The organism is Glaciecola sp. 2405UD65-10, from assembly GCF_048820975.1.
Classification (GTDB): domain Bacteria; phylum Pseudomonadota; class Gammaproteobacteria; order Enterobacterales; family Alteromonadaceae; genus Glaciecola.
On record NZ_JBMEUF010000001.1, the window covers coordinates 1 to 57,671 of the forward strand.

56 protein-coding genes, 2 rRNA genes and 1 other annotated feature (1 of these 59 running past the window's edge) are annotated in these 57,671 nt (G+C 41.0%); of the genes, 18 read left to right on the forward strand and 40 right to left on the reverse strand.

Annotation, left to right across the window (positions count from 1 at the left end):
• The 3 genes from ACOI22_RS00005 to ACOI22_RS00015 form a co-directional block, all read left to right on the forward strand.
• Nucleotides 1–84: ribosomal RNA gene (locus tag ACOI22_RS00005) — 23S ribosomal RNA — on the forward strand; the annotation flags it as partial.
• A 110-nt stretch (nt 85–194) separates the two neighbouring features.
• A 5S ribosomal RNA gene (gene rrf / locus ACOI22_RS00010) occupies nt 195–310 on the forward strand.
• A 285-nt stretch (nt 311–595) separates the two neighbouring features.
• A complete protein-coding gene (locus tag ACOI22_RS00015; protein WP_420668940.1) occupies nt 596–1,177 on the forward strand; it encodes a tRNA-uridine aminocarboxypropyltransferase in 582 nt (193 codons plus the stop codon).
• 1 nt (nt 1,178) lies between these two features.
• Here the strand turns inward: ACOI22_RS00015 and ACOI22_RS00020 are convergent, their stop codons facing one another.
• Nucleotides 1,179–2,963 (reverse strand): cation:proton antiporter, encoded by a 1,785-nt coding sequence (locus ACOI22_RS00020; RefSeq protein WP_420668942.1) that lies wholly within the window; start codon nt 2,961–2,963, stop codon nt 1,179–1,181.
• 334 nt (nt 2,964–3,297) lie between these two features.
• Here ACOI22_RS00020 and ACOI22_RS00025 point away from each other — a divergent pair, with 334 nt between their 5' ends.
• The 7 genes from ACOI22_RS00025 (at nt 3,298) to adk (ending at nt 10,455) form a co-directional block, all read left to right on the forward strand.
• Complete coding sequence (locus ACOI22_RS00025) at nt 3,298–3,423, forward strand: hypothetical protein (protein WP_420668944.1); 126 nt, start codon at nt 3,298–3,300, stop codon at nt 3,421–3,423.
• A 205-nt stretch (nt 3,424–3,628) separates the two neighbouring features.
• Nucleotides 3,629–4,165 (forward strand): adenine phosphoribosyltransferase, encoded by a 537-nt coding sequence (apt, locus tag ACOI22_RS00030; protein ID WP_420668946.1) that lies wholly within the window; start codon nt 3,629–3,631, stop codon nt 4,163–4,165.
• A gap of 7 nt (nt 4,166–4,172) precedes the next feature.
• Nucleotides 4,173–6,461 (forward strand): DNA polymerase III subunit gamma/tau, encoded by a 2,289-nt coding sequence (gene dnaX / locus ACOI22_RS00035; RefSeq protein WP_420668948.1) that lies wholly within the window; start codon nt 4,173–4,175, stop codon nt 6,459–6,461.
• Nucleotides 6,462–6,485: 24 nt separating this feature from the next.
• Complete coding sequence (locus tag ACOI22_RS00040; RefSeq protein WP_420668950.1) at nt 6,486–6,812, forward strand: YbaB/EbfC family nucleoid-associated protein; 327 nt, start codon at nt 6,486–6,488, stop codon at nt 6,810–6,812.
• Between the two features lie 159 nt (nt 6,813–6,971).
• A complete protein-coding gene (recR, locus tag ACOI22_RS00045) occupies nt 6,972–7,571 on the forward strand; it encodes a recombination mediator RecR (protein WP_420668952.1) in 600 nt (199 codons plus the stop codon).
• Between the two features lie 111 nt (nt 7,572–7,682).
• Complete coding sequence (htpG, locus tag ACOI22_RS00050) at nt 7,683–9,605, forward strand: molecular chaperone HtpG (protein ID WP_420668954.1); 1,923 nt, start codon at nt 7,683–7,685, stop codon at nt 9,603–9,605.
• A gap of 205 nt (nt 9,606–9,810) precedes the next feature.
• Complete coding sequence (gene adk / locus ACOI22_RS00055) at nt 9,811–10,455, forward strand: adenylate kinase (RefSeq protein ID WP_420668956.1); 645 nt, start codon at nt 9,811–9,813, stop codon at nt 10,453–10,455.
• A gap of 69 nt (nt 10,456–10,524) precedes the next feature.
• Here adk and ACOI22_RS00060 read toward each other — a convergent pair whose 3' ends face one another.
• The 21 genes from ACOI22_RS00060 to hisG all read right to left on the reverse strand — a co-directional run bounded on the left by ACOI22_RS00060 (nt 10,525) and on the right by hisG (nt 28,903).
• Nucleotides 10,525–12,132 (reverse strand): GMC family oxidoreductase, encoded by a 1,608-nt coding sequence (locus ACOI22_RS00060; RefSeq protein WP_420668958.1) that lies wholly within the window; start codon nt 12,130–12,132, stop codon nt 10,525–10,527.
• 105 nt (nt 12,133–12,237) lie between these two features.
• The gene (locus ACOI22_RS00065) at nt 12,238–13,917 is read right to left on the reverse strand and encodes a Na(+)/H(+) antiporter subunit D (RefSeq protein ID WP_420668960.1); all 1,680 of its coding nucleotides are present in this window, start codon (nt 13,915–13,917) and stop codon (nt 12,238–12,240) included.
• Nucleotides 13,914–14,243 carry a hypothetical protein gene (locus ACOI22_RS00070; RefSeq protein ID WP_420668962.1) on the reverse strand — a complete coding sequence of 110 codons (330 nt, stop codon included), beginning with the start codon at nt 14,241–14,243 and terminating at the stop codon, nt 13,914–13,916. Before ACOI22_RS00070 ends, ACOI22_RS00065 begins: the two co-directional genes overlap by 4 nt.
• Before the next feature lie 12 nt (nt 14,244–14,255).
• Nucleotides 14,256–15,725: a proton-conducting transporter membrane subunit gene (locus ACOI22_RS00075; RefSeq protein WP_420668964.1), complete on the reverse strand. Its 1,470-nt coding sequence runs from the start codon at nt 15,723–15,725 to the stop codon at nt 14,256–14,258.
• An 8-nt stretch (nt 15,726–15,733) separates the two neighbouring features.
• Nucleotides 15,734–17,239: a monovalent cation/H+ antiporter subunit D family protein gene (locus ACOI22_RS00080; RefSeq protein WP_420668966.1), complete on the reverse strand. Its 1,506-nt coding sequence runs from the start codon at nt 17,237–17,239 to the stop codon at nt 15,734–15,736.
• Nucleotides 17,236–17,595, reverse strand: a complete 360-nt coding sequence (locus ACOI22_RS00085; protein ID WP_420668968.1) for a cation:proton antiporter subunit C — start codon at nt 17,593–17,595, stop codon at nt 17,236–17,238. Before ACOI22_RS00085 ends, ACOI22_RS00080 begins: the two co-directional genes overlap by 4 nt.
• Nucleotides 17,592–18,011: a Na(+)/H(+) antiporter subunit B gene (locus ACOI22_RS00090; protein ID WP_420668970.1), complete on the reverse strand. Its 420-nt coding sequence runs from the start codon at nt 18,009–18,011 to the stop codon at nt 17,592–17,594. The genes ACOI22_RS00085 and ACOI22_RS00090 overlap by 4 nt, the downstream gene beginning before the upstream one ends.
• Nucleotides 18,004–18,570, reverse strand: a complete 567-nt coding sequence (locus ACOI22_RS00095; RefSeq protein ID WP_420668972.1) for a DUF4040 domain-containing protein — start codon at nt 18,568–18,570, stop codon at nt 18,004–18,006. Before ACOI22_RS00095 ends, ACOI22_RS00090 begins: the two co-directional genes overlap by 8 nt.
• Entirely contained in the window at nt 18,567–18,923 is a 357-nt protein-coding gene (gene mnhG / locus ACOI22_RS00100; protein ID WP_420668974.1) for a monovalent cation/H(+) antiporter subunit G, read from the reverse strand. The genes ACOI22_RS00095 and mnhG overlap by 4 nt, the downstream gene beginning before the upstream one ends.
• Nucleotides 18,920–19,210, reverse strand: coding sequence for a monovalent cation/H+ antiporter complex subunit F (locus tag ACOI22_RS00105; protein WP_420668976.1), 291 nt, complete (start codon nt 19,208–19,210; stop codon nt 18,920–18,922). The genes mnhG and ACOI22_RS00105 overlap by 4 nt, the downstream gene beginning before the upstream one ends.
• Nucleotides 19,210–19,701, reverse strand: a complete 492-nt coding sequence (locus tag ACOI22_RS00110) for a Na+/H+ antiporter subunit E (RefSeq protein ID WP_420668978.1) — start codon at nt 19,699–19,701, stop codon at nt 19,210–19,212. The genes ACOI22_RS00105 and ACOI22_RS00110 overlap by 1 nt, the downstream gene beginning before the upstream one ends.
• A gap of 203 nt (nt 19,702–19,904) precedes the next feature.
• Complete coding sequence (locus ACOI22_RS00115) at nt 19,905–20,837, reverse strand: aldose epimerase family protein (protein WP_420668980.1); 933 nt, start codon at nt 20,835–20,837, stop codon at nt 19,905–19,907.
• A gap of 232 nt (nt 20,838–21,069) precedes the next feature.
• A complete protein-coding gene (locus tag ACOI22_RS00120; RefSeq protein ID WP_420668982.1) occupies nt 21,070–21,525 on the reverse strand; it encodes an Hsp20 family protein in 456 nt (151 codons plus the stop codon).
• Between the two features lie 180 nt (nt 21,526–21,705).
• The gene (gene hisIE, locus ACOI22_RS00125) at nt 21,706–22,326 is read right to left on the reverse strand and encodes a bifunctional phosphoribosyl-AMP cyclohydrolase/phosphoribosyl-ATP diphosphatase HisIE (RefSeq protein ID WP_420668984.1); all 621 of its coding nucleotides are present in this window, start codon (nt 22,324–22,326) and stop codon (nt 21,706–21,708) included.
• 45 nt (nt 22,327–22,371) lie between these two features.
• Entirely contained in the window at nt 22,372–23,145 is a 774-nt protein-coding gene (gene hisF, locus ACOI22_RS00130; RefSeq protein WP_420668986.1) for an imidazole glycerol phosphate synthase subunit HisF, read from the reverse strand.
• Nucleotides 23,127–23,864 (reverse strand): 1-(5-phosphoribosyl)-5-[(5-phosphoribosylamino)methylideneamino]imidazole-4-carboxamide isomerase, encoded by a 738-nt coding sequence (gene hisA, locus ACOI22_RS00135; RefSeq protein WP_420668988.1) that lies wholly within the window; start codon nt 23,862–23,864, stop codon nt 23,127–23,129. The genes hisF and hisA overlap by 19 nt, the downstream gene beginning before the upstream one ends.
• Nucleotides 23,865–23,887: 23 nt before the next feature.
• The gene (gene hisH, locus ACOI22_RS00140; RefSeq protein WP_420668990.1) at nt 23,888–24,502 is read right to left on the reverse strand and encodes an imidazole glycerol phosphate synthase subunit HisH; all 615 of its coding nucleotides are present in this window, start codon (nt 24,500–24,502) and stop codon (nt 23,888–23,890) included.
• The gene (gene hisB / locus ACOI22_RS00145; RefSeq protein ID WP_420668992.1) at nt 24,503–25,573 is read right to left on the reverse strand and encodes a bifunctional histidinol-phosphatase/imidazoleglycerol-phosphate dehydratase HisB; all 1,071 of its coding nucleotides are present in this window, start codon (nt 25,571–25,573) and stop codon (nt 24,503–24,505) included.
• The gene (gene hisC, locus ACOI22_RS00150) at nt 25,573–26,691 is read right to left on the reverse strand and encodes a histidinol-phosphate transaminase (protein WP_420668994.1); all 1,119 of its coding nucleotides are present in this window, start codon (nt 26,689–26,691) and stop codon (nt 25,573–25,575) included. Before hisC ends, hisB begins: the two co-directional genes overlap by 1 nt.
• Complete coding sequence (gene hisD / locus ACOI22_RS00155) at nt 26,684–28,000, reverse strand: histidinol dehydrogenase (protein WP_420668996.1); 1,317 nt, start codon at nt 27,998–28,000, stop codon at nt 26,684–26,686. The genes hisC and hisD overlap by 8 nt, the downstream gene beginning before the upstream one ends.
• 3 nt (nt 28,001–28,003) lie before the next feature.
• Nucleotides 28,004–28,903, reverse strand: a complete 900-nt coding sequence (gene hisG, locus ACOI22_RS00160) for an ATP phosphoribosyltransferase (RefSeq protein ID WP_420668998.1) — start codon at nt 28,901–28,903, stop codon at nt 28,004–28,006.
• Between the two features lie 65 nt (nt 28,904–28,968).
• Nucleotides 28,969–29,088 (reverse strand) — a sequence feature (His leader region).
• A 263-nt stretch (nt 29,089–29,351) separates the two neighbouring features.
• Here hisG and ACOI22_RS00165 point away from each other — a divergent pair.
• From ACOI22_RS00165 to ACOI22_RS00175, 3 genes are read left to right on the forward strand one after another with little or no spacing between them, the layout of a single operon-like run.
• Complete coding sequence (locus tag ACOI22_RS00165) at nt 29,352–29,582, forward strand: hypothetical protein (protein WP_420669000.1); 231 nt, start codon at nt 29,352–29,354, stop codon at nt 29,580–29,582.
• A 3-nt stretch (nt 29,583–29,585) separates the two neighbouring features.
• Nucleotides 29,586–30,074: a hypothetical protein gene (locus ACOI22_RS00170; RefSeq protein WP_420669002.1), complete on the forward strand. Its 489-nt coding sequence runs from the start codon at nt 29,586–29,588 to the stop codon at nt 30,072–30,074.
• A gap of 60 nt (nt 30,075–30,134) precedes the next feature.
• Nucleotides 30,135–30,671, forward strand: a complete 537-nt coding sequence (locus tag ACOI22_RS00175) for a DsrE family protein (protein WP_420669004.1) — start codon at nt 30,135–30,137, stop codon at nt 30,669–30,671.
• Between the two features lie 3 nt (nt 30,672–30,674).
• Here the strand turns inward: ACOI22_RS00175 and ACOI22_RS00180 are convergent, their stop codons facing one another.
• The 15 genes from ACOI22_RS00180 to ACOI22_RS00250 form a co-directional block, all read right to left on the reverse strand.
• Nucleotides 30,675–32,399 (reverse strand): SLC13 family permease, encoded by a 1,725-nt coding sequence (locus tag ACOI22_RS00180; protein ID WP_420669006.1) that lies wholly within the window; start codon nt 32,397–32,399, stop codon nt 30,675–30,677.
• A gap of 196 nt (nt 32,400–32,595) precedes the next feature.
• A complete protein-coding gene (cysN, locus tag ACOI22_RS00185) occupies nt 32,596–34,002 on the reverse strand; it encodes a sulfate adenylyltransferase subunit CysN (protein ID WP_420669008.1) in 1,407 nt (468 codons plus the stop codon).
• Between the two features lies 1 nt (nt 34,003).
• Entirely contained in the window at nt 34,004–34,801 is a 798-nt protein-coding gene (gene cysQ, locus ACOI22_RS00190) for a 3'(2'),5'-bisphosphate nucleotidase CysQ (protein ID WP_420669010.1), read from the reverse strand.
• Nucleotides 34,798–35,394, reverse strand: a complete 597-nt coding sequence (cysC, locus tag ACOI22_RS00195; protein WP_420669012.1) for an adenylyl-sulfate kinase — start codon at nt 35,392–35,394, stop codon at nt 34,798–34,800. The genes cysQ and cysC overlap by 4 nt, the downstream gene beginning before the upstream one ends.
• Nucleotides 35,394–36,308, reverse strand: a complete 915-nt coding sequence (gene cysD, locus ACOI22_RS00200; RefSeq protein ID WP_420669014.1) for a sulfate adenylyltransferase subunit CysD — start codon at nt 36,306–36,308, stop codon at nt 35,394–35,396. The genes cysC and cysD overlap by 1 nt, the downstream gene beginning before the upstream one ends.
• A gap of 222 nt (nt 36,309–36,530) precedes the next feature.
• On the reverse strand, nt 36,531–37,751 hold the full coding sequence (locus ACOI22_RS00205; RefSeq protein WP_420669016.1) for an EAL and HDOD domain-containing protein: 1,221 nt from the start codon (nt 37,749–37,751) through the stop codon (nt 36,531–36,533).
• Nucleotides 37,752–37,763: 12 nt separating this feature from the next.
• Entirely contained in the window at nt 37,764–39,284 is a 1,521-nt protein-coding gene (putP, locus tag ACOI22_RS00210) for a sodium/proline symporter PutP (protein WP_420669018.1), read from the reverse strand.
• A gap of 199 nt (nt 39,285–39,483) precedes the next feature.
• On the reverse strand, nt 39,484–40,185 hold the full coding sequence (locus tag ACOI22_RS00215) for a DUF3379 family protein (RefSeq protein ID WP_420669020.1): 702 nt from the start codon (nt 40,183–40,185) through the stop codon (nt 39,484–39,486).
• Nucleotides 40,178–40,729, reverse strand: a complete 552-nt coding sequence (locus ACOI22_RS00220) for a sigma-70 family RNA polymerase sigma factor (protein ID WP_420669022.1) — start codon at nt 40,727–40,729, stop codon at nt 40,178–40,180. Before ACOI22_RS00220 ends, ACOI22_RS00215 begins: the two co-directional genes overlap by 8 nt.
• A gap of 141 nt (nt 40,730–40,870) precedes the next feature.
• Nucleotides 40,871–42,634: a BatD family protein gene (locus ACOI22_RS00225; RefSeq protein ID WP_420669024.1), complete on the reverse strand. Its 1,764-nt coding sequence runs from the start codon at nt 42,632–42,634 to the stop codon at nt 40,871–40,873.
• A gap of 6 nt (nt 42,635–42,640) precedes the next feature.
• Nucleotides 42,641–44,659 (reverse strand): VWA domain-containing protein, encoded by a 2,019-nt coding sequence (locus ACOI22_RS00230; RefSeq protein WP_420669026.1) that lies wholly within the window; start codon nt 44,657–44,659, stop codon nt 42,641–42,643.
• Nucleotides 44,659–45,672 (reverse strand): vWA domain-containing protein, encoded by a 1,014-nt coding sequence (locus tag ACOI22_RS00235; protein WP_420669028.1) that lies wholly within the window; start codon nt 45,670–45,672, stop codon nt 44,659–44,661. Before ACOI22_RS00235 ends, ACOI22_RS00230 begins: the two co-directional genes overlap by 1 nt.
• Complete coding sequence (locus tag ACOI22_RS00240) at nt 45,665–46,189, reverse strand: DUF4381 domain-containing protein (protein WP_420669030.1); 525 nt, start codon at nt 46,187–46,189, stop codon at nt 45,665–45,667. The genes ACOI22_RS00235 and ACOI22_RS00240 overlap by 8 nt, the downstream gene beginning before the upstream one ends.
• Complete coding sequence (locus ACOI22_RS00245) at nt 46,186–47,178, reverse strand: DUF58 domain-containing protein (protein ID WP_420669032.1); 993 nt, start codon at nt 47,176–47,178, stop codon at nt 46,186–46,188. The genes ACOI22_RS00240 and ACOI22_RS00245 overlap by 4 nt, the downstream gene beginning before the upstream one ends.
• A 12-nt stretch (nt 47,179–47,190) precedes the next feature.
• Nucleotides 47,191–48,156, reverse strand: a complete 966-nt coding sequence (locus ACOI22_RS00250; RefSeq protein ID WP_420669034.1) for an AAA family ATPase — start codon at nt 48,154–48,156, stop codon at nt 47,191–47,193.
• A gap of 386 nt (nt 48,157–48,542) precedes the next feature.
• On the opposite strand from ACOI22_RS00250, the gene fadI reads away from it, so the two are divergent.
• The 3 genes from fadI to ACOI22_RS00265 all read left to right on the forward strand — a co-directional run bounded on the left by fadI (nt 48,543) and on the right by ACOI22_RS00265 (nt 52,400).
• On the forward strand, nt 48,543–49,853 hold the full coding sequence (fadI, locus tag ACOI22_RS00255; protein ID WP_420669036.1) for an acetyl-CoA C-acyltransferase FadI: 1,311 nt from the start codon (nt 48,543–48,545) through the stop codon (nt 49,851–49,853).
• On the forward strand, nt 49,853–51,964 hold the full coding sequence (fadJ, locus tag ACOI22_RS00260) for a fatty acid oxidation complex subunit alpha FadJ (protein WP_420669038.1): 2,112 nt from the start codon (nt 49,853–49,855) through the stop codon (nt 51,962–51,964). Before fadI ends, fadJ begins: the two co-directional genes overlap by 1 nt.
• 232 nt (nt 51,965–52,196) lie before the next feature.
• Complete coding sequence (locus tag ACOI22_RS00265; RefSeq protein ID WP_420669040.1) at nt 52,197–52,400, forward strand: hypothetical protein; 204 nt, start codon at nt 52,197–52,199, stop codon at nt 52,398–52,400.
• 50 nt (nt 52,401–52,450) lie between these two features.
• Here the strand turns inward: ACOI22_RS00265 and ACOI22_RS00270 are convergent, their stop codons facing one another.
• Nucleotides 52,451–55,210, reverse strand: coding sequence for an insulinase family protein (locus ACOI22_RS00270; protein ID WP_420669042.1), 2,760 nt, complete (start codon nt 55,208–55,210; stop codon nt 52,451–52,453).
• 219 nt (nt 55,211–55,429) lie between these two features.
• Here ACOI22_RS00270 and sixA point away from each other — a divergent pair, with 219 nt between their 5' ends.
• Together sixA and ACOI22_RS00280 are read left to right on the forward strand one after the other, a co-directional pair.
• A complete protein-coding gene (sixA, locus tag ACOI22_RS00275; protein ID WP_420669044.1) occupies nt 55,430–55,948 on the forward strand; it encodes a phosphohistidine phosphatase SixA in 519 nt (172 codons plus the stop codon).
• Nucleotides 55,949–55,968: 20 nt separating this feature from the next.
• Nucleotides 55,969–56,145: a hypothetical protein gene (locus tag ACOI22_RS00280; protein WP_420669046.1), complete on the forward strand. Its 177-nt coding sequence runs from the start codon at nt 55,969–55,971 to the stop codon at nt 56,143–56,145.
• A gap of 9 nt (nt 56,146–56,154) precedes the next feature.
• Here ACOI22_RS00280 and ACOI22_RS00285 read toward each other — a convergent pair whose 3' ends face one another.
• Together ACOI22_RS00285 and ACOI22_RS00290 are read right to left on the reverse strand one after the other, a co-directional pair.
• The gene (locus tag ACOI22_RS00285; RefSeq protein WP_420669048.1) at nt 56,155–57,453 is read right to left on the reverse strand and encodes an HlyC/CorC family transporter; all 1,299 of its coding nucleotides are present in this window, start codon (nt 57,451–57,453) and stop codon (nt 56,155–56,157) included.
• Nucleotides 57,454–57,492: 39 nt separating this feature from the next.
• Nucleotides 57,493–57,671, reverse strand: partial view of a cytochrome C assembly family protein gene (locus ACOI22_RS00290; protein ID WP_420669050.1) — the end only. The gene runs 625 nt beyond the window's last position; only the last 179 of its 804 coding nucleotides appear in the window; the start codon falls outside the window, past its right edge; its stop codon occupies nt 57,493–57,495.

Genomic DNA, 57,671 nt, shown 5'->3' on the forward strand with positions numbered 1-57,671 from the left:
AGACTACAACGTTGATAGGCAGGGTGTGGAAGCGTAGCAATGCGTTAAGCTAACCTGTACTAATTGCCCGAGAGGCTTAACCATACAACACCTAATGAGGTTTGTTGTAGTGATAAGTTGCTAGTGTGAGAAGAGTAGTGTGCTCACTTAAATATTGAATTTTTTATTATGTTTATCCAAATTGTCCCTTTTTGTCTGGCGACAATAGCGATACGGTCCCACCTGACTCCATCTCGAACTCAGAAGTGAAACGTATTAGCGGCGATGGTAGTGTGGGGTTTCCCCATGCGAGAGTAGCACATCGCCAGACTCCTATTTAAGAAAACCCGCATAGCAAACGCTAGCGGGTTTTTTTACGTCTGCACAAAAGTGACACGCATTAGCGGCGACCCCATTCGGGGCAAGGGTGAGTGTGGGCCTTTGGCAATAGAAAGCCCATGCGAGAGTAGCACATCCGCCCTTGCCGGTAACCGAGACTCCTATTTAAAGAAACCCGCATAGCAAACGCTAGTGGGTTTTTTTACGTCTGGTGAAATTCAAGTTAAATGATTTTGGTGTTATTCTAGTGGCGACAACGTTTTACAAGAAATTCTAAATGCAAACAAAAAGACCACAGTGTCCTGAATGTCATTACCCATTGATCACCTGCATATGTGGGCAAGTTCAAAAAGTGGATACAAGCAAGCGCATCATCATTTTGCAGCACAAATTAGAGGCAGGGCATGCGAAGAATACCGTGCGTTTACTGCAGTTGATTAGTCCAAGCATAGAAGTCATTAAAACAAAATATACAAATCAATTAGATGCTCTAAATTTAAAAGTTGAAAACACTGCCCTGGTGTACCCAAGTAAAGTTAGCATTGGTATTGAGGAACTTAAACAGGGTCAAGAGCTTGAAGAGATTGAAAATCTGATATTTATTGATGCAAGCTGGCGACAGGCCTATGGAATATGGCAAGCAAATAAGTGGCTTCATCAATATAAGCAGTTGCATTTTAATGTGCCGCCACAATCACGATACTTAATTAGAATGTCGAAAAAAAATTATCAGCTCTCGACCTTGGAGGCTGTTGCATATTCTTTAAATGTATTAAGCGCTACACCTATGGCACCCTTTTACAGTGCACTTGACGCCCTGCAAAATCATTGGACAAAATTTGCAGGGAATAAAGCGTAAGTTATTTGGCAATTATTAGGCTTACAATCCTCCAATCTGCTTTAGGTTTACGATCTTTAGTGGTTGTAAACACTTTCACTTTTCCCTCGCCCGTAATCGCACATAAAGGGATACATCTGCCCTCATATTCTTTTTCATAATCTTGATAAGTGAAGGTTTCTGACAAACCGGTTGTTTTGATAACCGCCCCTTTATTGACTAAGCCAATGAGTTTGCCGTAGCTAGCATCTTCAGAAAATAAAGTTAACTTGCTAGTGTAAGATTCAGATACCTGATGGCTAGGTCGGTTTTGAGATTCATTACTGTTTAAGCCTAAAACAGCACCTTTACCTAATTCGTGTTCAAAATGAAATGTGACTAAAGGATTCAGTTGTTTATAGGGTGATAATACAAGTACCTTTGAAAATAAACTCACGTCTAAGTTTCTACTCGCGTGTTCTGAAATTGGGTTGCCAAAATAGCACGGTATGCCATCCATTCGGGCTTGCTTAATAGTTTCCCAGTTAGTGTCACTTAAACAAACTGGTATCTTTTGGTCTTGTAGCTCTTTAGCAAGTAAACGGCTAAACAAACCGCCGCCGAACATTAACACGCCATTAGGCTCAGGTGATCTTATTTTAAGCAACTCAGCTACTTTCGCTGACGATAAACTCTGTACTACTACTGTCACAATAATAACTAAAAAGACCATAGGTACTAAAAGTTCGGCTTGAGGATAGTCAATGGCTTCAAGCTTAAGCGAAAATAGGGCTGATACAGCAGCGGCCACTATACCGCGAGGTGCAATCCAACTTAAAAGTGCTATTTCACGCCAGTTTAACTTAGCGTTAACCGAAGAAAGAACCACTGATAAGGGTCGCGAAACAAACATAATAACCAGTAGTACGACTACTGCTGGAATACCTACTTTTGCTATGCCTGAAAGGTCTATTCTTGATGCAAGCAATATAAACAAGCCAGATATTAGCAGCACGCTTAGGGTTTCTTTAAACTCTAAAATATCGTCTACATCAACGCCGCGCATGTTGGTTAATATCATTCCCATAATAGTAACTGTAATTAATCCAGACTCATGGGCAAATAAATTAGATGCGGCAAATACACCTAGCATAATCGTAAGAACGGCGGTGTTGGTTAAGTAGTGTGGAATCCAGTGGTATCGTAAAGCTAAGCCCATTAAGTAGCCGCTTAGCGCGCCAATTATAGTACCCACTCCCACTGTTTTCGCAAACGCTAAAAAGGTATTACCAATCACATTTTGTGTTGATATTATGTATTCAAATACAATTACCGCAAGTAATGCCCCAATAGGGTCAATAATAATGCCTTCCCAGCGTAATATGTTTGACACTTTAGCACTGGGGCGTACCGTTCTTAGCATGGGAACAATAACGGTGGGGCCGGTAACGGTAACAAGCGCGGCAAATAAGAAGGAGAGTTCCCAGGGAATGCCTAAAGCATAGTGGGCTACAGGTGCCACAGTGATTAGGGTTACAAGTGTACCAATCGTACATAAATTCCTAACCATGGAACCATGGCCACTGATATCTTTGAACTTAAGCGTAAGCGCCCCTTCAAACAATATTATGGCCACTGATAAAGACACTATTGGAAAGAGTAGGTCACCGAAAATAGCATCAGCATCAATAATTCCCGCCACAGGACCAACAATGATGCCTATTATTAATAAGGGAAGAATAGCCGGTATTTTGATCTTAAATGCGAAAAATTGACACGCAATTGAGATTATCCCAACAAGCGCTAAAGGTAGGGTTAGATCGTTCACACGGCTCCTAATAAACTGTTTTACTGAAGTTAATTAATATTATTATTCTTTTAGTTTACGAGAATATAGCAAACACACAAGCGCTATTTATTTAACTATTTTTAAGGTTTGCGATTTTAGCTTAGTGCTGAAAATTCAATATATATAAAAACCACTGCGTAGTATAAAATTTAAAGCTTGTGGAGCGCCTAATAAATAGCGCCGGTTTATTATACAAAAAGTATACCTTATCTATTTTTTTCATACTTAATTATTAGACTACTTATGTTTTTTTTGATGTTGATCAAGTAATATGCACGCCTAAGATTGTACAAGTTAAATTAAAGGTGAAATTATGGGTAGTGATACCGAGTTTAAAGAAGTATTTAATTGGTGGTATTTTTTCGGTATTTTGGCAGCTTTAGCGGCTTTCCCATTACTACATATCATTGCGTGGACTGTTAAGATGATAGTTCAGTAACACGTGCAAGTTGCGCAGATTAAAAACTAAGCGTTCGCCTTATACATTTTCTGCGCAAGCTCCTCCTTCCAAAGTAAGTTAATTCTTTTAAACACAATAATTTATCTGAAATTCGCGTTTCAGGGCGTGCAATTTTGTGAAAAAAAGTTACTCTATACCACTAACTAATTGTGAATATAAAATAAAACACATCCAAGGATTACATGTGTCAGAAGAACTGATTAAAAACGCGGTAACTACCATAGTAGATTACCCTAAGCCGGGTATTCTTTTTCGAGACGTAACCAGCGTATTACAAGACCCAAAAGCTTTTCAAGCTTGTATAGATTTATTAAAAAATCGTTTTGCAGACAAAGGCTTTACGAAAGTAGTCGGCACAGAAGCTAGGGGCTTCTTATTTGGCGCTCCATTAGCATTAGAGCTAGGTATTGGGTTTGTACCAGTGCGTAAGCCTAAAAAGCTACCCAGAGAAGTAATCTCTGAATCATATGAACTTGAGTACGGTACCGACATACTAGAAATTCATAAAGATGCTATTAGTCCAGGTGACAGCGTACTCATGATTGATGATTTACTTGCAACTGGCGGAACAATGATTGCGACTGCCAACTTAATTCGCAGATTAGGCGGCAATGTTGAGCACGCAGGTTTTATTATTTCTTTACTCGATATTGGTGGAGAAGAAAAACTCAAAGCAGCAAATATAAGTTCGTACTGTGTTTGTGAATTTGAGGGAGACTAATTAGCTTATGAGCTATCAGGTTCTAGCAAGAAAATGGCGTCCACAAACTTTTTCTGAGTTAGTAGGGCAACAGCATGTGGTTGATGCAATTACCAATGCTTTGGAAAACAACAAGCTCCACCATGCGTACTTATTTACTGGAACGCGCGGTGTTGGTAAAACCACCATAGCTAGAATTTTCTCGAAAAGCTTAAACTGCGAGGAAGGGCAAAGTGCTAATCCTTGTGGACGCTGTGATACTTGTGTAGACATTAGTGATGGCCGCTACGTTGACTTACTTGAAATTGATGCAGCGTCGCGTACCAAAGTGGAAGATACCCGTGAACTGCTTGACAACGTTCAGTACAGGCCAACACGCGGTAAATATAAAGTGTACTTAATAGATGAAGTGCACATGCTGTCTAAGCACAGCTTCAATGCACTGCTTAAAACCCTAGAAGAGCCGCCTGAACACGTTAAGTTCTTGTTAGCCACTACCGATCCTCAAAAGCTACCAGTTACGATTTTGTCTCGCTGCTTACAATTTAGTTTACGTGCGCTAACTCGTGATCAAATTCAAGATCATTTGGCATATATTTTACAGCAAGAAAGCATTTCATATGAAGATGCCGCGTTAGCGCAGTTAGCTAGAGCTGCACAAGGTAGTATCCGTGATTCTTTGAGCTTAACAGATCAAGCCATAGCACAAGGCAATAACCAAGTAAGCTTGGCTGTAGTGTCAAACATGTTGGGTTTGTTAGATAAAAACCAAATACTTAAGTTAGTTAAGTATATTTGTGAGCGAGATAGTCAGCTCGCTCTTGAACAGCTAGATAGCATTTGCTCTCAGTCACCTGATTACACCCAAGTGCTCGCACAAATTTTGGCTATGTTGCATCAAATAGCCCTTACGCAAGTAGTGCCTGAAGTATGCAAGCTAGAAGGCAGTTCAGCGAAAGGTATTTTTACTTTGGCTAAGTCCTTGGGTAAAGAGCAGATACAGATTCTGTATCAAATTGGCGTAAACGGAAAGCGCGATTTGCCCCATGCTCCAGATGCTAAAAGCGGCTTACAAATGACGGTGTTGAGAATGCTTGCTTTTTCGCCTGCGCAAAAAGTGGAATTAGACCTTGATAATTTAATTAGCGACGAATACGCTGATTTACCAGCACCAGCACCAGCACCAGCACCAGCACCAGCACCAGCACCAGCACCAGCACCAGCACCAAGCCCAAAGCCTGTTGAAAACATAGGGCAAGCACAAATAGATAAACAAGAAGCTGAGCCTGTGGAAGATGTAGGCATGCAAAGTGAGCCTACAAGCTCTAATAGCGTACATGCTGAAGAAAGCTACCAAAGTCCTCAATCGGCCGCTTTGCATCCGGAAGTACAAACGCCTGTTGAAACTAAGGCCCCAGAGGCTGATAGTAACGATGCGAATGAGCAGTCGGTGAATGTGCAAAATACGCCTGCAGATGAACAGCATGTTCATGTGGCAGCGATTGATGCGAATCCGTCAGAGCCGGTAAGCATGCATCCTGATGACGAATATCATCTGGCTATGAGTGAACTTCCCTATGGTCAAGATGACTACCAAAATAATTATGACCCAGCCTCTGTTGGGGTGCAGGTTCCATCATCTGAAGCTACAAGCGAGTTTTCAAATACTGCTCAGCCTGTGCAGCAAAATAGTGATCAAAGCAGTGATAGTACCCTTAACAAGACCCTTGAATTAATAGAGCTATCAAAGCAATTGCAGGCTAAGACCGAAGAGCGAGGTAGCTCCGGAAAAAAGTTTGAAGGCAGTACTGAAACTACAGACACTCCTGTAGTTGTTCATGACTACGCGCTTGGTGATGCGCTAGCGCCATTTTCAAATACACTGCAAGCATTTTTACCCCCGGATGAAGGTATTGATACTGCGACTAAGCTTAAGTTAGCAGCGCAAGTAGATGACTGGAGTGCGTTTGTTGATGCAACGGGTTTACAAGCGTTTACAAGGCAGTTATTGATAAATTCATCATGCTCAGAGCTTTCAAACCCTTTGGTCTTGAAAATTTCAAAAGAGCAGCAATATATGGTGGAAGAGGCAGTTGTTGAAAACGCCCAAAATGCCATAAGCAATATGCTTGGTAACACCATAGAAATCGAAATTGTAAACGAAGAGGTAGCAAACACTCCCTTTGAAATTCAAAATCGAATTGATGATATGCGTTTAAGTTATGCCAAAGAAATAGTGCAAAACGACGAAACCATTCAAGAACTTATAAAAGTATTTGATGCAAAAGTAATTGAAGACAGCATTGAAGCAAGATAACTCAATAATGTAAGAGAGGAAGATATGTTTAAAGGTGGAATGGGCAACATGATGAAACAAGCCCAACAAATGCAAGCAAAAATGCAGAAAGCCCAAGAAGAACTTGCTTCAATGGAAGTGATAGGTGAATCGGGTGCTGGTATGGTTAAAGTAACCATGACTTGCAACCACAACATCCGTAAAGTCGAAGTAGATGATTCACTTATGGACGATGATAAAGAAATGCTTGAAGATTTAGTGGCCGCAGCAATGAACGATGCAGTGCGCAGAGTGCAAGAAACGTCTAAAGATAAAATGGGCGATGTCACTGGCGGTATGGGTTTACCACCTGGCTTCAAGATGCCGTTTTAGTAGCGCTTCAAAACAAGCAAAGTTAATAGATGACTTTGCTTGTTTAATCCATCAGACTTTACATCCCTTCTAAATTTTAAACCCCTAAGCCTGTGTATTTCTGCATATTTGCGGTAACATCTTATTCCCATTTAGTATTTCAAGGCCTTTTTAGTTTTTATGTCGTTCAGCCCGCTTATTGATGAATTAATTTCTGCTTTTAAATGTTTGCCCGGTGTAGGTGCAAAAAGTGCGCAACGTATGGCATTCACTTTGCTTGAACGCAATAGAACAGGGGCGTTAAAGCTAAGCGAAGCACTTCATAATGCAATGGAACATATTAACCATTGTGAGCAGTGCCGCACGTTTACTGAAGCTAAATTGTGTAATATATGTAGCAATCCATCACGCAGTGAAAGCCAACAAATTTGTATTGTTGAGTCTCCACAAGATGTGCTCGCCATAGAACAAACCTTACAATTTAAAGGCACTTATTTTGTACTTATGGGGCACTTATCACCCATAGATGGTATTGGCCCTAGCGAAATAGGTTTAGACATTTTGCAGCAGCGTTTGTCACAATCTCCTATTGAAGAAGTGATACTTGCAACCAATCCTACGGTTGAAGGAGAGGCAACGGCGCACTATATTAGCCAAATGTGCAAAAAGCATAACATCAAAACCACGCGTATTGCTCATGGCGTACCAGTGGGTGGCGAGCTAGAATATATTGACGGCAACACCCTTACTCATGCTTTTAGTGGAAGAAGAGAGTGTTAGGCCCTTTTTTGAACAAAATATTAATTTTTTGCTATTGAAAATAAAGAATAAGCCCTCAAATTAAGTGACTGAATATAAACTCTCATTTTGATTTAGAGGAGAACCTTGGCTATGGCTGAGACTGTCCAACACGAAACGCATGGTTTCCAAACCGAAGTAAAACAACTATTACAGTTGATGATCCACTCTTTGTACTCAAACAAAGAAATTTTCTTACGTGAGCTAGTATCAAATGCAGCTGATGCCGCTGATAAACTTCGTTTTAAAGCGCTATCTGACGCCAACCTGTTCGAAGGTGACGGTGATTTAAACGTTAAGCTTAGCGTTAACAAAGATGCCGGCACTCTTACCATTAGCGATAATGGTATTGGTATGAGCAAAGAAGAAGTGATTAAAAACCTAGGGACAATTGCTAAGTCGGGCACGGCAGACTTTTTCGGTAAGCTTTCAGGTGACGAAGCAAAAGACTCTCAATTGATTGGCCAATTTGGTGTGGGCTTTTATTCAGCATTTATTGTGGCTGACAAAGTAACGGTTAATACCCGTGCAGCAGGTGCTGATGCATCACAAGGCGTGCAGTGGGTATCAGAAGGTGAAGGTGAGTTTGCCGTGGCTGATATAGAAAAAGCCAAGCGTGGAACTGACATCATTCTTCATATTAAAGAAGACGAAAAAGAGTTCTTAGATGACTACCGCCTTCGTTCAATCATTACTAAATACTCTGATCATATTAGTATCCCTGTTCAACTTTTCAAAGAAGAAGTGCCTGAATCAGAAGGGCCTGATGGCGAAAAAATTCCAGCTCAACCGGGCGAATGGGAATCAGTAAACAAAGCGACTGCTTTATGGACGCGCGAGAAATCAGACGTTAGTGATGACGAGTATAAAGAATTTTATAAGCACGTATCGCACGACTTTGCAGACCCATTAACGTGGTCACACAACAAGGTTGAAGGTAAAACTGAATATACTAGCTTGTTGTATATTCCGTCAAAAGCGCCTTTTGATTTGTGGAATAGAGAGCAAAGCAGTGGCTTAAAACTTTATGTGCAACGTGTATTCATTATGGATGATGCCGATCAGTTCATGCCAACTTATTTACGATTTGTGAAAGGTTTGCTTGATTCAAATGATTTGCCGCTTAACGTGTCGCGTGAAATTTTACAAGATAACAAAATAACGCAAGCGATTCGCCAAGGTTGTACTAAGCGCGTACTTAGTATGCTTGAGAAAATGGCCAAAAATGATGCTGAGCAGTATCAAGCTTTCTACAATGAATTTGGTAACGTGCTAAAAGAAGGCCCAGCTGAAGACTTCGCAAATAAAGAAAAAATAGCTGGTTTGTTACGTTTTGCTTCTACGCACAACGAAACCAATGATCAAACCGTTTCTTTAGCGCAGTACATTGAGCGTATGTCAGAAGGGCAAGATAAGATTTACTACGTAACAGCTGATTCATACCAAGCCGCGCGCACTAGCCCGCATTTGGAAGTGTTCCGCAAGAAAGGCATTGAAGTATTGTTACTTGGTGAGCGTATTGATGAATGGTTAATGTCACATCTTAATGAGTTTGATGGTAAAACTTTACAATCAGCCGCAGGTTCAAATGTTGATTTAAGTGAGCTTGATGATGAGGACACTAAAAAAGCACAAGAAGAAGCTGAAAAGGCGATTGAAGGTGTATTAGCGCGTATTAAAACAGCTTTGGGCGACAAAGTTGAAGACGTTAAATTTACTCACCGACTAACTGACTCCCCAGCTTGTATAGTAGCGACAGACGGCGGCATGACCACGCAAATGGCTAAGTTGATGCAGGCAGCAGGGCAACCGGTGCCAGAGCCAAAATACAACTTTGAGCTTAACCCTGAGCACCAACTGGTAAAAATCGTTTCAGACATACAAGACGAAGAACAATTTTCACAGTGGGCAAAAGTGTTGTTTGATCAAGCGGCGTTATCAGAGCAAGGGTCATTAAAAGAGCCGGCTGATTTCGTTAAAAACCTAAATAGCTTGTTAGGTAGTTTAGCGAAATAAGCAGTGTCTAAACACGAAGAAATAGTAAAAAAAGGTTCAGCTTTCGCTGAGCCTTTTTTATTTTACGATTTATTTACATCGTTAGGCTAAAGTCTGACCAATTTTGGCTTTTAATTCTTGTTTAGACCGCACCTTACCTGTAAAGTTTGACCCAGAAAAAATTTAACACTTATACGACTATACACGAATTTAAGGAGGCCGCTTCATGCGTATTATTCTTCTTGGCGCACCGGGCGCTGGCAAAGGAACACAAGCTCAATTTTTAATGAATAAATTTGGTATTCCCCAGATTTCTACAGGCGATATGCTGCGTTCAGCAATAAAAGCAGGTACTGAAATGGGCCTTGCAGCTAAAAAAGTAATGGATGCAGGACAACTAGTTTCTGATGAAATTATTATAGGTTTGGTAAAAGAGCGTATTGCTCAGCCAGATTGTGAAAATGGCTTTCTTTTAGACGGTTTTCCGCGCACCATTCCACAAGCCGACGCAATGAAAGAAGCCGGCATTAAAGTTGATTACTGTATTGAGTTTGATGTTGCTGATGACGTTATTGTTGATCGCATGGGCGGACGCCGAGTTCATCCTGCTTCTGGCCGTGTTTATCACGTAGTTTACAATCCACCAGAAGTGGAAGGTAAAGACAACGAAACAGGTGATGAGCTTGTTGTTAGAGATGACGATAAAGAAGACACAGTGCGTAAGCGTTTAGGCGTTTATCATGACCAAACTAAACCATTAATTGAATATTACGAAGCTGCTGCCCGTGATGGCATGTGTAACTATTTAAAAATAGATGGGACCTTACCTGTTGAACAAGTGTCAGCTGAACTTCAAAAACTATTGTCATAGTTTTCAGTTTTAAAGAAACTTCTAAAGAAAACCCAAGGTGCTTACCTTGGGTTTTTTATTTCTAGGGGATTAATTCTTTGCTGCATCCTTTTGAATCATCTCAGCGGCTTTTTCAGCAATCATAATGGTAGGTGCATTTGTGTTACCCCCTATTATGTTAGGCATGATTGACGCATCAACTACACGCAATGCGTTAACTCCAAACACCTTCAGCTCATCTGACACTACCGCTTCTGCATCAGAAGACTTACCCATTTTGCATGTGCCAACAGGGTGATAAACGGTTTCAGCGTTATTTTTTATGTATTCAACAATATCTTCATCACTTTCTAACTTAGTGTTTGGAGAGTAGGGCATAGCAGTGTTTCCAAGGGGGGCGGTATTAGCTACATCTTGTGCCCACTTAAAACCTGCAATCATGGGGGCTAAGTCATCAACGTGAGATAAATAGTTGGCTTTAATGATGGCTTCAAATCCCGAGCTAGTTTTTTGTAAGGTGACACTTCCCTTACTCTTCGGGTACAAATTACAAAAGTGAATGGTAAAACCATGGCCCGTAAGCCGTTTACGTCCATGATCTAATAATAAAGCGGGTATAAAATGGACTTGTATATCGGGTAACGATTTATCAGGTGATGATTTAATAAACGCACCCCCTTCGGCAATATTTGAGGTGAGCATACCTTCTTTTTTTTGCCAATACTGTAGGGGAGCTAAGGCATTCTTTAATATGCCAGGCACAGAAATACCGTAGGAGTCATAATTTCTTTGCTTGTAAACAATGGTTCCATCTAAGTGGTCTTGTAGGTTTCGACCTACGCCAGGTAAATCTTCAACTACATCAATACCTAGCTCCTTTAAATGACCTTCAGGACCTATTCCTGATTGCATTAATATTTGCGGTGAGCCAATGGCTCCGGCGCAAAGAAGTACCTCTATATTCGCAGTTATGTTCTGATGCTCACCATTTACCGTTACAGAAACGCCCTTGGCTCGCGCTTGTTCAATTATGATTTTCTTTACATTGGCTTGTGTCAAAATAGTTAAATTACTGCGCTTTCTTACCGCCGGCTTTAAGAAACCTTTAGCCGTTGAACAGCGAGAACCATTTTGTTGAGTCACCTGATATACTCCCACTCCTTCTTGGCGAATACCGTTAAAATCAGGATTTTCAATAATGCCTGTATTCACACTTGAAGAAACAAAATCTAGAGTAAGCTTATTTACGTGCTTTAAATCGCTAACTCCCTGTGGGCCGCCACAGCCATGAAGCCTAGATATGCCGCGTGTATTATTTTCGCTTTTGCGAAAATAGGGAAGCACGCTATTCCAATCCCAGTGGCTAGCACTTTGCTGGGCCCATTGATTGTAATTGTCGGCATGGCCTCGAATGTAACACATAGCATTGATTGAGCTGGAACCGCCCAAGGTTTTACCCCTAGGCCAATACATTTCACGATTATTTAAGTGGGTCTCAGAATGGGTTGTATAGTCCCATTTTATGGAAGAAAGCGTGCTTACTAGTGCAAGGCCAAAAGGAATGTGAATGGCAGGATGTTTATCTTCAACGCCAGCCTCTAGCAGGCAAACGCTTATGTGAGGGTTTTCAGATAACCTTGATGCTAGCACTGAGCCTGCTGACCCAGCGCCAATTATAATATAATCATAGCTTTGCAAATCGTAGTCCTTTATTAAGATGCCTGCAAAACTAAACCTTATTAAGCCCCTGTATGCTTGTATTTAGTCTTATGTTGCATCGTTCTCGTCATGGTATTGCTTGCCTTAAAGTGCCATTAATTCAGTTATTAGAGCAATAATGGCGAGCAATACGAAGCCAATTACCATACGCAAAGTAAGCGCAGCGGAATTGGCATCTTCATTTCGGTTCATATCGGGTATTAACGCAGTAACGGCATGTTTGCCTTTTATGAGCAAATTAAGGGTGCCATTTGCTAATTTAGCAAATTGATGCCCCAGTGTTGGTAGCCCTTTACGATAAACCACTTCAAAATCAATATTGACCGAACGTAACTCTGGTGGATACAAGCCTTGTTTGTTTAACCAAACAAACGCTAGGGCAGAGAAAAACAACAGCTGTAATTGTGTGAGCGTATGGGTTATGTCATAGGCTACATAGTTATTTTCCCAAGGAAGTAAGCTGTACAAGGCATCAGGATAGCTACCTATTGCAATACAGAGTACTGATGCTATTCCCATTGCCACTAACATATTGGTTGGAGCTTCTTTAGGACGTAAGCCCGAATCATGTGCAAAGAATGCAAAGAACGGAATTTTAATACCGGCGTGGTGGAATACACCTGCTGATGCAAATAGTAACATTAACCACAGGTATTCATGTCCAGCTTCTATCATAGCGGCCATAACCATACTTTTACTTACAAAGCCACTAAACAACGGAAAGGCCGAAATTGATGCTGCGCCAACAATACAAAATAAGGTGGTTTTAGGCATTGTTTTGTGAAGCCCGCCTAAATCAGAACCATTTATATGGCCAACGCGCGTCAACACCGCGCCCATGGTCATGAACAATAAACCTTTGAAGATAACATCGTTAAAAGCGTGTGCTACCGAGCCGTTAAGCGCAAGGGCTGTACCAATTCCAATACCACATACCATAAAGCCAAGTTGGTTTATTAAGCTGTATGCAAGTACTTTACGCAGGTCATTTTCAATTACCGCATAAAATATTGGGAAGCAGGTCATGGCTGCGCCAATATAAACCAATAAATCTTCGCCTGGGAAAGTACGCGCTAGCATGTATATAGCTACTTTGGTGGTAAAGGCTGAAAGAAAAACCGTTCCCACAGGCGTGGCTTCAGGGTAAGCATCGGTTAACCATGTGTGCAAAAACGGGAAGGCCGCTTTAATACCAAAAGCAAACAAGAACAGGTAGGAGGCAACACTACCGAGGCCTACAAAATCAATATCTAAGCTACCTACATCATGGTAGTGCATAATAGCCGCAACCAGTAAGGCTACACCTGACAATATTTGTATCATTAAATAGCGCACACCGGCACTTTGTGACGCTTTTGTACGCCTAGCAAATACTAAAAATGCTGACGTTAAGGCTAGCAATTCCCAGAATATAAATAAAGTTAAGAAGTCACCCGCAAAAACAGCGCCTATTGCACTTCCTGCATAGGCTAAGCCTGCCACAAATTGCACCTTGTCTTTCAAATGTAGGGCATAAATTAAACATATAAAACAGGCAATATGAAACAAATAAGCAAACAACAAGCTGAGCTTATCAACCTTTACAATTTGTAGTTCAAATATATGCAGTTGCACATTGATGGCACTTGGGTCACCACTGAAAAACAACCACAAGCCGTTTATAAGTGGAACCAATACTAAGGCGTAGCGCCATTTGATAGGCATCACCCAAGCAAAAATAGCGGCTAAGAAAAATGGTAAGAAGGCAGGAATAGCATAACTCATTTGTCGGCCTCCTGAGCAGAATCATTTTGCATATGAGCTTCGTCGTCTCGTTTGTCGTAATAGGTTTCGCTACGCATTAAACCCAAGCGCATGAGTTTTGCTAATACCACTAACACCACACAGGCAACAAAGCCGTATAGTGCATAGAATGTAGGAATCTCTTCAAAATGTACGTAAATGTGACGATGTACAATAAAGTCTAAGGCTACCAATATCACACATAAGGCGTAGAACACGTATAAAATGATCGACACGTTTTTAGGCTTATCGAAAAAAGAATCGTTGCTGTGATCATGTGAATCTGGATTTGAGTTGTTATGTTCCATAATGACCTCCGGTTACTCTGTAAGCGTTAAAGCGAGTTGATAAAACACAGAAGGGTCAAAAAATAAATATATAGTGACCAAGGTGGGTATTGCCATCCCAATTAAGCAAGCTACTGGCGCTTCTTTTATTTCGGTGTAAGCAGGGTTACTAACAAAGTAAGCGCGCATTGGAATACTCAGCAAGTAATAAGTGTTTAAGAGCGAACTAGCCGTTAAGCTAATAAGCACTGTCCAATAAATAAAGCTTGAGCCTTCAAACCCTAAACTACCCGACAACAAATACCATTTGCTCCACATACCACCAAAAAATGGAATACCTAATATGCTCAAAGTGCCTATAGTAAACACCGCAAATGTAAATGGCATAGCTTTGCCCATACCATCTAATTCACTTACGGCTTTTTTGTGCATCGTAACAAGTATTGCACCGGCCGCAAAAAATAGGGCTATTTTACCAAAAGCATGCATGGCTATATGCATAGTGGCACCGGTAACGGCATCTTTAGTTGCTAATAAAGCACCAAGCACTATGTAACTTAGTTGGCTTACGGTTGAATATGCTAAGCGTTCTTTAATGTTATCTTTACATAAGGCTATTAACGACGCGCCAACTATTGTAATAATTGGGAACCATATTAATACCGTGTTCGCACCCGATTCCGTAATGAAGTCGGTACCGAAAATAAACACAACCACTTTAACCAATGAGAAAACACCCGCTTTTACTACCGCCACAGCATGCAGCAAGGCACTTACGGGGGTAGGGGCTACCATGGCTGAGGGCAGCCATTTATGCAAAGGCATTACACCCGCTTTACTAATGCCTAAAATAAACAAGAGCAACAAGGGAAGCACCCAGCTTGGATCTAAGCTTCCTTCTAAAATACCGCCTTGCACAAACTCTAAGTTATCTGCAATAAAGTACACGCTGATCATAGCTGGCAAGAAAAATAGAATAGATGAACCCATAAGTATTAATATGTACTTACGGCCTCCTCGCTTAGCTTCGCGTGTTCCTGAATGCGTAACTAAAGGATAGGTAGAAATAGTTAAAAACTCATAGAATATAAATAAGGTAAATAGATTTTCTGAGTAGGCCACCGCCATTACACCGGCAATAGCAACAGCGAACAGCGTAAAGAACCGCGTTTGATTCTCTTCATGATGCGCGCGCATATAGCCTATGGCGTAAATTGAGGTGGCAATCCACAAACTACTCGCTATTAGCGCAAACATTACGCCAAAACTATTTACAGCAAATGAAATAGATAAACCCTCAATAGGTTCAGCTATCATGAAGCCTGCTTGCTGAGCTTGGTCTAAGTTTATATACAAGTATATGTTTACGGCAAAAAGACTCACCGCCGTAATGAGTGTTACCGCTTCGCGAACATTCTCAAACTTATTAAGTTGAGAAATAACAACGGCACCCACTACAGGAATTAATAAGCTTGCCATTAAATAATACGTTAATTCAATCATGCGCGTTCCTATTGTCCTGTTGTTGTGGCAAGTAAGGCTTTAGCCACAGATTGCGCTGATTCAAATGGAATATCGGTATAAAGACCAAAGTACAAACAAGCAAACGCACCAATCCATAAGGCAAGCGATAAACTAAATGGTGCTTTAGCTACATTTATGTCACCACTTCGAACGCCCGACACCACGACTTTGCGTTTTGAATTAAAATACATTGCTTCAACAATTTTCCAAACGTAAGCAATGGCAAATACCGAGCCAATAACTATGGCGGCTACCACAATATACTTACCTTCTGATATAGCGGCTTCAAGCAAATACCATTTGGTCACAAATCCAACTGTGCCAGGCACACCAATAAGGCTTAAACCAGCGAAGACAATAGCAGCGAAGGTCCAAGGCATGCTGCCACCAAACCCACGTAATTCTTTTAGAACGGTTGTGTTTGCTCGATACATAATAATGCCAGCACCCATAAATAAAGTTGCTTTTATAATCGCATGATTAAATAAATGCATAACCGAGGCGGTAACACCCGTTTCGTTTAGCAGGGATACGCCAATAATGATGTAACCAATTTGCGCAACACTTGAAAAAGCTAACAAGCGCTTAAGTTCAATTTGTTGCCAAGCACGGTAAGAGCCATATATAACCCCCACACAGCCAAGTACTAGCAATACCTGCGGTAAATAAAGGGCCGTCCAATAGTCAATTGGGTAAAGGTCAAACAAGACTCTAAACAATGCATAGATAGACACTTTAGTCGCGGTAGCTGACAAAAAGATGCTTACCACAGATGGTGCTTGGCTATATGCATTTGGAAGCCAACTGTGCAAAGGGAATATAGCGGCTTTAAGGCCTAATCCTAATACTATAAAGATAAAGCCAGTCATCACTACTTGCATGTCTTCAAAGGAGCTAAAGCGGCTAGCAATATCATTTATATTCAAACTACCTGAAGCTGCAAATAAAAAGCCAACGCCTATAAGAAAGAAGGTCGCACCAATGGTGCCTAAAATAAGGTAAGAGAATGCGGCGGTTAAGGCTTTGCGCGATTTACCCATACTAATAAGCGCATAACTTGATAAAGAACTGATTTCTAAAAATACAAAAAGGTTAAATATATCGCCGGTTAAGGCAATACCAATAAGGCCTAACAGGCATAATTGGAAGGCCGCGTAGAACAAGCCGTAATTATTTTTGTTGATTTCTTTCGGTACGCTTTGAAATGCATAAATACTCGTAACCGTTGCAATACCACTTACAATTAATGCAATAAAAGCATTGAATGAATCTATTTTATACTCAATCCCCCAAGGCGGGCGCCATCCACCAAGCTCATAAACAATATGAGTGCCATCAATCACAAGATACAAAATGACGAATGACAAAATAAAACAAGACGCAGACACTACAATTGTCAATAACCAACTAATGGTATGTGATTTAAATAGTGCAGTAATAGGTGCAATGAGTAGCGGTATAACAACCAGCAGTATGGTTAAGTGTTCCGTCATTCTTTATTATCCATTACGTTAATTTCATCTTCTTCAATACTGTTATAAGATTCTTTAATTCGAATAACTAATGCGAAACCTAATGCAGTAGTGGCTACGCCAACTACAATTGCCGTTAGCATAAGCACCTGGGGGAGAGGGTTTGAGTATACAGTGTAGTTACTGTCTACAATAGGAACCGTGCCGCCATTTACCTTTCCTAAGCTAACGTAAAACAAGATTACTGCGGTTTGAAACATAGCCAAACCAGCCAATTTTTTCATCAAATTTGAACGGCTTATTAAGGTGTAAAGACCCACCATCATAATGGCTATAATTAACCAATAATTAATATGGCCTGAAATATAATCTATCATTCTGGCGCTACTCTTCTGGCAAAGGTGAAAAACAATAAAATCATGACCGAGGCTACGGTTATACCCACACCAAGTTCAATCACTATAATGCCAATATGTTGGCCACTCACAGGATTACTCGCTAATACACTATAGTTTAGGAATGTTCCGCCCATAAGCATTGACGCTACGCCAACACCGGCATAAAGCAAAACGCCTACACTGGCGCAAATACGTAAAGCCATTTCTGGCACTAAACGAAGAGCGGCCTCTAAGCCATAGGTAAGTGCATATAACAAAATGGCGCTTGAAAATATAACACCAGCTTGGAAACCACCGCCTGGGCTATAGTCGCCATGAAACTGCACATACAAAGCAAATAAAATGATGATTGGTGACAACCACTTGGTAACTACTCGAAGGATAAGATCATTCACTGGGTTTGCCTCCGCGAGATTTAACATGAATCTTTCTGCGTTGCCCTAACAGTAACAGCACGCCAATACCTGCAGTCAGTACTACTGTTACTTCGCCCAAGGTATCAAAACCTCTATAGCTAGCCAGCACGGCGGTAACCAAATTAGGTACGCCGGTATCAGCTTGACCTTGCTCAATATAGTATTTAGCGACTTCTTGGTTAGGTGGGCTAAGTGGATCGCCTAATTGGGCAATATCATGGGTACCATAAATAAGCAGCGCGCCCATAAACAAACAAATAAGAAGCGGGGCGCCCCGTGTTTTCTTGGTGGTAACCGCCTCATGCCCATCTTTAATTGAAGCCAAGGTTACTAGCATTAATACCGTAGATATGCCCGTTCCCACTGCAGCTTCAGTAAATGCTACATCGGGTGCATCTAGCACTACGAACAAGCCCGCCACCAGCAAACTATATAAGCCAAAAAGCATAGCCATGGCGAAAAGATGCTTGGTTTTTAAAACAGCTAAAGCCATTACGAGTAAAAAAACCAATAAAACTATATTAACTATTAAGCTCATGCTTGTTCTCGCTTAGCTTTTTCGCTGTCAGATTGTGACTCCATGCTTTGCACGTGAACCTTTTGGTCATGGCGTAAACCCCAACGCCAAGCGTTGTTAGCCAATGCGTATGACGACACGGGGCTAGTAAATGCAAGAAATAGAAATATGAGTACTAATTTAGCGACTACTATATAACTTGTGGCTTGCAAGCCTAAGCCAAACAATATTAAAAAGCTGCACAAGGTGTCGGTCACACCCACGGCATGCAGGCGAGCGTAAGTGTCAGGTAATCGTATAAGGCCAATACCGCCAATAATACCAAGTAAACATCCTAAGCCAATGAGTACAAAACTAGTAATATCAAGAATCATTTGGTTTCCTCATTGCTACTATTGGCAAAGAACTTGCCGCGTTCAACGAGCCTCAATGCTGCAATAACGCCTACAAAGTTTAAAAGTGAATAAAGTAGGGCAATGTCGAGTAGGTCATGACGCCCTGAAAAGAAAGCAAACACGGCAACTAAAAGCACCGCCTTGGTACCAAACATATTTACGGCAAGAATTCGGTCAAATACCGTAGGCCCTAAGAGTGCTCGACACACTCCCAACGCCATTGCTAATAAAATAGCAAGGGCTGAAACTAAAAAATATAAAGTCATTATTGGGAATTCTCTATTTCAGTTATTTCGTATTGCTTAGGCATTATATTTAGCATGTCATTGTTTGCTAAGTCTTCTGCGCCCGACGAACTAATGGTGTGTACAAGTAAAGTATCATCCGACAAGGCAATGCTAGATGAACCTGGGGTTAGGGTAATGGCGTTTGCATACAATACTTTTGCTACATCATCTTTGTATGGCATGGGGATGGTTATGAAGGTTGACTCTACTGGGCGAAAACCTAATATTCGTAAACTAACATCAATATTTGAGCTAACTACTTTACCCGCCAACTTAAATAAAAAGCTTATGAAGCTGCCGGTTACAAAAAAACGATAACGCTCTTGGTCAATATTCACCATTCTTTGAGTTAAGTAGAGTGCAAAAAGAACAGAAACGAATCCAAATGAAAGCATTAGAGGTTCGTACATTCCAGAAAGTAATAGCCAAATAATGACTAATACAATTGCTAATTTAACAGTATGATTCAAAAATCAACTCCCTCTATTCTTATTAATATAGCAATTTTCACAACTATTGCCTTTTTACATTTGTGGCCATTGTTGTAGCAAATCTTCATTTAAAAATCAGCTGAACATAAGGCCTTATTTAGCTACTAAATTGTGAACTGCTTCAATGTCTTAACTGTAAAATATATACTTGTTAAACACAAGCAACTTACATAGTTAGCGTTTTATAATGATAAAAATTGATACTTAACAAATTTGCTATAGGGCGCATCAGGACTCACCCAATCAGTGCTTAATGCACCGTGGTTGACGGCATCTATTAAGCCCTGTGCTTCAAGGGCAATTGCCGCGTATTTTTTGCTCAGTGCGTTACCGGTATACACCTGCATTCCTAACTGATTACTTTCTATGTGTAATGCTAGCTGGTTTACATGGGATGTTAAGACAACGCATTGCTCTGAATCAACCACATAGCAATCGTCAAAATCTCTTAATTTTAGCTTGTCTCTTATTGTTTGCGGCTTTCTGAAGTCTAGCGCGGGAGATACCGGAGAAATAGTACCTAAAGGTATACTTTCTTCGTTTACAGGAATGTACTTAGTAGCATTTACTTGTAGTTCAAGTGACTTTATATCACTTTCGCCCATAGTAAAATAAGTATGATTACACAAGTTAATTGGGCATAAGGCATCACACTGTGCATCATATTCAATGAGTAGCGCGTTATCATCGTTTAAAGTGTAGTTTACACTTACCGTCATTTTACCGGGGAAACCTTGATCTCCATGGGGGGATTCGAGCACGAATGTTACTGAATTACCGGTGTTTTGTTGAATATCCCAGTAGCGGTGGCTAAAACTATCAATCCCACCATGCAGTAAATTGTTGTTCTCGTTTGCCTCTAGCTTTACCCAAGCGCCATCACACATAAACTTAGCACCGCTTATTCTATTAGCAATGCGCCCGCATGTAGCCCCCATGTATGCTTGATCAGAAACAATGTCTTCGTCATTTGTATGATTTAACGTGGTTTCTACTAGTTTCCCATTTTTATTGGGTACTTTAATTGATAAAACACGTGCGCCATAGTTACATAATGTAACTTGCATGTTGTTTGTGTTAGTTAGTGAAATGTGTTGTAGGGACTGTAATGACATGTTTTATGTGTGTATCGTTTTACATTAGATTTAACAATATAATAACTATGCAATTCCTAGGCACTAACTGCAAGTTTTATTTGTATGATAAATAGAAATCTAAGACGGGAAGAGAGTACTTGGTGTTCAAACCGTTTGCAGAAAAAAGGCGCTTATCTTCTCGATAAGCGCCTCAAAACACACACTGTTTTTCATTCAGAGGAGCCTAGAGAAACTCCACTGTTTCAGTAGACTACTTGTTTTCGATAAAGTTTCCGCCAATTTCAATTCGGCGAGGTTTTTGTGCTTCTGGGACCACACGTTCTAAGTCGATGTGTAGTAAACCATTTTTAAGATCAGCAGCCAAAACCTTTACGTTGTCACCCAGTTGAAACTTACGTTCAAAGTTTCTTTCAGAAATACCTTTGTGCAAGAACTTACGATCTTCTGTACTTGCTTTTTCAGTATCCTCGGGCGCTTTATTTCCCACAACTTTTAAAGTATTCTCTTGAACTTCAATGATAACGTCGTCTTGAGAGAAACCTGCTACAGCCATGGTTATTCTGTATTTGTCTTCACCGAGCAACTCAATGTTGTATGGTGGGTATGAGGTTTGTTTTTCTTGTCTGCTCGCAGCATCAATCATAGATGCTAAGTGATCAGAACCAATGAAAGAACGGTAAAGTGGAGATAAATCTATAGTACGCATGTGCATATCCTTCTTATTAAGCAATATGTTAAAAATGTTTTAAAATGCCCCGACTATTCGGCGGCGTTCTTGTGTGACACCTTTCGGCTGCCACAAAACATATATAGGAATGCAACAAGGTTTTTTCAAGCAATTATTTTCAAATAAATTAAAAATAATTGCTTAGTTACTGATTTCTAACTATTTTTTATGCCTACTTTTTAGCACATCTACTACATCTTTTAAATTTAAATCACTCGCTTGCAATAAAACAATCAAATGATATAGCAAATCTGCCGACTCATTTTTAAGTTCATCTAAATCTTGAACTGTAGCGGCTAAAGCTGTTTCAACCCCTTCTTCACCTACTTTTTGCGCAATACGCTTAATGCCACTGGCATATAAAGAGGCTGTATAGCTAGAATCCGCTGGCGCGTTTTTGCGTGATGCAATAACCGACTCTAACTCACTAATAAAGGTCAAATCGCTAGTTTGGGCCTCATTCCAGCACGAAGTCACCCCTTTGTGGCAAGTTGGGCCATTGGCTTTTGCTAGCACTAATAAGCTGTCTAGGTCGCAGTCAGCACTAATATCAATTAACTCAAGCGTATTGTTTGAGGTTTCACCTTTTGTCCAAAGGCGTGATTTACTTCGGCTGTAGAAGGTCACCAAGCCTTTTTCAACACTAACTGAAATAGCTTCTTGGTTCATGTAGCCCTGCATCAAAACTTGGCCTGAATGTGCATCTTGTACAATACAAGGCAGTAAATTATCCATCTTTTCCCATGCGAGAGAGCTGATGTTATTTGCCGTAACTTTCATATGAATCCTTTTGCGCAAGCGTGTTAGCTTGGGCCTGAAAAATAATTATTGGCGAATAGCCACGTTCTGAGCGTTGAGTTGAGCTTTTAGTTCATCCATCGCAATTATGTTTTTATGAAAAACAGAGGCTGCGAGCGCGCCGTCAACGTCGGCTTGTTTAAATACGTCTACAAAATGCTGTATTTCACCCGCACCGCCCGATGCAATAAGGGGGACTTTACACACTTCACGTACCTTTTCTAACTGTTCAATATCATAGCCTTTGCGCACGCCATCTTGGTTCATGCAATTTAGGACTATTTCTCCTGCACCGCGAGCTTGTACTTCTTTTACCCAATCAAGTGTTTGCCAACTGGTTTTCTGGGTACGGCTTTCGTCACCCGTAAACTGATACACCTCATAGGCTTGGGTTTCTTCATTGAAAAAGCTATCAATGCCAATAACCACACACTGTTGCCCAAACGTGTTGTATAAATCGGTAATTAATTGAGGGTTAGACAAAGCAGGGCTGTTGACCGATATTTTATCAGCGCCCATTGATAATATGCGCCCAGCGTCTTCTACCGATTTAATGCCGCCTGCAACGCAAAACGGGATATCAATCACTTGGGCAATTTTACTTACCCAGCTTTTATCTACCACGCGTTGGTCACTTGATGCAGTGATATCGTAAAATACGAGTTCATCGGCCCCAATTTCGGCATATTTTTGAGCAAGGGGAACAATATCACCAATTATTTCATGGTTTCTAAATTTCACGCCCTTAACGACCTTGCCGTCACGCACGTCTAAACAAGGTATTATGCGTCTTGCCAGCATGATATTGCCTCCGCTAAAGTAAATTTACCCTCAAGTAATGCACGACCTAAAATCACGCCTTGAACTTGAGTCGGCTTTAGGGCGTCAATATCGTTTAAGCTCCCAATACCACCTGATGCCTGCCATTGAATGTTAGGATATTGCGCAACCAATTCTTTATATAAATTATTATTTGCGCCACTAAGAGTTCCGTCACGGCTAATGTCAGTGCATAACACGTGCTTTAAACCTACTTTTGCATAATGGGCAATAAGTGCATCAATACTTACCCCTGAATCTTTCTGCCAACCGTGGGTAGCTACAAATTTGTTGCCATTTTCATCAATGTTTACATCTAAGGCTAACACTATATGTTCGGCACCAAATTCAGTAAACCACTGCGCTACGGTTTCTTGTTCGCTTACCGCTAAGGAGCCTATTACCACGCGCTGAACACCCGCATCAAGTAAGTCTTGAACGTCTTGTTTTGTTCTTACGCCACCGCCTGATTGGAACATCATTAAGCCTGTTGCAGCCATAGCTTTGATGAGAGGGATTTGACGTTTGCTAGGGTCTTTAGCGCCGGTTAAATCTACTATGTGTAAAATAGATGCGCCTTGCGCGGCGTAGTCTTTTACAACGTCAATTGGATCAAGTTTGTATTCAGTTGTTTGTGCATAGTCGCCTTGGTATAAGCGCACAACTTTGCCTTCTATTAAATCTATGGCAGGTATAATCATGAGTAATTCTCTAACTTAATTCGTTATAATTGGGCAAAGTTTTTTAGAAGCTGTGCACCTGCATCAGATGAACGCTCAGGGTGAAACTGCACACCAAAGAAATTATCTTTGTTAATGGCGGCTGAAAAATCTTTATGATAATTGCAGCTTGCTAAAGTATGCTCGTACACGTTAACCGCGTAACCATGCACAAAGTAGAAATACGCGCCGTCATCTATATTAGCAAATAACGGGTTTTCACGCGTGCTAGTCACTTGGTTCCAACCCATGTGTGGCAATCTAAGTTCACCCACTTGCATTTTGTTCACCGAGCCGGGTATTAAGCCCAAGCATTCTGTGTTTACTTGTTCGCCTAAATTGTTTTCTTGCGAGTACTCAACCATAAGTTGCATACCAAGGCATACACCTAACACTGGTTGTTTTAAGGTTCGCAAACATTCGGTCAATTGTTTGTTTTTAATGCTGCGCATAGCAGCCGGGGCACTGCCTACACCTGGCAAAATTACGCGCTGCGCTTTACTTATTTCTTGTAAGTCATCTGAAACATTGGCAATTATGCCTAAACGCTCTACCGCAAATTTGACCGAAGATATATTGGCGCAACCAGTGTCAACAATGGTTAAGTTGGCTCCGCTCATTTACAGGGCTCCTTTTGAGCTGGGTAATACATCGCCTTGCTTACTAATAGCTTGACGCAAAGCTCTACCGAACACTTTAAACAAGCTTTCAACTTGGTGGTGAGCATTCCCTTCACTGGTTGATAAATGCAGTGATAGCCCCATTGATTGTGCAATTGAATAAAAGAAATGCGGTACCATTTCAGTGGCCATTTCGCCTACCGCATCACGACTGAAAGTGGCATCAAATTGAAGGTGAGGTCTATTTGATATATCCATTAAACATTCAGCGCGGCATTCATCCATAGGAAGGGCAAAGCCAAAGCGGCCAATACCGCGTTTATCGCCAAGGGCTTTTTTAAGGGCTTCACCTAAGGCTAATGCCGTGTCTTCAACACTGTGGTGATCATCAATATGTAAATCACCATCAACCTCAAGGTTTAAGTAGAAACCGCCGTGGGTCGCAATTTGATCGAGCATGTGGTCAAAAAATCCCATGCCGGTGGCAATATCTGATTTTTCTTGGCTGTCTAAATTTACTTCTACTAATATTTTTGTTTCTGAGGTGTTGCGTTCAACTTTGGCTGTACGCGCTTTCACCGTCAGTTGTTTAACAATACTGTCCCAGTCATTACTTTGTGGATTGTACTTAATGCCAACAATCCCCATATTCTCAGCTAGTTGAATATCGGTGTCACGATCTCCAATCACAAACGAACGAGTAAAGTCTACTTTTCCTTGCTGCAAATATTCTTTTACCAAACCTAATTTGGGCTTGCGGCAACTGCAATTATCTTCATCAAAATGTGGGCAAATGAGTACATCATCAAACTTCACGCCTTGGCTTTCAAAAATTTGCATCATCACATTATGTGGTGCGTCAAAGTCTGCTTGGGGAAAGCTATCAGTGCCTAAACCATCTTGGTTTGACACCATCACTAAGCGAAAACCGGCTTTTTGTAGTGCTAATAAATTAGGAATTACTTTAGGTTCAAAAACGAGCTTTTCTAGGCTATCAAGCTGCTTATCGATAGGCGGTTCTTCTACTAAGGTTCCATCTCTATCTATAAATAGTATGGCTTGCTGACTCATTATACTGCCTCGTTTGTGCTAGTTAGTGGGGCGTTTTCCTGTGCAAAAAATGCCTCTATTAATTCAAAAAGTTGTGCGTTCTGTGCGGGCGTACCAATACTTATTCGTAAGCAATTATCTAACATAAGTTGCTTAGATTGATTGCGAATTAGCATGTTGTTATCTACTAAATACTGCATTAGTTCAATGTTTTTAGCGTGCCTAAACAATACGAAATTACCGCATTGTGCCCCCACTAGCTCAAGGCCATCAAGTTCAAGTAAACGCTTGCTTAATGAAGCTAAAGAAGAGCTAAGTTCATCAACACGTTGTTTCATAGCCGTTACGCCAGCATGGGTAAGCGCTTGAGCGGCTATTTGTGCAACTGGGTCTGGCACCGGGTAGGGCGCAATCACCTTCAATAGTATTTCTTTAATTTCTGGGCTGGCAAGCACGAAACCACAACGGATACCGGCTAAAGCAAAGCCTTTGGATAAGGTACGTAATATCACTAGGTTCGGATATTGTTCTAATAAGGATGTTTGAGTATTTGCAGCACTAAATTCAATATAGGCTTCATCTAATACAACTATAGCTTGATCTTTGTGCGCTTCCAGAATACTAATAATGTCGTTTGCATCGGCTAAGGTACCCGTAGGGTTATTGGGCGAGCATAAAAATACTAGCTTAACCTTACCTGCTGCCGCGTTTACGCTGGCCACATCTACGCTAAAATCTTCGTTTAGAGGCGCTTTAATGCACCCTACATTAAAGGTATTGGCGCTAATTGCGTACATACCGTAGGTGGGTGGGCAAATTAATACCTTGTCAGTACCGGGTGTACAAAATGCCCTTATAAGCAGTTCAATGCCTTCATCTGCGCCGCGCGTAATTACAACGTTTTGTTTGCCCAAGCCGCTATAAGTAGCATACGCTTGCAATACTCGATCAGGTTGGCAGTCAGGGTAACGATTTAGCAATTCACTCGAAATTTCAAATTGAGGGGCTTCTGGTGATTCGTTTGCATTTAACCATACTCGCTGCTGTCCTTGGCTTGCTGCAAATAACCTGCGCGCAGATTCATAAGGTGTGAGATCGCGAACATGTTCACTGGTAAGTTGAGTTAACCAATTAAGCATTGTTATTCCCCGCTGATAAACGCAGTGCCACGGCATTAGCGTGAGCATCTAAACCTTCGGCATTCGCCAAATCTATAATCGCTTTGCCAATATTCCCTAAGCCTTCTTGCGACAATGTTTGCACGGTATATCGGCGCATGAAATCAAGTAAGCCTAAGCTTGAATAGTTGCGCGCATAACCGTAAGTGGGCAGTACGTGGTTTGTGCCACTGGCGTAATCACCAGCTGACTCAGGCGAGTAGGCGCCTACAAATATTGAACCCGCATGTTTTACTTTTTCACATACTTGTTCAGCATTTTCGGTTTGAATAATTAAATGCTCGGCGGCATATTTATTGGCTACGTCAATTGACTGCTCAAGTGAATCGGTCACAATAAAGCGGCTATTCGCAATCGATTTTTCAGCAATGTTAGCACGGCTTAGTTTTGCCATTTGCAGCAATACTTGCTGTTGAATTTGCTTAACTAACTCTGCGCTATTAGCCACAACTACTGCTTGCGAATCAGGGCCGTGCTCGGCTTGAGATAACAAATCAGCGGCTACAAACGCAGGATTAGCGCGTCCGTCAGCAATGACTAATACTTCAGACGGGCCCGCTGGCATATCAATCGCTGCGCCATCAACGTTTTGGCTAACCTGCTGCTTAGCTTCGGTAACAAAACTATTACCTGGGCCAAAAATTTTATCCACTTTCGGAATGCTATTGGTGCCATAAGCCATTGCTGCTATGGCTTGAGCGCCACCACACAAATAAACGTGTTCAATTCCACAAATACTAGCCGCGTATAGAATTTCATTGGCTATACGGCCTTGAGGCGAAGGAGGAGTGCACAGTATAGGTAAAGCGCAGCCCGCTACTTGCGCACTTACCCCTAACATTAATACAGTAGAAGGTAATGGTGCGCTGCCACCTGGGATATATAAACCTACCACTTCTAGCGCGCTGTGCTTTTGTTGACACACTACGCCGGGCTGTGTTGTTACTTCAATATCTTTAGGGTACTGAGCTTCGTGAAAACGTTTAATGTTTGCATAAGCTAAGTCTATAGCGCTTTTCACTTCTGGCGAAATGGCTTGTTCGGCAGCGCTAATTTGGTCTGTGCTTAATCGTAAGTCACTAAGCTGAGCACCATCAAATTCTTTTGTGTAATCTAGAACGGCTTTGTCACCGTCGGTTTTCACTTTAAGCAATATTTTACTTACAGTGTCACGCAATAGAGCAGAATCAGCCAAGGCTGGGCGCGCTAAAACGCCAGCTTGCATGTCTTTATCTAAATCATTCCAAATTATTGCTTGTGGTATTGTCATACATTAGCCCATCATTTTTTCAATTGGCAGCACCAAAATTGAACTACAACCTAAAGACTTTAATTTTTCCATAGTTTCCCAAAACAGTGTTTCAGAGCTGACTACGTGAATGGCAACGCGGTCGTCGTGACCTGCTAAAGGCAATACCGTTGGGTTTTCAGCGCCAGGTAGCAATGATTTTACCTGCTCTAAGTAACTTTTAGGCGCATGTAGCATAATGTACTTACTTTCTTTGGCTTGTAGTACGCCGTCAATACGCGGCAAAAAGCGAGAAATAAGAGCTTGTTTATCTTCAGATAAAGGCGCTGATTTTTGAATTAACACCGCTTTTGATACAAATACTTCGTCTTCTTCACGTAAGCCATTTGCTTCTAAAGTAGCACCTGTAGAAACTAAGTCACAAATCGCATCAGCTACACCAGCTCGCGGCGCCACTTCTACTGAACCGGTTAACATTACCGCTTGAGCGCTTACGCCTTTATCTTTAAAGAAACGCTCTAGTAAATAAGGGTAGGTGGTGGCTACTTTTTTACCATCTAATGAGGCAACTGAGTTGTAATCCATTTCATTCGGTACAGCAATAGATAATCTACATCCGCCGTAGTCAAGCCTGCGAAGGGTTTTAAAGTCACTAGGTTTATTGGCAGCTTGGCGCTCTAACATTTTTTCTTCTAGTTCGTTTTCGCCAATAAAGCCTAAATCAACAACGCCATCCATTACTAGGCCCGGAATATCGTCATCGCGCACACGCAAAAGGTCAATGGGTTGATTCGTGCTATGAGCAATTAGCAATCTATCTCTAATCTGCAATTTAACACCAATGGCCTTAAGTAATGAAATACTGTCATCGCTTAAGCGGCCTGATTTTTGTACTGCTATTCGTAGTCTATTGCTATCGCTCATGGATAATTCCTTGTTAATTTTTAAAAACGTGTGCGAATTTACTCAAAATCAGGGATAGGTCTTAAATTGAAAAACCCCCGAAAGTTTCCTTCCGAGGGCTTCAATTTTATGTCATCGCCATGGGAAGGAAACACAACCTTCCAAGCACATACCTGAAAGGTTAGGTGCGGATATGATGGTGATGAGTAAAATTTGCTATTTGGGTCATTTCAATTCTATGTTTAGTTAATACCACGTGATGGTATCAAACTTAATCTTTTAATCAATAGGGTACGTGCGAATATCTTATAACTAAGCTATAAAATTGTGCATTAAATGCATTGCGGTGTTCTATTTTTGTGCAATTTAGATAATTTTGCTTACAATTTACTTAAGACATGCCTGCCTGTTTATGCCAAACCTCATAATTATTCCGCTATACTCAGCATTCATCTTAATAAGGAATATTATGCAAAATCCATTTTCTACCTTATCAAACAAGGTTAAATCAGCTATTCGAGAGAAGGCAATTAGCCGCGCTAAAACGCGCATAGTGTTGGCGCAAAAATCTCCTGATGACTTTTCTGCCGAAGAACTCGAAGTAATCGTTCAAGAAGAGGAAGCACAAATTTATGCCAATATTAGAGAAAAAGGGCTGTTGGCAGTTTTAGCCGTATTAGGCCTTAACTTTTTTGGATAATGTATGAATAAACTTATTAATATTGTGCTTTCAGGGCTGTTATGGCGACGTTATAAATTTATGATTGTTAGCCTAATAATTTTAATTGCCTGTATATTTATTGTGGGGCAAATACATGATGACTATTTGGCATATGCGCAAACCTCGGGTGAAGCTGTTAGTGTAGGTGCATCGTTTATAGTTAAATGGTTAATTTGGATAGTGGGCTTCGCCTTGTTTATTTTTGCGAATCATTTAGCCAACAGGCGAAAAGAAAAACAAGCTGTAAATGACACGGCCAATAAATCTTTGCTTGGCATTCTTGGACAAAAATTTGCAAAGGCAAAAACCGGCGGTGACGAAGTATCAGTAAAGCCAAAAGCCAAAGCGCTTGAAACTTCTGATAGTAAGGTTGACCCATTTGATGCACTTCGCTCAAAAGATAAGCTTCGTTCTTATGCTGACTTACTAATTGATAAGCACGAAAGCCATAATAAGCGTGAAAATAGATAACAGAAAAATCTTGGCCTAGTAATAAAGCCATCGTTGGACTTGAATAAAAGGAATACTAAAATGAAACAATTATTAGCTAGCTCTGTTTTACTATGCTGTTTGAGTACTACATCTTTTGCTCAAATGAGCACATTTAAAGCGGGTACTGTCATTACTGAATTTGGCAAGTACGCTGATGTACCTAGTAGTTCGGTTGGTATCGATTCTAGTTTCAAAGTGGCATTTGATGCGGTAAGTGCGGCTGATGATGGAAAGGTGAACCGTAAATTTGATAGTTTAGCGCGCTTTATAAATATGCATGTAGCGGCGGGTGTTAAGAAAGAAAACATATCGCTAGCGCTAGTGGTTCATGGCAAAGCTATTTTTGACCTAATGAACAATGATGCGTATAAAAACAAGAAAGGCACTGAAAACGCGAACATTCCTTTGTTAGAGGCCCTTATGGAAAATAATGTGCGCGTAATTTTGTGTGGGCAATCGGCAGCCGCTAATGCGGTTGAATTAAAACACCTTGTTGAAGGCGTGGAAATTGAGTTGTCAGCCATGACAGCACATGCCTTATTGCAACAACAAGGCTACACCAGCAACCCGTTTTAAGGTTTATAAATAAAACCAATTAAGCATGCTAAGCACAATTGTGCCAAATAATACTGAAATAGGTAGGCCTATTCGTGCAAAGTGACTATATTTATACTGTGATGCACTAAATACTATTAAATTCGTTTGGTAACCATAGGGCGATATGAAACTTGCACTGGCCGCAAAGGCAACTGCTAGTGCAAAGGGCATAATAGGTAACTGCATAGCGGTTGTTAAGCCATAAGCAAACGGGAACATCAGTGCTGCCGCCGCGTTATTGGTCACAAATTCAGTAAGTAGTACCGTCATAATGTATATGGTTATTAAGGCGTAAATTGGGTTAGCATCTCCTAATAACGGCATTAGATAGTTTGATGCTAATTGAATAATGCCTGAATTCTCCAAGGCGGTTGCTAAACTCAATGCCCCCACAATCACTATAATTAGGTTAAGAGGTAAATTGCGCTTAAATTCTGCAATGGAAGCAATTTTAATAGCAACTAAACTCGCAGCATAAAACAATAAGCCGGTAGCAAGTGGCACTATTGAGCTTGCGGCTAAGGCTATGGCGGCAATAAAACCGAACCACGTGAAATATTCCTGCCAAGGCAATAGCTTGCGCGTAATTTTTTGTTCAGATACAACAAAGAAGTTTTTGCTAATGTTGTCGCGGCGCTGGAAGTCGTTGCCGGTGGCCAGTAATAAAAAATCGCCCGATTGAATTTTCAATTCACCTAGCTTGCCTGATATAGCCTCGCCATCTCTTCGAATAGCCACAACGGCTGCGTCAAATAAGGCCCTGAAGCCAATTTGCTTGAGGGTTTTTCCCAATATAGTGGCGCGATTCGATACAATCACTTCAGTTAAGTTTTCACTCAATAAACCATTGGCTTCGGCAAACATGGTTAAGCCTTTAACATGGCCTATGCTATCAATTTTTTTAACGTTGCCGGTAAATATAAGTTTATCGTGCTCTTGAATGACCATGTCGGGTTCTACAGGGCTTATAACCGAACCTTGGCGGACTATTTCAATTAAAAATAACTCAGGAAGATTTCTTAAATGATTTTGTTCAATGCTTTTGCCGACTAACTCAGAGTTTGGCTCTACGTCAGCTTCAAGCAAATAGCTTTGATAATTACCTTGTGTGGCTTCCAAAGTGGGCAGAAGAGGGCTAAGTAAAAACAATAAAACACCGCACGCTAAACCGGCGGTAATACCGAAAATAGTAAAATCAAAGAATGCAAAACCAGGATGCCCATGTTCAATTAAGAAGCTGTCTACAATCAAGTTAGTTGAAGTGCCTATTAGTGTAACCGTGCCACCAAGAATAGCGGCGTATGATAAAGGTATTAACAATTTAGAAGGTGGGTGTAATTGGTTTTGTTTAATAGGGCTTATTAGGCTTGCTACTACCGCTGTATTGTTAAGCAATGCTGATGATGTGAAGGTGAGAGCAAACATGCGCAAAAAACTCTTTGCATAACTACCGGTGAGCAGCGCGCGGCCAAGACGCACTATTAGGGTGGTTTTATCAATTGAATGGCTTATCAAAAGAAGCAGAATTAATGTTACTAAGCCGGTGTTAGTCACATTCGTTAAAATAGTATTTAGATCTAATTGTTGCGCTAGGAGCAGGGCAAGAGTGCTTGCTCCAAAAATAGCACTAGGGCGCTTGCGCGTGAAAATAAGTGCTGCCATGGTGGCACTAAAAATAAGTAAAACGAGCACTTGTTCAATAGTCATAGATTAGCAATTTCTTATTATATTATTTGCGGTTGGCACAGCTCGTGGCTGCTTGAACAGCAGAATTGTTATTAGCTTACATCGTAAAGTTACCTTGAGTTTTGCAAGGTAAATAGTAAAACACAAGAAAAAAGGAGTGAACATATTGCATTCACTCCTTTTTAACGTAATTTACTGAGTTTGCAGCAAGGTGATTTTACCCTTGGCTGATATCAGCAGCACCCCAATGCGGGAAGTGCTTTCTTACTAAAGCATTAAACTCAAGTTCAAATTCTGAATATTCAGCAGGTGCACCGCCGCCATCATTTGCGCTAAGAATCATCCCTGCACCCACGGTACTATTACTCATGCGGTCAATCACTATGAACGCACCCGTTGCACGGTTAGCGGTATATGGGTCGCACGCAACATTTTGCGTAAGTCGAATGTCAGTTACGCCTATTTCATTTAAGTTTAAATGCAGTGCTTCCCCAGTTTCAAGCGTGTTTACATCTATTTTATGGTCAATAGTAGACACACTGCCCGCCACTAGTTTAGTCGCAAATTTAAAGCTATATTGTTTATTAGGAATAAGCGCATCTTCTGCCATCCATACCATGTGCGTTTTAAAGCTATTTGCATTTAAGGGTAGGTTGTCAGATTTAACAATCATGTCACCACGGGAAATATCAATCTCGTCGTTTAATGTTAATGTGACGGCGTTAGGCGCACTTCCTTCTTCAAGGTCGCCATCAAAGGTGTAAATTGACTTAACGGTTGAAGATTTACCTGAAGGTAAAACAGTAATGCTATCGCCTGGTTTAATGCTTCCAGAAACAATAGTTCCGGCAAAGCCTCTAAAGTCAAGGTTCGGACGGGTTACGTACTGTACTGGGAATCTAAAATCATCATTCTTTTGCGTGGTGATTTCAATATTTTCCAATGTTTCCATAAGAGTCGGGCCGCTATACCAAGGCGTATGTTCACTTTTGTTCACTACGTTATCGCCTTCTAGGGCTGACATAGGAACAAAGCGAATATCAGGAATATTTAACTGCTCAGAGAACGCTAAAAAATCAGCTTTAATACTTTCAAATACATCTTCACTGAAATCCATTAAATCCATTTTATTTACCGCAACAATGGCATGCTTGATACCCAGCAATGATGCTAAAAATGAATGACGCTTAGTTTGTGTTTTAATACCCGCGCGAGCGTCTACCATTAAGATAGCTAAATCACAGGTAGATGCACCTGTAACCATGTTGCGGGTGTATTGCTCGTGTCCTGGTGTGTCTGCAATTATGAATTTGCGTTTATCAGTACTAAAGTAGCGGTAAGCAACGTCAATAGTAATACCTTGTTCACGCTCTGACTGTAATCCATCTACCAGTAGTGCTAAATCGACTTTCTCGCCAGTGGTACCTACTTTTTTACTGTCTTTGGTAATAGCCGCAAGTTGGTCTTCATAAATCATTTTTGAGTCATGCAGTAAGCGTCCAATTAGGGTGCTTTTACCATCATCTACGCTACCGCAGGTTAAAAATCGCATCAAATCTTTGCGTTCGTGTGCTGCAAGGTATTCGTGTATATCACTTCTTAATAATTCGTTTTCGTTAAACATATTAACAACTTACCATGAAATAAGGGTTTAAAATTGATTCTTTTTGGTTGTAGCGCAGTGGATGTGCGTCAGCATCAAAAGGGGTATTTGGGTCAAGTACGGTAACTTTTGCACCAGCGGCTAAAGCCACTGCATGTGCAGCGCCAGTATCCCATTCGCTAGTTGGACCAACGCGAGGATATAAATGTGCTTCACCAGTGGCTACGCAGCAAAGTTTCAATGAACTTCCCATTGCAACCAGTTCTTTTTCACCATCTAAAGCATCCATTATCTTATTTATTTCGGGGCTTTGATGTGAGCGGCTACCCACTACTTTCCATGCTTCCCCTGCTTTGTGCGGGCTAGCTTTAATAGAGCGCTTTTCGCCTTTTTCAATCATGTATGCGCCACTTGATTTAACACCTACATACGTTTTCTCAAGCACGGGGGCATGTACAACACCAAAGGTAGGTTGGCCATACTCAATTAGCGCTATATTTACCGTAAATTCACCGTTTTTCTTGATGAACTCTTTCGTACCGTCAAGCGGATCAACTAACCAATATCGGGTCCACGTTTTGCGTTCATCCCAAGTTATATCGCTCGACTCTTCTGACAAAATAGGTAAATCACATAGCGCTTCTAAGGCATCAACAATGTGATGATGCGCGGCTAAATCGGCCTCAGTTAAAGGGCTGGAGTCAGATTTATCGTAAATAGCGAAGTCTTTATCATAAATTTCTAAAATTTTGTTACCGGCTTCAACAGCAATTTTGGTAACGGCTTGAATATTGGCTTCATTCAATACAAATTCACTCACGATACAAATCCTTTTGTTTTTAGCGCTTGATACAAACGTTCAGCCGTATCTTCAGCAGGCTCGTCTTGGTACTGCAAATGAACTTCAGGTGAAGCCGGGGCTTCGTAATCAGAGTCAATACCGGTAAAGTGCTTAATATCGCCACTTCGCGCTTTCTTGTACAAGCCTTTTGGATCTCGTTGTTCACACACCTCAAGAGGCGTATCAACGAACACTTCTATGAATTCGCCTTCATTTAACAATGAGCGGCAAAAGTCGCGATCAGCTTTAAATGGAGAAATAAACGCAGTTAACACAATTAAACCTGCATCTACAAACAACTTACTCACTTCACTAATTCGGCGAATGTTCTCAACACGTGCTTTGTCATCAAAGCCTAAGTCACCGCACAAACCATGGCGTACGTTGTCACCATCTAGCAGGTAAGTGGCATGTTGGGCTTCAAACAGGCGTTTTTCTAAAAGATTTGCAATGGTTGATTTCCCTGAGCCTGACAAACCCGTTAGCCAAATAACACTTGGCTTTTGTTTAAGCTTATTGGCTCGGGTGTCTTTATCAACAGTGTGCTTATGCCATACTATATTGCTCGACATTAAAAATAACCCTCCATTTTCTTCTTCTCCATTGAGCCTGATGAATCATGATCAATCACTCGGCCTTGGCGCTCAGACGTTTTTGTCAGTAGCATTTCTTGAATCACATCAGGAAGCGTATTTGCTTCAGATTCAACGGCGCCGGTAAGCGGGTAACAACCTAGCGTTCTGAATCTAACTGATTTCATCATAGGCACTTCGCCTTCTTCTAATGGCATGCGGTCATCGTCAACCATAATCAACACGCCATCACGGTCAACTACAGGGCGTGGTTTGGCTAAATACAGTTGTGGAATTTCGATGTTTTCCATATAAATATATTGCCAAATATCAAGCTCGGTCCAGTTCGACATAGGAAATACACGAATACTTTCGCCTTTATTAATCTGCGAATTATAAATATTCCAAAGTTCAGGGCGTTGATTTTTAGGGTCCCATCTGTGATTTTCGTCACGGAAGGAATAAACACGTTCTTTAGCACGTGATTTTTCTTCGTCGCGGCGAGCGCCGCCGAAAGCAGCGTCAAACTTATACTTGTTAAGTGCTTGTTTTAAAGCCGCTGTTTTCATTATGTCTGTGTGTTTGGCGCTGCCCACTGTAAAAGGGCCAACGTTTTGGTCAATACCATCTTGATTAGTATGTACCAGAAGGTTTAGGTTATGTTTCTTTGCCATTTTGTCACGAAACTCAATCATTTCTTTAAACTTCCACGTAGTATCTACGTGCAATAATGGAAAAGGAATAACGCCAGGCGCGAAGGCTTTACGCGCTAAATGTAATAATACTGATGAATCTTTACCCACAGAATAAAGCATCACTGGGTTTTCAAACTCAGCGGCAACTTCTCTAAAGATGTGAATACTCTCAGCTTCTAATTGCTTAAGATGGCTAATTGAAGGCATATTTTCTGACATGGATTTATTGACCCTTTGTTAAAACTTATATTCTAAATTTCGTTATTGATATAAGCATAACATAGGTCTATAAAACTAATTATGATAAAAAAGCATGATTAATTACTATTTTATAACTTATTAGTTTATTTTGTTATAAGCTTGTGAAATATAGCCTTTAAAGGAGTTTTTGCTTATAACAGAAGGGTTATTTCGTTATTTTGATTATATGTAGGCTATACTTTATTTAAGCGCAGATAGCCTCTCATTTGCCCATAGTTCAGCGTCTTGATATATGGTAAGAAGTTCGTCCAAAGTGATATTGTACTTTTCGCCAGCGGCTTCCATTGCTTCCCAATCACCGGTTTCGCAGTATTGGCAAAGCGCAATAAACTCTGATAACAAACCTTGGTGAAGAACAAGCGCCTCTTTAATACTGTCAGAAAGCGGCATAGCACTTATAAGTTGCTCTAGTTCTGCATCTAGCATGGCATCAATTAAGGAAAGCATGCCAACTAAAAAGGCTGATGACACTTCTTTGTCAAACTTAGCGCGCTCTGCGAACTGCTCGCAAAATTTTGCTCGGTGAATAGATAGTTTAATTAACGCGGTGGGTTTACCTTCACCTATGGTTGCTGCAAACAGAAGCATCACAAACCGCTCTAATTCTGTATGTCCAAGCAACACAACCGCTTGTTTAATATTATCAATGCTCTTTCGTCGTTTAAAAATGGGGGATTGCGTATAACGCAGTAGCTTAAAAGACAAGGCCACATCAATTTCAAAAAGCTTGGTTATTTGCGCAAAATTAGGAACTTTTTTAGTAACTTCGCTTAACAGGCCTGATAATACAGATTGTGAACTCGATAAACTGACACTTTTAATTACCTCTGGCTTTGCGAAAAAGTAGCCTTGAAAGAGTTCAAAGCCGAGTTTTTCATAGCGTATAAACTCTTTGTAGTTTTCAATTTTTTCAGCCAAGAGCTTAATATGCGGAAAGCGCGCCTTAACGTCGAGTATGTCGTCAAGTTCAGTTTGAGAAATGAACTTGCAATCTACCTTTATAATTTGCGTAAATTTGTAATATGGCTCCCAAGCATCGCTATGAATAAAGTCATCAAGTGCAATGACGTATCCTTCAATAGCTAGGGTTTGCAACTGTTTATATACCACTGGCGTAGGTGTAACGGTTTCTAATACCTCTACAACAACTTTTTCTTTAGGAAGCATGTTCGGATATGCATTTAAGAGTGATTGTTCTGTAAAGTTAATGAATGCCCATTTGCCCGAGGCTATTTTATCTAGGCCTAAATCAAACTGTAGGCCTTCAATCATTTTAGACGTGGCAGCTTCCTCATCTACGTCAGGAAAGATGTTATCGCTACTTATTCTAAATAATAACTCGTAACCGAATATATTTTTATCGGTATCTAAAATAGGTTGTCGGGCAGAAAAAAATGACATACGTAGTTACATTTACCTTTGATGTAATGCATCGAATTTGGCGATGAAGCGCGCAAATAAGTCGCTCGCCTCGGTATTTTTATCAGGCATAGCTAAGCTCGTTATCACTATAGCGGCAGCAGATACCAAAAACCCAGGGATTATTTCATAAATAATTGAAGATAATGTAGCGCCTTGTTCATCAATGGGTACAAATATCCATACTAAAACCGTTACCGTGCCTGCTACCATTCCTGCTAATGCGCCGTTTTTAGTCATTTTTCCCCAAGTTAATGAGAGTAACACTAATGGGCCAAACGCTGCGCCAAAGCCTGCCCAAGCGTTGCTCACTAAACTTAAAATCGTTTTGTTTTCACCCAGTGCTAAAATGATGGCCGCAATAGCCACAACAATTACGCAAATTCGACCCACTAATACCTGCTGTGATTCACTGGCCTTAGTATTTAAAAAGCTTGCGTAAACGTCCCGAGTAAGAGAACTTGATGTGACTAATAATTGAGATGAAATTGTGCTCATAATCGCCGCTAAAATTGCCGCCAATAAAAAACCACCAATAATAGGGTTGAACAGAAGTTGCGATAGCACAAGGAAAATAGTTTCATGGTCATCTAGGGCAATGTTATTAGCATTTACGTAAGCTAAGCCAAAAATACCCGTCATCGCTGCGCCCATTAGGGATATGATCATCCAACTCATACCTATGCGTCGAGCAGCAGGTAATGCTTCTACCCCTTTTATTGCCATAAAGCGCACAATAATATGAGGCTGGCCAAAATACCCTAGACCCCAAGAAAACAATGAGATTATGCCAATAATTGAAAGGGCCTTGCCGGTATTGGCGTCAGTCATTAAAGATAGAAGTTCAGGGTTGATTGTTTGCAAAGAGTTTAACGTTGAATTAATACCGCCCAGTTCAAAAAGTACCACGCTAGGCACTAATATTAGTGCAATGAACATGATGATACCTTGAATGAAATCGGTCAACGATACCGCTGTGAAACCACCAAAGAATGTGTAAGTAACAACAACACCAGCAGTAATATAAATGCCCATTTCGTAACTCAGTCCAAACGAGGATTCAAATAATTTACCGCCGGAAACAACACCAGCTGATGTGTACAAGGTAAAAAATAAGATGATAACAATAGAGCCTATTACTCTTAACATGCGAGACTTATCTAAGAATCGATTTTCGAAATAGTCAGGGAGAGTAATAGAATCATCAGCTACTTCTGTAAACACGCGTAGGCGAGGGGCAACCACTAAATAGTTGATCCAAGCACCTAAAATAAGCCCAAATACAATCCATAAAGAAGAAGCGCCTGATAAATACATTGCACCGGGAACCCCCATAAGCATCCAGCCGCTCATATCAGAAGCTCCCGCAGAAAGAGCAACTACTGGCGCACTTAATTTTCGTCCACCTAACAAATAACCAGATGCGCTATCTTCGTTAGTTTTGAACGCATAAAGTCCAATTGCTAACATTGCGATAAAATAAATAGCGAGCGAGACGTAAGTGCCAATTTCCATGTAGACCTCTTATTATTCTTGTTAAGTAGGCTATATCTTAACATTTTATCTAGAGATCTAAAGGTAAGTAGCACAAGTCCTATTGTTCAAGGAAATGTTTAAAGAGTAAAAGAAGCAATGAATAGGGGATTTAAGATGATATTTACACACTAAGCAAAAGGCTATAATGGTTATCCACTATAGCCTAAATGCATTACGACTATGCTGAAAATAGTAAGGCTGACTTAGCTAAATGCTCAAGTTCTTGAACATCGCTTTTATTTTCGCCAACCACAATAATTTTAGCCGATTCTAATAAAAATGATGCGCCTTCAAAAATGCCGTTGCTAAATGAACTGCTCATACCTTGTGTTATTGCATCAGGTACTACAAAAAGTGAAGTGAGACCGTGTTCACCACGAATAATCATATGCAAACTTTTTATTTTGTCTAAGTAGCAATAATTGGCAGAAAGCACTTCACCAATGTCGCCATTCACTTGCCCATTAAAGCTTGCTAATTTATTGTTGATAGCATCAAGGTCAACTTTTTTGCTCTTCATTAATTCATATTCAACATGCTCTGCATGTGCATACACGTCATTTGTAAATTTGCTGTCACCAGTAAAAATCATACTTACACTTAACACGCTTGCAAGTAATACCGATGCTGCTAGCGCCAAATACCAAGGGCGTCTCTTATATTCTTTTTTATGTTCACTTATAGACTGGCGCAAAATGAGGCGCTCAGCTAAGGTGTCAGGTACTGGAATATTCATAGCGGCCTGTAACTCTGTTTCCATTGCCTTAATTTCATTCCAGAAGGCCAGTTTGTTAGGGTCATTCTTAGCAGCTTCTATCACATCACTGTTGGTGGTGAAGGGTTCTGCTAATACCGTTTTTCTAAATGTTAAATCATCCATTTATTTGCTCCCCAAATGTTATCTGAGAGGTAAGTATCTCTTTAAGTTGGTTACGTGCTCTAAACAAACGGGTCATTACCGTATTCTTATTTAGACCAAGTTGTTCTGCTATTTCATCACCGCTAAAGCCCATAATAATTTGCAAAGTAAGCGGCTCTCGATATTCTTCGCTCAAGCTTGAGATGGCTTTACGAATTTCACGTTGGTGAATATTTTCTTCACTGTGCGCAACAGGATCTTCAACTGAAACATCGTCTATATCTACTGTATCAAACTGTTTGCGTTCAAATCTGCGGGCATTCTCTCTTCTTAGAATCGTGATTAACCAAGCTTTGGCAGCACCTTCATCTTTTAAAGAGTCAAGTGACTTCCAAGCACGCAAAAAAGTTTCTTGCACTACATCTTCTGCAATACTTTTATCTTTTATGAGCCACACGGCATAACGGTATATGTCTGCGTGCAGTGCCTTCACCAAGGCTTCATATCGTGTTTGTTTATTATTCATGTCTGATAAGACCGAGGCTTGTTCAGATTTATTTCTCATAATTACAAATATTTTTTTGCAGGTAGTTAAGTGTAAGCGAAATAGGGCAAATAGCGAGGAAAATGAAGCTTCAGTTACATACAAAAAGCGCGCAAGCCTTTGCAACTTGCGCGCTTTCTGTATTTTCGTCAGTATATTGCGTTATTTCTTATAAAGCGCCTGCAAGGGAGAGGTAGGTTTCGTCTGTAAAACATTATTACGATATTCCTGTAAGCTTTTGATGAACGCTGGGAAATCTTGCTTCGCATCTTTGTTTGAATATTGGCTTGCCAGCACCTTGTTATAGTGTGATAAGGCCGAGTTTACAGCATCGCTTTGTGCTTGTTTACTTAAGCTCAAGCTAATTGAATGATGATTATTGCCAAGCAATAAGCTTAACCATTGATTCAAATTATACGATAGCTTATCTAACTTTCCTTGTTCTAATTCCGCTTTTAATTGAGCAAAACTAGTTTGCTCGGTTAACGCACTATTTTGCACGGGTTTGCCTTCACTAGCCTTAGCTTCAGTGCTTTGATTATGGCGAGAAAGCCACAATACAAGTGCCAAAATTAAAGTAAACACGTTGGTCGATACTAATACGTAAACTAGCCAATTCGGATAAGTGTTGTTCGCGGCTACTGCTGTCAAATCTGAAGCTTGTTCTTGGCTTGGGGCTTGTACAAGCTCAGTGCTTGTGTCCTCGCTATTTTGCGCATCATTTACCCCAGCCTGAACGGGAACATTGTTTGCGCTAGATGCAGGCTTTACTTCAACACTTTTGGCCGGCAGTAATGCAAATTCCGTTTTCCCAGTTTTAACATTAAACCAAGGTACTCTAACTTCAGGCAATACATAGTTACCCGCCTGAGAGGGGATAATAGCGGTATTGTAAACCCCTTGAGAAACGATTGAATTGTTATGCTGAACACTGGAAAGCTGAGCTTGCTCAGGATAAGCCTTAAAAGAGGGGTGGTATAAACTGCTTATTTTTGGCAGTTGCTCTTTAGTTAAGCCCATTGCGGTTAGCGTAATAGTGCGGGTAATGGGTTCGCCCACTTCAAGTGTTGTTTCATCTCCCTGCCACTGCTCACTTACTTCAACGAAGTCACTTGGTAGCCAAGTGTAAGGATAATTCTCAGGCATAGGCTCTACGGTTAAGGTAACATTTGGCGCGCGGCGTGCAATACTTCTTGTTCTGCCAAAATTAGCAAAGCTTTGTCGTGAACTAGTTAATACCTGTGCTTCAAATATTGGGCCGCTTATTTCAAATTCACCGCTTGATTGTGGAATAATCGCGTAGTTGCGCTCAATAATTCTATAACTAATGCCGTCGGTAATTTCTTGATAGTCTTTATCTTCACCTAGCTGTTCTATGATTGCGCCCTCTAGAACAGGCAAGCTTAAATTACCGCGTTGAATGTCTTTTGAGAGATAAATTTTAATCGTGTAAAGCAATTGTTGCTGCAAATACACGCTATCGTTATTTAAGCTAGCTTCAACAAAATAATCTCTTGGCTCGTTTTTGTTTTGCGCATCTAAAGGCAATATCGTTACCGCAAATGAGTTTGAGCGTTTACCGTCTACCTCAAAACTTGGAATGGTGAATACGCCAGCATCTTTAGGATACAAGTTTACTCTCCAAGTAACAGAGCGGGTCATAGTAGTATTAATTACTTGCGTCGATTGGCTAATGGATGGGGTGCTCACATTAAAGTCATTTTTCAAGGCATCAAAATTGATTGCGCCTCTGTCTGCGCTGCCTCGGGCCGTAATTGAAAGTTCAATAGATTCGTCAAGTAGTACGGTGTTGCGATCAACAGTTGCTGTTAACTCAGTGACTTGCGCCAACGCATGTTTTGGCAGCGCTACGGTACTAATTAGGTTTGCTAGTATTAAGAGAGAAAAAAGTCGTAACAGTTTCATTAATAATTACCAATTTTCGTGAGTAGGGGGAGCAGGCGTGTTTTTACGTCTGTGGGCTTCAAGCAACATTTTTCTTTGCAGTAAGTAAGCAGGGTCATCAGGCACTTTATTTAAAATCATCTGCAAGCGTTGCATTTCTTCTTGTTCTTCAGGGCTTAAATTTTCCATTTTAAATTGTGAATTATCAATAGCTTGTTGCTGCTCTTGTTCAGATGTTTGTTCTGTTTGAGGCGCTTGATTTTCGTTACTACCTGGGTTTTCTTCACTGTTTGACTCAGGTTCGCTTTGACCTTGTTCCTGCTGCTCTTGTTCTTCGTTTCCGGGCTTTTGTGCTTCATCTTCTAAGCTGCGATCATCCTGCTGCTGTTGATTTTGCGAATCACCTTGTTCTTGGCTTTCATCGCTGCTTTGCGATTGTTCATCTTGCTCTTGTTGCTTATCTTGTTGTTCGCCATCAGCGTCTTCTTGATTGCCTTCTTGCTGCTGATTTTGTTCGTCGCTTTGCTCTTGGTTGTTTTCTTGGTTCTGTTCTTGATTATCACCTTGCTGATTCTGATCTTGTTGTTCTTGCTGCTCTTGTTGTTTTAATAATTCTTCAACAATCGCCTTATTTTGTAAGGCTTGGGCATTGTTAGCTTGTTGCTCAAGTACTTTGTTGTACGCGTCTATTGCTTCCTCAAGCTGGCCTTGCTTAGCAAGCGCATTGGCTAAATTATAGGTGTTTTCAAGCCCTGGCAATTGTTCATAAATAGACGCGGCTGTTTCGTAGTCACCTTTTTTGTAGGCGCTGGCAGCGCGCCATTGAGGGTCTTCAAACAACTTACTGGCCTGTTCGTAGTTTTGCGCGTCAAAGGCTAACTTGCCTTTTTGATCAGCGTTTTTAAACACGCTATCAACCATGCTTATCTTGTTTTTTGGTTCCTGCAAGGCCTGAGCATCAACTTCCTGCGCATAGCTCGGTGCACTATATAAGCCGCTTAAGCTTAATCCTGATAACACGCTCACTAGCCCTAGTACCATTATACCTTTACGAAATGCATACGCAGCAAAAGGTAATAGTAAAAGAACTAAAAAGGGGCCCATGTCTTTTAAAGTATCACCTTGGGTATCTTCCACTTTTTCAGCCTGGCGTTGTTGTTCAAAATTAAGTGCTCTCTTTATTTTATCAATATCACTGTTGTCACTGGCAAATAAGCTATAACTTGCTTTCGTTCCTTGTGTGGCTTGCTTTAAATAGCGTTCATTTATGCTGGGTACCACAATACTGCCTGTATAATCTTTCATTAATTTACCATCAATGAGCTGGATGGGTGCGCCTTCTTCAGTTCCTACTAAAAGGGCTGAAACATTAAACGCGCTTTGCAAAATAAACTCGCGAATATCGTTAAGTTCATCGTATCTTATACCATCGGTAATCCAATAAATGTCACCACTTTTGTATCCCGCACTTTCTAAAAGCTCGCTGCTGCGCTGAAGGCCAGTGAGTGCAGAGCTCCCCTGCGTTGGCATTATATCAGGGCTTAAACTGGGTATTAAATTACTTAACGTGTTGCTGTCATCAGTTAGCGGGCTTACCACAAATGCATCACCGGCGTAGGCTATTAAGCCTGTTTCACCTTCTTTGAGTTGCTTAATTAGATCAATGGCTTTGAATCGAGCGCGAGTGAGCCTATTAGGGCTCAAATCGGTAGCCCGCATAGACATCGACATATCCATCAATAGCACTTTTCCAGCTTGCGTTTGATACACCGCTTGTGGCAGTTTCTCCCAAGCAGGGCCAGCCAGCGCTAAAATTGCAATAATCCATCCAGTAAGCGCAGCATGCACAAACCGATTAGACCTTCCTAAGCCCTTACTGATAATTAAATTTTGATATAAGTGTTTTGGCAGTAACTGTTGCCAAGCATTTTGGTTTTGACCAAATTTCAATTTAAGCACACACACTACTACCAAAGGAATGATTGCGAGTAAGAAGGCAGGCCGGCTAAACTGAAAATTTTCTATAAATTGATATAACGCGTCCATTAATTTACTCCTTTGGAAGCAGTTATCATGCTTGCAAATTTGAGTAGCAAAGGCCAAATAGCCATAAGGCCGGCTATGAAAAGACTTGCTAATAAAGGAACGTAAAAGAGCTCTGCACGAGGTCTAAGTGTTTGCTCATCACCTTCAACAGGTTCTAAAATATCTAATGACTCGTAAATTTGGGAAAGCTCTTGTGCGCTTCGTGCTCTAAAATAAGCCCCGCCAGTACTTTTACTAATGTTAATGAGGGTTTTTTCATCTAAATCCATAGAGGGATTTATACGTCGCTGGCCAAACAAACCGCTTTGAATTTGTTCTTCTGCGCCCACGCCTATCGCGTAAATAGTGACTTTATTTGCAATAGCTAATTCCAATGCTTGTTCAACGCTTATATTTCCAGCGGTGTTTCGGCCATCGGTAAGTAGAATGAGCACGCGATTTGAGCGTTCTTTTTCACTAAAACGCTTTACAGCTAAACCAATTGAATCACCTATAGCGGTAGAATCGCCTACCAAACCAATGACGGTTTCGCTTAGCAATTGCTTAACGGTTTCTCTATCAAATGTAAGAGGTGTTTGTAAATAGGCGGTATCAGCGAACAATATCAGGCCAAGGCGGTCACCCACGCGGCGCTCAATGAAGTCATCCATTACTGATTTAACCATGTCTAACCTATCTACAGTGCGGCCATTCACTTGCATGTCTTGTTGTTGCATACTGCCTGACAAATCAACTGCCAGCATTAAGTCTCGCCCTTCAGAGGGAATGGATACTGGCTCGCCAAACCACATTGGCCGCGCTGCTGATACCACCAATAACAACCAAGCTAGACTCATTAAACCGAGTTTAGCGATAGGGCGTTGGCTTCGCTGGGCTTGCCCACCTGTAAATTGCTGAACATGCGGAAAATACAAGGCGCTTTGCTGTTCTTGATTAGCAGGGGGGAGCAGCCATGCGATTAAAAATGGTAAAGGGAGGATGAATAAAACGGGCCACCATTGAAGTTCAAACATGAGCCACCTCGCTTGACGTGCCATTAAGCTTTGATGATGACTTTACCCACTTTGCACTGGTACTAATATAATGCTGTGCCCACAAACGAAGTTTTTCGTTTTCTTGCACATTGGGACTGTTTTCATCTGCAGGCGCATATAAACGGTGTTGTATACACTGGGCCATGGCTTGAACATCTTCAGGAGAGGCTCCCTGATAATGCGCTAGCAGAAATTTTTGCCAAGCTTTACCGGCTAGTTGGCTGCTGGCGGTTTGCGTAAAATAATAACCACAAGTTTGTTTGAGTATCACTTGCACCTTGTGTGCAAAGTAGATGTCGCTGGCTGGGATGTTTTGCAACGACACTAAGGCTTCGCGTTTTACTCTGCTGGCTGTGCGCTGCTTTATAAACGCATAAACCGCGCCAAGCACTACTAAAACCAATAAGGCAATTAAGACCCAATATCCCCATGCTAAAGGCCACCATGCTACAGCGCCAGGTGTTTGAATATCAGCTAGTTGATCAAGTGGATTCATACGGTGGCTCCTAGCACTAATCCTCGTTTCGATGCTATGAGTTGGTCTTCTAAAGGGCTAGAGGCACTTAAAGTACGCAAGTGAATACTGTGTTTGGCCATGCTATTAGAAAGGCCAAGGAACCAATGATTTCGAGCCGTTTGGTACTGGTTGGCTAAATTAGAGTCACCTAAGTTAATAGATTGCTCGTTAAGTCCGTCAGTAAGTTGCACATGATTTGCCCCTTTCATTTGAGGTAATGCAAATTCAATAGGATCGAAAATTTGCAGCGGGCGTATCTCACAATGCCGTTGCATTTTCCCTATTGCATCAAACGCCTCACTTTGAAAATGCGTGAAATCAGATATGAGGTACACAAGTGTTCCGGGCTTAGCGAGCATGGCCAGTTTGTTGAGTCCGGCTTCGCGGCTTAACTTTCGTTCATGACTAAGGCGCGTTTCGCTTAAGTTACTGACCGCCTTATTTTGTAAATTAACAATTTGATTAAGCATTCCTAGCACATGCTTAGATGTGGCCTTGGGTTTTAATTCAATATCTTGTTCTTCATCTATTGCTACACAGCCCACTTTATCACCGCGCGAAAGGGCTGAAAAACTGATAAGAGCCGCACAATGTATGGCTTGTACTGATTTATATAAAAGCTGAGTACCGAAGTGCATGCTGTTGTGTAAATCAATGTACACCAACACTGGGCGTTCTCGTTCTTCTCTAAATAATTTGGTATGCGTTTTACCCGTTCTGGCAGTTACGCGCCAATCAATGCTTCGAATATCATCCCCGGGTTGATAATGCCGCGCTTCATCAAACTCCATGCCGCGCCCTTTAATACGCGAACTAAGCGTGCCTGCCATACTGCTTCGAACCGCCGAAGCAGGTTGCAGATTTAGGCGGCTGGCAATCCCTTTGTATCGAATGAGTTCAGGCATACTTACCCTTACTCCATCGCTAAGTAATTTTTGTAGCGTACTTTCTATTAGCACCTTGCTCATAGCTATCCTAGTTTATGGAACGGGTACCAACGAGACTAATTTACTGATTACTTGATTAGGAGTAACGCCTTGTGCTTGTGCATGATAGCTATAAATTAGTCGATGACGCAGCACGTTGCTCAGCACTGCTTGAATATCTTCAGGGCTTACGAAGTCACGCTGATGCAACCATGCGTGTGCTCTTGCGCATCTTTCTAAAGCAATAGTCGCTCTAGGGCTTGCGCCAATATCTATCCAAGAGGCTAGGTCAGCATCGTATTTTTCAGGTTCACGTGTGGCCATAATCAGCTGCACCAAATAGGTTTCAGCTGCTTCTGATACATGCAATTTAAGTATATCGGTACGTGCTGTAGCAATATCTTCTTGTAACAGTTTAGCCGTGTTAGCTAATAAACTGTTATTAGCTTGCGATAGCGCCTCGTTTCGCGTGAGGGCTAAAATTTTGTGTTCAGTTGCAGCATCAGGATAATCAATTTCAACGTGCATTAAAAAGCGGTCAAGCTGAGCTTCAGGGAGTGGGTAAGTGCCTTCTTGCTCAAGCGGGTTTTGCGTTGCCATTACTAAAAATAGCTCGGGCAGCTTATACGTTGTGCTACCTACCGTAATTTGGCGCTCTGCCATGGCCTCTAATAAAGCTGACTGCACTTTGGCCGGTGCTCGGTTTATTTCATCGGCTAATACCAAGTTATGAAACAATGGGCCTTTTTGAAAAATGAATTCCCCGGTTTCAGGGCGATAAATATCGGTGCCGGTTAAGTCAGCTGGCAGTAGATCAGGCGTAAATTGCACTCTGTGGAAGTTAGCATCAATACCATCAGAAAGTGCATTAACAGCGCGCGTTTTGGCTAAACCTGGAGGGCCTTCTACCAGTAAATGACCATCTGCCAATAAGGCAATTAAGATACTTTGGGTTAAATGGCTTTGCCCCAAGACTTGTGAGTCCAAATGCGCAAGTAGCGTACTGAATTGACTATGCATGTAACTTCCCAATAAAACGATTTAAAACAGAGTATACGCACACCTGTGCGCCTAAACCTAATGCTGTTATATAACAATGCTATCTTTGGCATCTATATAGGTATTCAATTGAAAATCTCAAGTCTGTTTTGGAATAAAAGCTATTTGCCTGCAAATATTCGACTTTAATGCCATTGATTCAAGATTAAGCGACTTTGTGACCTTCATTCTATTGAAAAGTTTCATGTTTGCATCCATGTAAAGAACTTGCTGAGTATTTATTGTACAGTAGACTCACAAACGCACTTTATTTGCTATTTGCGAGATATTTTGCAACAATCCGCACCCAGTGGTCAGACCAGACTTTGAAGAGTGAATGACTAAATATTCTTAACTAAGGAATGAAAATGTCGAATAAACAAATACTTAAAACGCAAGGTGGCGACAGAATAGCTATCGTTTCAGGCTTGCGTACACCGTTCGCGAAAATGGCTAGCTATTTTCATGGTGTGCCTGCGGTTGATTTGGCCAAAATGGTCGTAAATGAACTAATGATCAAAAACGACATTGATCCCGCTATTGTAGAGCAGGTTGTTTATGGTCAGGTTGTGCAAATGCCTGAAGCGCCAAACATTGCTCGAGAAGTAGTTTTAGGCACGGGGATGGGCGTTCACACTGATGCATACAGCGTATCAAGAGCATGCGCAACAAGCTTTCAATCAACGGTAAATATTGCTGAGTCAATGATTGTTGGCAATATTGATGTGGGTATTGCCGGTGGCGCTGATTCAACCTCAGTATCGCCAATTGGTGTATCGAAGAAATTAGCGAGAGCCTTAGTTGATTTACAAAAAGCTCGCACTTTCGGACAAAAATTCGCTATTTTCAGACAGCTTGGTCTTAAAGACTTAATGCCAGTTCCACCAGCGGTTGCAGAATACTCAACCGGTTTGTCAATGGGGCAAACTGCTGAGCAAATGGCTAAAACACATAATATTTCGCGCGCCGATCAAGACGCCTTAGCACATCGCTCTCACACTTTAGCTGCTCAAAATTGGGAGCAAGGTAATTTAGATGGCGAAGTAATGACAGCTTATGCTGAACCTTATAAGGGTGCGTTGTCTCGCGATAATAATATTCGCTTTGACAGTAAGCTAGAGGGCTACGCAAAATTACGTCCGGTATTTGATAAAAAGCACGGTAGCGTAACAGCGGCGAACGCAACACCATTAACCGATGGTGCTTCTGCGGTGGTAATGATGACAGAAAGTAAAGCGAAAGCGCTAGGTTATCAGCCAATTGGTTACCTTAAGAGCTATGCATTTGCAGCAATTGACGTATGGGAAGATATGTTAATGGGGCCTTCTTATGCTACACCAATGGCGCTTGAACGCGCAGGGATGAGCTTAAACGATTTGACGCTTATTGAAATGCACGAAGCATTTGCCGCGCAAACCTTGGCTAATATCAAGATGTTCGCAAGTGACAAGTTTGCTCAAGAGAAGCTTGGACGCAGCAAAGCGACTGGCGAAATCGATATGGAAAAATTCAATGTAATGGGCAGTTCATTAGCGTATGGCCACCCATTTGCTGCAACGGGTACGCGTATGATCACGCAAATGTTAAATGAATTAAATCGCCGCGGCGGTGGTACAGGCTTGCTTACAGCATGTGCAGCGGGTGGACTTGGTGCAGCTATGATAGTGGAGACTGAATAATGAGTGCCTTTACTTTAGAAAAACGTGAAGACGGTATTGCCATCCTAACTATGGATGTGCCAGGTGAGTCAATGAACACCCTCAAAGGTGATTTTGGGGATGAAATTGGCGCAATACTTGATGAAATTGAAACAGACAACGACATAAAAGGCGTTGTAGTGGCTAGTGGTAAAAAAGATTCGTTTGTAGCGGGTGCTGATGTCAGCATGCTAGCGGCATGCGAAACCGCTGAGGATGCAGAAACTCTATCTATACAGGGTCAAAAATTATTTGATCGCATGGAAGAGAGTAAAAAGACATTTGTAGCCGCCATTCACGGCCCTGCACTGGGCGGTGGTTTAGAGTTAGCTTTGGCGTGTCACTACCGAGTGTGTACAAATAGCGATAAAACCCAACTAGGTTTACCTGAGGTACAGCTTGGCTTATTACCTGGTAGCGGCGGAACGCAGCGTTTACCCAAGCTGATTGGCGTACAAACCGCCATGAAAATGATGCTTACAGGTGCGCCAGCTCGAGCTAAGCAAGCTAAAAAATACGGCATTGTGGATGATTGCGTGCCAGAATCCATTCTTATGGATGTAGCAATAGAACTTGCAGGTCAAAAGCCTAAAACGCGTGAGCAGAAAAAATCAGTTACCAATAAAATGCTAGAAGACACAAGTTTTGGCCGCGGTATTTTATTTAAAAAAGGGCGCGAACAAACCCTGTCTAAAACCCAAGGTAATTACCCAGCACCAATGTACATTATTGATGCGATTGAGGCGGGTTTAAGCGATAGTAAAAAAGGCTATGCAACGGAAGCTAAACTGTTTGGCAAGTTAGTAATGACGCCAGAGTCAAAACAGCTCCGCGAAATTTTCTTTGCGACTACCGAAATGAAAAAAGAAAACGGTGTGGATGGCGTAGCGCCAGTGAAAGTTAAAAAGGCCGGCGTACTTGGTGGCGGCCTAATGGGCGGTGGTATATCGTTTGTTACGGCGACTAAAGCGAATGTTCCTGTTCGCATTAAAGACATAAACGAAAACGGTATTGCCGGTGCTATTAAGTACAGCTATGACATTCTTAATAAGAAAGTCAAAAAACGCTTTATGTTGAAGTCGCAAATGCAAAAGCAACTTGCAAACATTACTGGTTGTTTAGACTATAGCGGTTACAAGAATTTAGACATTGTGGTTGAAGCGGTATTTGAAGATGTTGGCTTAAAACAAAAAATGGTGGCAGACATCGAACAAAACTGTAATGAAAATACAGTTTTTGCATCGAACACGTCTTCAATTCCAATTGCTGATATTGCTGCCAATGCTGCACGCCCGGCAAATGTTGTTGGCCTTCATTACTTCTCACCGGTAGATAAAATGCCTCTAGCTGAAGTAATCCCTCATGAAGGCACTTCTGATGAAACCATTTCTACTACCGTAGAATTTGCTAAGCGCCAAGGTAAAACCCCGATAGTTGTTAAAGACGGTGCAGGTTTTTATGTTAACCGTATTTTAGCGCCATACATGAGCGAAGCCGGGTTTTTAGCAATGGAAGGCCAGCCAATTGAAGCTATTGATAAAGCGCTAGTTAAATTTGGCTTCCCAGTGGGCGCATTTAAGTTACTAGATGAAGTAGGCATAGATGTAGGCACTAAAATTATTCCGATATTAATGGGGCAATTTGGTGAACGTTTTGCATCACCTAGTGCATTTGATAAGTTACTTGAAAATGACCGCAAAGGTAAAAAGAATAAGTCAGGCTTCTATGACTATTCTGGCAAAAAGCCTGGTAAAGCGGTTGATGAAACTATTTATGAGCTTTTAGGTGTTTCACCGGTAAGCAAGTACACTGACTCTACTGTAGTGGAACGTTGTGTTTTACTAATGCTTAATGAAGCGGCCATGTGTTTAGAAGAAAATGTTATTCGTTCTCCTCGTGATGGTGACATTGGCGCAATATTTGGTATTGGCTTCCCACCATTTAAAGGCGGTCCATTCCGCTATATGGATGAGCTGGGTATGGAGCATTTAGTAGCGCGCTTAGAGCATTACGCTAGTACTTACAGTGAAAAATACACGCCAGCTAAAATTTTAGTGGAAATGCGTGATAAGAAGCAGTCTTTCTACGCTTAAGCTAGAAAAACTAATATGAAACCGAGAGCTTTGCTCTCGGTTTTTTTTTGGATATAGCTAAGCGATTATTGAAAAGAAAGTTATGAGGCTTTAATCGCAATATGCTTTTTGTATACTAAACATTCAACTCTTTTATACTGAAGTAGCGTATAATAATTATTCAAATCTTCTTCGAGTAAACAAAGTTTATGTTGTAACTCGAGTGTAATATCAAAGTAAAAGGCTAAAGAAAATGATGACATTTTTAATTATAGCTAGCTTTATACTTTGTGCTGCTTATTTTTTTGTTGAAACTGTTCGCAACGGGATGGCAAAAAAGCGCTGGGTAATGGCTGGGATTTTATTGGGACCTATGATGCTTCCCATGTTTCATATTTCAAAACAAGTGGCGCGCCGCAAATCAAGCGGTTTTAATTATGCTTTGTTTCGAGCGTAATTTTTAATGATGAAAGCTGCAAGCTTTAAACTAATTGAGGGTAAACTAGCTTAATAAAACTCCGCTAATATTACATGCTTAGATAGCGAGCTTACCGGCTTTGTATTTTGCGTTAATAGTGTTTGCCCGCGAGTGCTATCAAGCATCATCTTCAAGCAAATATTAAGTTCATCAGTAGTGGTGGCTAACAGCGCATCGCGCAAGGCCCTATATGACGATAAGGGCTGCTCATCTTCAAAATGAAGCCAAGCTCTACTTGCTCTTTGGCTAAGTTCTTTTTCTTTCGGCGTAACTTGTTTGCACAATTCCTTGACTAAATGCGGCAATACTTCGTGATCACTCGCTAGCGTTGTGGCCCCATGTTCAACTACATTTTTCATTGCTGCATATATTTGAGTGACTTCATGTGATGGCGATTGAATATACAAGGCAATACCCGGATAGCTTCCTATAGGCTTATATCCGGTGCCAAGCATATAGCCCATTTTGTTCTGCTGACGCAAAACTTCAAAGCTTATGGGTGCAAGTAATTTCTCTAATATTAAACTTCTTGCAGCGAGTTGAAGTGTTTGGTCGCTAGGACTTATTTGAGGAATATAATGCCAAATAACATTCTCTTCTTTAATAGAGGGCAGCGTTTTGTGTATATGCTCTCCAGCCTTAACGCTAATGTGTTTTGCACTCGGTTTAGTTACACTCGATTTATAGATAAAGCGGCTATTAAGTTGCTGATTAAAGCGTTGAATAGCCATTTGTGACCAATTTCCGACGAGTAAACTTTCAATATAGTTATGTGCGAAATATTGGTCTTGGCAAGCCTCTACATCAGCGTAAGTTAATGATTGTAAGCTTCTTAAAATCGTAGCATTGGATAGTAGATTTTCTGAATAACGAGTGTTTAATTCACCAAACAATTGATTAAACGGCTTTTGCTGAGTTGCACTTAACATTCGTGCTATGCATTTTTGTAAATGTCTCTGCATTTGGCTTTCGCTAGCTTTAAACAATTTTACGGCATTGATTAATTCTATACACAAAAGTAATTGTCTTTCACTCATACCGCTGGTGTGAATGCTAACCCCATGATGATGAGGGTATACTCGAAAATGGATGCTCGCGTATTTGGCATCAAAAAACTTAGCGGCTAAAAACTCGTTTAAACACGCTAGCCATACTCTTTTTACTGCCACCTGCTGGCTCGTTTGGTACATATTTGGGTCGGTAATTGATATGTAACACTCGCCGCTTGCCAAACCAAATTGCGTGTCTTGATAAAACTTTAAATTAACCGTGTTTGAAGCTAAGTGTACAAGATGATAATGCGGGAATTCTTGCGCAACTAGAGCATGTTGACCTGACATAAAAGGGTTTTGTCGAGGTAGTGCAAACTGCGTGTTTATTCTAGCTTCTAACTTAGGCTCTGCGTGACCAGAAAAAACTGCAAATTCTGTTTGGTAATGATCTGTTGAAGAATTCGTTTCGGCTAATGGCGATAAAAAATAGCAAATTGATTGCTTCTCTTTTATTTGTTTAATTACCTGAGGTAATAGATTGTAGGCATCTTCAGTATTGTAGCTGTCTTCTTTACCACACTCATTGAATGCAAGTGTGTGCATTTGATGTGATACATTCAGCGCAATTTCTTCATTTCCCGCACTTTTATTGAGCGAGGCTTGCAATGTAAACTGCATTGCCTTTTCTCTAAAACGCCATTTTTCAATGCCTATATCCCGCAAATAAGCGAAATAGTCATTAATATACTGCATTATTTGTAAGTAATGCTTAGCGCCTTGCTCACTTAATTCAACGCTCAGGCATAGTTCATAACAAGCATTACCTAATGATTTGTAGTAGCAATGTAAGTCAGTAATATAGTTGTGTGTTAACAACACGTTGTGCAAACCGTTTAGGTGTTTGCTTTCAATCATATGAGTAAGTAGTACAAGCAGCGAATCAGCACCTTGCTTATCAATCTTATGAAGAATGTAGCTCTTCATTAATTGATGGTGATGAGCTTGCTTAACATGCACTATGGCGTTCATTTGTTCATATTTATAAATAGGGCGCTGCGTATTTGCGGCTTTTTCTATTCTTTCTTCAAGAGCTTTTAAAGGCTTGTGCGAAAAGCTCTCTTCAAACATAGATGCAAGTTCTGCCAATTCGTTATCGTGAAGCAGATTTTCTGGCAAAGATAAACATACGCAAACATGCTTACCTTGCATCACTACACTATGCAATTCGCGTAGCATTCGCTGTATATTACTTAGGCTTGAAACACTAAAGGTAGTAGCATTACCTGTGCTAAATCGTGAAAATGGGTGCTGCTGATTACAAATGGCTTTTTGTACTGACAGTAAACGGCTTACAGGGTCGTTAATTTTAAGTTTAAATTCAGCGTCTATCGCTTGTATCTCTTTTTCGATGTCATTTAGTGTTAAAAGAGGCGCGTTTAAACGGTCTAAGAGTATTTCACACGCTTTCATCATACCGCTTGGGTCGCAGCTCAGTTGAAAGTGGGTAGTTTCATCTTGTGTCCATGCGTTTATTTGGCCATGATAATCACCCAAATGTTCATCTAGCACGTGAGTTTCATTATAATGCTCACTAGCGTTAAACAACATATGCTCTAACAAATGTGCAAATCCCTCGGGATAAGCACTGGCATGGTAGTGACCCTTATTAATGTTAATAGACACAGAGGCTTTACGACTATTTTTGGCATGCAGAATCGCCAACTTTAAGCCATTTTTTAAGATAAAAAATGTCAGTTTTGGCGGTGTTTCTACTACTTTGTTGTTCTGCGTCTGCAATAGTTTTCCTGTATTTGGGTCAGAAAATTTTTTCGCGTAAAGAATATTCTGAAAGAGTCGTTATATTTATTAGTAATTGTTGTTAGTATAAATGACCCAATCTATTATGTTCACCGTTTCAATAAGTGAGCATGATCGCGGTTACTGCTTATGAGTAGCTTTCTCTATAGAGTGTAGCGTCATAATTATTTTTTTCTTTAGTTTGGTTGTACTTTAATCATGATTTTAATCATTATGCGTCATGGCGAGGCCGGTGACTTTTCAAGCCCCGATCATTTACGCCAGTTAACGCCACGAGGCAAACGTCAGTGCCAAAGTGTAGGACAAATGTTGGGCGAAAAACTCCCCAAACTGCTTGAAAAATATACAGAACCAAGCAATAATGCAAACCATACGGGCTTAGATATAACGCTTGTAAGCCCATTTTTGCGTACCCAACAGAGTTTTAGAGCCGTTGCGTCGGGTATAAAAAGCGCGAATATTGTGACCATTGATTCAATAACACCGGCAGGTAATGCTCAGCAAAGTGCTGATCTTATTCATGGTTACGCGACAGATTCTTCAGCGCCGCGAAGTATGATGGTAGTCACACATATGCCCTTGGTGAGTTTACTAGCGGATAAAATTTGTCCAGAGTTTAATGCAAGAATTTTTGAAACTGCCGATACGCTTATTATCGATTACAACATTTCAACAGGTAGGGGGGAGCAGATAGAGTTTTATCATAGTGAACGGTAAAGCGAAGTCTAACTAAAGCAATGCAAAATTTTTCTCTACCCATCGTTCTTAAATTAGCGCTTGAGCAACATGTTGCCGAAGCTGATATTAGTCATGACGAAGAATTAGAAGATGTTATGCAGCGTTTAAGTGACTTGAATGATAAAGTGCAAACCATCAAAGAAAAAGCGCGTGAAAAGCGCTTATCACGCAGTTAGATCTTACCTTTAAGACTTATCGCTTTGCTCACTCACGGGCGGCTTATAAAATTCAGGAATGATTCTTACGGTCTTTATCATGTTATCGGTAATGTCGATAACTTCAATGGGGTAGCCCGAAAGCCTTAAACTAATGTTACTTTCAGGTAAGTCTTCAAGGTATTCTAAAATTAATCCGTTTAGGGTTTTGGGCCCATCGGTAGGGAACTCCCAACTAAGTTCTTTGTTTAACTCTCGAATATTGGCACTTCCATCGACTAAGTAGCTACCGTCTTGCTGGGCAATTGCTTCCTTACTATGATCAGGCACCATTGATGTAGTAAAGTCGCCGATTATCTCTTCCAAAATATCTTCTAAGGTTAATAAGCCTTGAATATCACCGTATTCATCTACAACTAAACCAATACGTTCGCGCTCAGCCTGCATTTTATACATAAGAGTATGTAAGGGAGTTGAATCAGGTGTATAGAATATTTCTCGAACGGCTCTTAGCATGGTGGCTTTCGTAAATTGGTCTTTTGAAAGCAAACGCAAAGCATCTCTTACGTGCATAAAACCAACGGCGTCATCAATACTGTCACGATACAATAAAACGCGAGTGTGTTGGGAATGGGTAAGTTGTTTTTGAATTATTTTCCAGTCATCGTTTATATCTATGGCGTATATTTCACTGCGCGGCACCATAATATCTTCAGCGGTTACGTTTTCTAAATCTAATATACTCATCAGCATTTCTTGGTGCTTTTGAGGGATCATAGTGCCGGCTTCGTGCACTACGGTTCGCAGTTCTTCTTGGCTAAGCGCGGTGTCAGAGTTTCCCACAGGATTAATTCGTAACAGCATTAGCACGCCGTTGGTCATGAAGTTGACTAACTGCACGAACGGTGTGAAAACATAAAGTAGGGGAATGAGTATAATTGAACTTGGAAAGGCAATCTTTTCTGGATACAAGGCGGCATAAGTTTTCGGCGTAACTTCTGCAAATACGAGGATAATTAAGGTTAAGCCAAGCGTAACTGCAATTGGCCCGTAAACCGGTCCAAATAAGCGCTCACAAAGTGCTGTTGCGATAACCGTTGCGCCAATATTTACTAGGTTATTACCAATTAATATCAAGCCAATTAGACGGTCGGGGCGTTCTAATAATTTTTCTACACGTTTGGCGCCGGTTTTACCTTCATTTGATAAATGTTTAAGGCGGTATCGGTTAATACTCATTAGCCCGGTTTCAGAGCTTGAGAAATACCCTGACAAAAGTATAAGTACGGTTAGTATTAACGACAGTGTTGATGTTTCTAGTTGGTCCAACGGTATTTCCTTTACAGGGCTTATATAAAAATAATGTGTTTAATTCAGTAAAAGTTCTTTTACTAATCGACTGCCAAAATAACCTAAAGCCAGAAGACTTAAGCCTATAATATTAAGCGTAATAGCCACTCTAGCGCGTAATCCAAATATTTTATGTAGCACAATACATGCCACAAAACACACCAGGCTTAGGCTCGAAAGCACCGTTTTATGCCCAT

Bases quoted from the DNA above. Each gene is read 5' to 3' on its own strand.
- cysN (WP_420669008.1), bottom strand. From the start codon at position 34,002: ATGTTTAACGAAAACGAATTATTAAGAAGTGATATACACGAATACCTT.
- ACOI22_RS00225 (WP_420669024.1), bottom strand. From the start codon at position 42,634: ATGAAACTGTTACGACTTTTTTCTCTCTTAATACTAGCAAACCTAATT.
- hisA (WP_420668988.1), bottom strand. From the start codon at position 23,864: ATGATTATACCTGCCATAGATTTAATAGAAGGCAAAGTTGTGCGCTTA.
- ACOI22_RS00095 (WP_420668972.1), bottom strand. From the start codon at position 18,570: ATGAGCTTAATAGTTAATATAGTTTTATTGGTTTTTTTACTCGTAATG.
- ACOI22_RS00165 (WP_420669000.1), top strand. From the start codon at position 29,352: ATGCAAAATCCATTTTCTACCTTATCAAACAAGGTTAAATCAGCTATT.
- adk (WP_420668956.1), top strand. From the start codon at position 9,811: ATGCGTATTATTCTTCTTGGCGCACCGGGCGCTGGCAAAGGAACACAA.
- ACOI22_RS00040 (WP_420668950.1), top strand. From the start codon at position 6,486: ATGTTTAAAGGTGGAATGGGCAACATGATGAAACAAGCCCAACAAATG.
- hisF (WP_420668986.1), bottom strand. From the start codon at position 23,145: ATGCTGGCAAGACGCATAATACCTTGTTTAGACGTGCGTGACGGCAAG.
- ACOI22_RS00230 (WP_420669026.1), bottom strand. From the start codon at position 44,659: ATGGACGCGTTATATCAATTTATAGAAAATTTTCAGTTTAGCCGGCCT.
- cysD (WP_420669014.1), bottom strand. From the start codon at position 36,308: ATGTCAGAAAATATGCCTTCAATTAGCCATCTTAAGCAATTAGAAGCT.
- hisC (WP_420668994.1), bottom strand. From the start codon at position 26,691: ATGCTTAATTGGTTAACTCAACTTACCAGTGAACATGTTCGCGATCTC.
- ACOI22_RS00075 (WP_420668964.1), bottom strand. From the start codon at position 15,725: ATGATTGAATTAACGTATTATTTAATGGCAAGCTTATTAATTCCTGTA.
- ACOI22_RS00220 (WP_420669022.1), bottom strand. From the start codon at position 40,729: ATGAGAAATAAATCTGAACAAGCCTCGGTCTTATCAGACATGAATAAT.
- sixA (WP_420669044.1), top strand. From the start codon at position 55,430: ATGATTTTAATCATTATGCGTCATGGCGAGGCCGGTGACTTTTCAAGC.
- ACOI22_RS00175 (WP_420669004.1), top strand. From the start codon at position 30,135: ATGAAACAATTATTAGCTAGCTCTGTTTTACTATGCTGTTTGAGTACT.
- cysC (WP_420669012.1), bottom strand. From the start codon at position 35,394: ATGTCGAGCAATATAGTATGGCATAAGCACACTGTTGATAAAGACACC.
- ACOI22_RS00065 (WP_420668960.1), bottom strand. From the start codon at position 13,917: ATGAGTTATGCTATTCCTGCCTTCTTACCATTTTTCTTAGCCGCTATT.
- ACOI22_RS00015 (WP_420668940.1), top strand. From the start codon at position 596: ATGCAAACAAAAAGACCACAGTGTCCTGAATGTCATTACCCATTGATC.
- ACOI22_RS00085 (WP_420668968.1), bottom strand. From the start codon at position 17,595: ATGATAGATTATATTTCAGGCCATATTAATTATTGGTTAATTATAGCC.
- ACOI22_RS00265 (WP_420669040.1), top strand. From the start codon at position 52,197: ATGATGACATTTTTAATTATAGCTAGCTTTATACTTTGTGCTGCTTAT.
- hisG (WP_420668998.1), bottom strand. From the start codon at position 28,903: ATGAGCGATAGCAATAGACTACGAATAGCAGTACAAAAATCAGGCCGC.
- putP (WP_420669018.1), bottom strand. From the start codon at position 39,284: ATGGAAATTGGCACTTACGTCTCGCTCGCTATTTATTTTATCGCAATG.
- hisH (WP_420668990.1), bottom strand. From the start codon at position 24,502: ATGAGCGGAGCCAACTTAACCATTGTTGACACTGGTTGCGCCAATATA.
- ACOI22_RS00120 (WP_420668982.1), bottom strand. From the start codon at position 21,525: ATGCGTACTATAGATTTATCTCCACTTTACCGTTCTTTCATTGGTTCT.
- ACOI22_RS00115 (WP_420668980.1), bottom strand. From the start codon at position 20,837: ATGTCATTACAGTCCCTACAACACATTTCACTAACTAACACAAACAAC.
- ACOI22_RS00025 (WP_420668944.1), top strand. From the start codon at position 3,298: ATGGGTAGTGATACCGAGTTTAAAGAAGTATTTAATTGGTGGTATTTT.
- dnaX (WP_420668948.1), top strand. From the start codon at position 4,173: ATGAGCTATCAGGTTCTAGCAAGAAAATGGCGTCCACAAACTTTTTCT.
- ACOI22_RS00215 (WP_420669020.1), bottom strand. From the start codon at position 40,185: ATGGATGATTTAACATTTAGAAAAACGGTATTAGCAGAACCCTTCACC.
- fadI (WP_420669036.1), top strand. From the start codon at position 48,543: ATGTCGAATAAACAAATACTTAAAACGCAAGGTGGCGACAGAATAGCT.
- ACOI22_RS00245 (WP_420669032.1), bottom strand. From the start codon at position 47,178: ATGAGCAAGGTGCTAATAGAAAGTACGCTACAAAAATTACTTAGCGAT.
- ACOI22_RS00280 (WP_420669046.1), top strand. From the start codon at position 55,969: ATGCAAAATTTTTCTCTACCCATCGTTCTTAAATTAGCGCTTGAGCAA.
- ACOI22_RS00235 (WP_420669028.1), bottom strand. From the start codon at position 45,672: ATGTTTGAACTTCAATGGTGGCCCGTTTTATTCATCCTCCCTTTACCA.
- ACOI22_RS00105 (WP_420668976.1), bottom strand. From the start codon at position 19,210: ATGACTTTATATTTTTTAGTTTCAGCCCTTGCTATTTTATTAGCAATG.
- recR (WP_420668952.1), top strand. From the start codon at position 6,972: ATGTCGTTCAGCCCGCTTATTGATGAATTAATTTCTGCTTTTAAATGT.
- ACOI22_RS00070 (WP_420668962.1), bottom strand. From the start codon at position 14,243: ATGGAACATAACAACTCAAATCCAGATTCACATGATCACAGCAACGAT.
- fadJ (WP_420669038.1), top strand. From the start codon at position 49,853: ATGAGTGCCTTTACTTTAGAAAAACGTGAAGACGGTATTGCCATCCTA.
- hisB (WP_420668992.1), bottom strand. From the start codon at position 25,573: ATGAGTCAGCAAGCCATACTATTTATAGATAGAGATGGAACCTTAGTA.
- mnhG (WP_420668974.1), bottom strand. From the start codon at position 18,923: ATGATTCTTGATATTACTAGTTTTGTACTCATTGGCTTAGGATGTTTA.
- ACOI22_RS00170 (WP_420669002.1), top strand. From the start codon at position 29,586: ATGAATAAACTTATTAATATTGTGCTTTCAGGGCTGTTATGGCGACGT.
- ACOI22_RS00205 (WP_420669016.1), bottom strand. From the start codon at position 37,751: ATGTCATTTTTTTCTGCCCGACAACCTATTTTAGATACCGATAAAAAT.
- hisD (WP_420668996.1), bottom strand. From the start codon at position 28,000: ATGACAATACCACAAGCAATAATTTGGAATGATTTAGATAAAGACATG.
- hisIE (WP_420668984.1), bottom strand. From the start codon at position 22,326: ATGAAAGTTACGGCAAATAACATCAGCTCTCTCGCATGGGAAAAGATG.
- ACOI22_RS00080 (WP_420668966.1), bottom strand. From the start codon at position 17,239: ATGACGGAACACTTAACCATACTGCTGGTTGTTATACCGCTACTCATT.
- ACOI22_RS00180 (WP_420669006.1), bottom strand. From the start codon at position 32,399: ATGACTATTGAACAAGTGCTCGTTTTACTTATTTTTAGTGCCACCATG.
- ACOI22_RS00250 (WP_420669034.1), bottom strand. From the start codon at position 48,156: ATGCATAGTCAATTCAGTACGCTACTTGCGCATTTGGACTCACAAGTC.
- htpG (WP_420668954.1), top strand. From the start codon at position 7,683: ATGGCTGAGACTGTCCAACACGAAACGCATGGTTTCCAAACCGAAGTA.
- ACOI22_RS00240 (WP_420669030.1), bottom strand. From the start codon at position 46,189: ATGAATCCACTTGATCAACTAGCTGATATTCAAACACCTGGCGCTGTA.